Annotated in this window: 54 protein-coding genes and 1 pseudogene (2 of these 55 only partly in view); 22 read left to right on the top strand and 33 right to left on the bottom strand. The window is 69.3% G+C overall.

The features are described 5' to 3' along the window. The 4 genes from OHS58_RS32550 to OHS58_RS32535 form a co-directional block, all read left to right on the top strand. Window positions 1-615, top strand: partial view of a DUF742 domain-containing protein gene (locus OHS58_RS32550; RefSeq protein ID WP_326944717.1) — the 3' portion only. It extends 183 nt beyond the left edge of the window; 615 of the gene's 798 nt are visible here — the last part of the coding sequence; its start codon lies off the left edge, out of view; its stop codon occupies window positions 613-615. Next, window positions 596-1,204 (top strand): GTP-binding protein, encoded by a 609-nt coding sequence (locus OHS58_RS32545; RefSeq protein WP_247017872.1) that lies wholly within the window; start codon window positions 596-598, stop codon window positions 1,202-1,204. The genes OHS58_RS32550 and OHS58_RS32545 overlap by 20 nt, the downstream gene beginning before the upstream one ends. A 394-nt stretch (window positions 1,205-1,598) precedes the next feature. Next, a complete protein-coding gene (locus tag OHS58_RS32540) occupies window positions 1,599-2,015 on the top strand; it encodes a roadblock/LC7 domain-containing protein (RefSeq protein WP_247063729.1) in 417 nt (138 codons plus the stop codon). 6 nt (window positions 2,016-2,021) lie between these two features. Next, complete coding sequence (locus OHS58_RS32535; RefSeq protein ID WP_328645039.1) at window positions 2,022-3,008, top strand: DUF742 domain-containing protein; 987 nt, start codon at window positions 2,022-2,024, stop codon at window positions 3,006-3,008. 79 nt (window positions 3,009-3,087) lie between these two features. Here OHS58_RS32535 and OHS58_RS32530 read toward each other — a convergent pair whose 3' ends face one another. Then, window positions 3,088-3,657, bottom strand: a complete 570-nt coding sequence (locus OHS58_RS32530) for a hypothetical protein (RefSeq protein ID WP_328645038.1) — start codon at window positions 3,655-3,657, stop codon at window positions 3,088-3,090. A gap of 81 nt (window positions 3,658-3,738) precedes the next feature. Beyond that, a complete protein-coding gene (locus OHS58_RS32525) occupies window positions 3,739-5,976 on the bottom strand; it encodes a helicase-associated domain-containing protein (RefSeq protein WP_328645037.1) in 2,238 nt (745 codons plus the stop codon). Between the two features lie 91 nt (window positions 5,977-6,067). Here OHS58_RS32525 and OHS58_RS32520 point away from each other — a divergent pair, with 91 nt between their 5' ends. The 4 genes from OHS58_RS32520 to OHS58_RS32505 all read left to right on the top strand — a co-directional run bounded on the left by OHS58_RS32520 (window position 6,068) and on the right by OHS58_RS32505 (window position 9,317). Then, window positions 6,068-6,247 (top strand): hypothetical protein, encoded by a 180-nt coding sequence (locus OHS58_RS32520; RefSeq protein WP_247058525.1) that lies wholly within the window; start codon window positions 6,068-6,070, stop codon window positions 6,245-6,247. A gap of 103 nt (window positions 6,248-6,350) precedes the next feature. Next, window positions 6,351-7,739 carry an NAD-dependent malic enzyme gene (locus tag OHS58_RS32515; RefSeq protein WP_247058523.1) on the top strand — a complete coding sequence of 463 codons (1,389 nt, stop codon included), beginning with the start codon at window positions 6,351-6,353 and terminating at the stop codon, window positions 7,737-7,739. A 190-nt stretch (window positions 7,740-7,929) separates the two neighbouring features. Beyond that, window positions 7,930-8,400, top strand: a complete 471-nt coding sequence (gene moaC, locus OHS58_RS32510; RefSeq protein WP_247058521.1) for a cyclic pyranopterin monophosphate synthase MoaC — start codon at window positions 7,930-7,932, stop codon at window positions 8,398-8,400. Next, window positions 8,397-9,317, top strand: a complete 921-nt coding sequence (locus tag OHS58_RS32505) for a molybdenum cofactor biosynthesis protein MoaE (RefSeq protein ID WP_326944713.1) — start codon at window positions 8,397-8,399, stop codon at window positions 9,315-9,317. The genes moaC and OHS58_RS32505 overlap by 4 nt, the downstream gene beginning before the upstream one ends. A gap of 6 nt (window positions 9,318-9,323) precedes the next feature. On the opposite strand, the gene OHS58_RS32500 is transcribed toward OHS58_RS32505, so the two are convergent. Then, window positions 9,324-9,767: a nitroreductase/quinone reductase family protein gene (locus OHS58_RS32500; protein ID WP_328645036.1), complete on the bottom strand. Its 444-nt coding sequence runs from the start codon at window positions 9,765-9,767 to the stop codon at window positions 9,324-9,326. Window positions 9,768-9,822: 55 nt separating this feature from the next. On the opposite strand from OHS58_RS32500, the gene OHS58_RS32495 reads away from it, so the two are divergent. Beyond that, a complete protein-coding gene (locus OHS58_RS32495) occupies window positions 9,823-10,293 on the top strand; it encodes a MarR family winged helix-turn-helix transcriptional regulator (RefSeq protein WP_328645035.1) in 471 nt (156 codons plus the stop codon). A gap of 88 nt (window positions 10,294-10,381) precedes the next feature. On the opposite strand, the gene OHS58_RS32490 is transcribed toward OHS58_RS32495, so the two are convergent. The 3 genes from OHS58_RS32490 to moaA all read right to left on the bottom strand — a co-directional run bounded on the left by OHS58_RS32490 (window position 10,382) and on the right by moaA (window position 13,190). After that, window positions 10,382-11,032 (bottom strand): LysM peptidoglycan-binding domain-containing protein, encoded by a 651-nt coding sequence (locus OHS58_RS32490; RefSeq protein WP_305879360.1) that lies wholly within the window; start codon window positions 11,030-11,032, stop codon window positions 10,382-10,384. 888 nt (window positions 11,033-11,920) lie between these two features. Continuing rightward, complete coding sequence (locus tag OHS58_RS32485; RefSeq protein ID WP_328645034.1) at window positions 11,921-12,181, bottom strand: MoaD/ThiS family protein; 261 nt, start codon at window positions 12,179-12,181, stop codon at window positions 11,921-11,923. 1 nt (window position 12,182) lies between these two features. Then, entirely contained in the window at window positions 12,183-13,190 is a 1,008-nt protein-coding gene (moaA, locus tag OHS58_RS32480; RefSeq protein ID WP_328645033.1) for a GTP 3',8-cyclase MoaA, read from the bottom strand. Window positions 13,191-13,362: 172 nt separating this feature from the next. On the opposite strand from moaA, the gene OHS58_RS32475 reads away from it, so the two are divergent. Genes OHS58_RS32475 through OHS58_RS32455 form a run of 5 tightly spaced genes read left to right on the top strand, consistent with a single transcriptional unit; the run spans window position 13,363 to window position 16,982 of the window. Next, window positions 13,363-13,851, top strand: a complete 489-nt coding sequence (locus tag OHS58_RS32475; RefSeq protein ID WP_247058507.1) for a MarR family winged helix-turn-helix transcriptional regulator — start codon at window positions 13,363-13,365, stop codon at window positions 13,849-13,851. Between the two features lie 33 nt (window positions 13,852-13,884). Further along, window positions 13,885-14,289, top strand: a complete 405-nt coding sequence (locus tag OHS58_RS32470; RefSeq protein ID WP_326957268.1) for a TOBE domain-containing protein — start codon at window positions 13,885-13,887, stop codon at window positions 14,287-14,289. Further along, complete coding sequence (gene modA / locus OHS58_RS32465) at window positions 14,286-15,092, top strand: molybdate ABC transporter substrate-binding protein (protein WP_328645032.1); 807 nt, start codon at window positions 14,286-14,288, stop codon at window positions 15,090-15,092. The genes OHS58_RS32470 and modA overlap by 4 nt, the downstream gene beginning before the upstream one ends. A 58-nt stretch (window positions 15,093-15,150) precedes the next feature. Then, complete coding sequence (locus tag OHS58_RS32460; RefSeq protein ID WP_326957272.1) at window positions 15,151-15,918, top strand: ABC transporter permease; 768 nt, start codon at window positions 15,151-15,153, stop codon at window positions 15,916-15,918. After that, on the top strand, window positions 15,915-16,982 hold the full coding sequence (locus OHS58_RS32455) for a sulfate/molybdate ABC transporter ATP-binding protein (protein WP_328645031.1): 1,068 nt from the start codon (window positions 15,915-15,917) through the stop codon (window positions 16,980-16,982). The genes OHS58_RS32460 and OHS58_RS32455 overlap by 4 nt, the downstream gene beginning before the upstream one ends. A gap of 76 nt (window positions 16,983-17,058) precedes the next feature. On the opposite strand, the gene OHS58_RS32450 is transcribed toward OHS58_RS32455, so the two are convergent. Continuing rightward, complete coding sequence (locus OHS58_RS32450; RefSeq protein ID WP_328645030.1) at window positions 17,059-18,840, bottom strand: multicopper oxidase family protein; 1,782 nt, start codon at window positions 18,838-18,840, stop codon at window positions 17,059-17,061. A gap of 193 nt (window positions 18,841-19,033) precedes the next feature. On the opposite strand from OHS58_RS32450, the gene OHS58_RS32445 reads away from it, so the two are divergent. Together OHS58_RS32445 and OHS58_RS32440 are read left to right on the top strand one after the other, a co-directional pair. Then, window positions 19,034-19,828: an HAD-IIA family hydrolase gene (locus tag OHS58_RS32445; RefSeq protein ID WP_247058495.1), complete on the top strand. Its 795-nt coding sequence runs from the start codon at window positions 19,034-19,036 to the stop codon at window positions 19,826-19,828. 37 nt (window positions 19,829-19,865) lie between these two features. Beyond that, window positions 19,866-20,666: a metallophosphoesterase gene (locus OHS58_RS32440; RefSeq protein WP_247058493.1), complete on the top strand. Its 801-nt coding sequence runs from the start codon at window positions 19,866-19,868 to the stop codon at window positions 20,664-20,666. Here OHS58_RS32440 and OHS58_RS32435 read toward each other — a convergent pair whose 3' ends face one another. From OHS58_RS32435 to OHS58_RS32380, 12 genes are all read right to left on the bottom strand, one after another. Then, window positions 20,667-21,041, bottom strand: coding sequence for a YccF domain-containing protein (locus OHS58_RS32435; protein WP_247058491.1), 375 nt, complete (start codon window positions 21,039-21,041; stop codon window positions 20,667-20,669). Further along, window positions 21,041-21,805 (bottom strand): PhzF family phenazine biosynthesis protein, encoded by a 765-nt coding sequence (locus OHS58_RS32430; protein WP_328645029.1) that lies wholly within the window; start codon window positions 21,803-21,805, stop codon window positions 21,041-21,043. Before OHS58_RS32430 ends, OHS58_RS32435 begins: the two co-directional genes overlap by 1 nt. A gap of 180 nt (window positions 21,806-21,985) precedes the next feature. Beyond that, window positions 21,986-23,464: a hypothetical protein gene (locus OHS58_RS32425; protein ID WP_328645028.1), complete on the bottom strand. Its 1,479-nt coding sequence runs from the start codon at window positions 23,462-23,464 to the stop codon at window positions 21,986-21,988. A 2-nt stretch (window positions 23,465-23,466) separates the two neighbouring features. Beyond that, window positions 23,467-23,949 (bottom strand): hypothetical protein, encoded by a 483-nt coding sequence (locus tag OHS58_RS32420; RefSeq protein ID WP_328645027.1) that lies wholly within the window; start codon window positions 23,947-23,949, stop codon window positions 23,467-23,469. Between the two features lie 126 nt (window positions 23,950-24,075). Continuing rightward, the gene (locus tag OHS58_RS32415) at window positions 24,076-24,642 is read right to left on the bottom strand and encodes a DUF3558 family protein (protein WP_328645026.1); all 567 of its coding nucleotides are present in this window, start codon (window positions 24,640-24,642) and stop codon (window positions 24,076-24,078) included. 46 nt (window positions 24,643-24,688) lie between these two features. Next, window positions 24,689-25,411, bottom strand: coding sequence for an ESX secretion-associated protein EspG (locus OHS58_RS32410; RefSeq protein ID WP_328645025.1), 723 nt, complete (start codon window positions 25,409-25,411; stop codon window positions 24,689-24,691). A 33-nt stretch (window positions 25,412-25,444) separates the two neighbouring features. Then, complete coding sequence (locus OHS58_RS32405) at window positions 25,445-26,704, bottom strand: ComEA family DNA-binding protein (RefSeq protein WP_328645024.1); 1,260 nt, start codon at window positions 26,702-26,704, stop codon at window positions 25,445-25,447. Beyond that, complete coding sequence (locus OHS58_RS32400; protein WP_328645023.1) at window positions 26,701-27,144, bottom strand: hypothetical protein; 444 nt, start codon at window positions 27,142-27,144, stop codon at window positions 26,701-26,703. Before OHS58_RS32400 ends, OHS58_RS32405 begins: the two co-directional genes overlap by 4 nt. Further along, window positions 27,141-27,716: a 4Fe-4S single cluster domain-containing protein gene (locus OHS58_RS32395; RefSeq protein ID WP_328645022.1), complete on the bottom strand. Its 576-nt coding sequence runs from the start codon at window positions 27,714-27,716 to the stop codon at window positions 27,141-27,143. Before OHS58_RS32395 ends, OHS58_RS32400 begins: the two co-directional genes overlap by 4 nt. Next, the gene (locus tag OHS58_RS32390; RefSeq protein ID WP_328645021.1) at window positions 27,704-27,907 is read right to left on the bottom strand and encodes a DUF2997 domain-containing protein; all 204 of its coding nucleotides are present in this window, start codon (window positions 27,905-27,907) and stop codon (window positions 27,704-27,706) included. Before OHS58_RS32390 ends, OHS58_RS32395 begins: the two co-directional genes overlap by 13 nt. Before the next feature lie 8 nt (window positions 27,908-27,915). After that, the gene (locus OHS58_RS32385) at window positions 27,916-29,544 is read right to left on the bottom strand and encodes an AAA family ATPase (RefSeq protein ID WP_328645020.1); all 1,629 of its coding nucleotides are present in this window, start codon (window positions 29,542-29,544) and stop codon (window positions 27,916-27,918) included. A gap of 84 nt (window positions 29,545-29,628) precedes the next feature. Then, window positions 29,629-30,090 (bottom strand): VOC family protein, encoded by a 462-nt coding sequence (locus tag OHS58_RS32380; RefSeq protein ID WP_326957293.1) that lies wholly within the window; start codon window positions 30,088-30,090, stop codon window positions 29,629-29,631. A gap of 90 nt (window positions 30,091-30,180) precedes the next feature. On the opposite strand from OHS58_RS32380, the pseudogene OHS58_RS32375 reads away from it, so the two are divergent. Then, window positions 30,181-30,891: pseudogene (locus tag OHS58_RS32375) on the top strand (AMP-binding protein); the annotation flags it as partial. A 608-nt stretch (window positions 30,892-31,499) separates the two neighbouring features. Here the strand turns inward: OHS58_RS32375 and OHS58_RS32370 are convergent. The 8 genes from OHS58_RS32370 to OHS58_RS32335 form a co-directional block, all read right to left on the bottom strand. Continuing rightward, window positions 31,500-32,141 carry a hypothetical protein gene (locus OHS58_RS32370; RefSeq protein ID WP_328645019.1) on the bottom strand — a complete coding sequence of 214 codons (642 nt, stop codon included), beginning with the start codon at window positions 32,139-32,141 and terminating at the stop codon, window positions 31,500-31,502. Further along, window positions 32,138-32,362 carry a hypothetical protein gene (locus OHS58_RS32365; protein WP_328645018.1) on the bottom strand — a complete coding sequence of 75 codons (225 nt, stop codon included), beginning with the start codon at window positions 32,360-32,362 and terminating at the stop codon, window positions 32,138-32,140. Before OHS58_RS32365 ends, OHS58_RS32370 begins: the two co-directional genes overlap by 4 nt. 494 nt (window positions 32,363-32,856) lie before the next feature. Next, a complete protein-coding gene (locus tag OHS58_RS32360; RefSeq protein ID WP_328645017.1) occupies window positions 32,857-33,852 on the bottom strand; it encodes a hypothetical protein in 996 nt (331 codons plus the stop codon). A 197-nt stretch (window positions 33,853-34,049) separates the two neighbouring features. Next, entirely contained in the window at window positions 34,050-34,280 is a 231-nt protein-coding gene (locus OHS58_RS32355) for a hypothetical protein (protein WP_328645016.1), read from the bottom strand. A 232-nt stretch (window positions 34,281-34,512) separates the two neighbouring features. Further along, window positions 34,513-37,590, bottom strand: coding sequence for a type III restriction-modification system endonuclease (locus tag OHS58_RS32350; protein WP_328645015.1), 3,078 nt, complete (start codon window positions 37,588-37,590; stop codon window positions 34,513-34,515). Between the two features lie 4 nt (window positions 37,591-37,594). Beyond that, window positions 37,595-39,553, bottom strand: a complete 1,959-nt coding sequence (locus OHS58_RS32345) for a site-specific DNA-methyltransferase (RefSeq protein WP_328645014.1) — start codon at window positions 39,551-39,553, stop codon at window positions 37,595-37,597. A 2-nt stretch (window positions 39,554-39,555) separates the two neighbouring features. Then, the gene (locus OHS58_RS32340; RefSeq protein WP_328645013.1) at window positions 39,556-40,269 is read right to left on the bottom strand and encodes a DUF4391 domain-containing protein; all 714 of its coding nucleotides are present in this window, start codon (window positions 40,267-40,269) and stop codon (window positions 39,556-39,558) included. After that, a complete protein-coding gene (locus OHS58_RS32335; protein WP_328645012.1) occupies window positions 40,262-43,531 on the bottom strand; it encodes a helicase-related protein in 3,270 nt (1,089 codons plus the stop codon). Before OHS58_RS32335 ends, OHS58_RS32340 begins: the two co-directional genes overlap by 8 nt. 1,103 nt (window positions 43,532-44,634) lie before the next feature. Here OHS58_RS32335 and OHS58_RS32330 point away from each other — a divergent pair. After that, window positions 44,635-46,293 (top strand): AMP-binding protein, encoded by a 1,659-nt coding sequence (locus OHS58_RS32330; RefSeq protein ID WP_328645011.1) that lies wholly within the window; start codon window positions 44,635-44,637, stop codon window positions 46,291-46,293. A 154-nt stretch (window positions 46,294-46,447) separates the two neighbouring features. On the opposite strand, the gene OHS58_RS32325 is transcribed toward OHS58_RS32330, so the two are convergent. Continuing rightward, entirely contained in the window at window positions 46,448-47,416 is a 969-nt protein-coding gene (locus OHS58_RS32325; protein ID WP_247058467.1) for a R2-like ligand-binding oxidase, read from the bottom strand. 4 nt (window positions 47,417-47,420) lie between these two features. Continuing rightward, window positions 47,421-48,023 carry a TetR/AcrR family transcriptional regulator gene (locus OHS58_RS32320; protein ID WP_328645010.1) on the bottom strand — a complete coding sequence of 201 codons (603 nt, stop codon included), beginning with the start codon at window positions 48,021-48,023 and terminating at the stop codon, window positions 47,421-47,423. Between the two features lie 94 nt (window positions 48,024-48,117). Between OHS58_RS32320 and OHS58_RS32315 the strand changes: the two genes are divergently transcribed. Continuing rightward, window positions 48,118-48,741: an HAD family hydrolase gene (locus OHS58_RS32315; protein ID WP_326944696.1), complete on the top strand. Its 624-nt coding sequence runs from the start codon at window positions 48,118-48,120 to the stop codon at window positions 48,739-48,741. 56 nt (window positions 48,742-48,797) lie between these two features. On the opposite strand, the gene OHS58_RS32310 is transcribed toward OHS58_RS32315, so the two are convergent. Beyond that, window positions 48,798-49,034, bottom strand: a complete 237-nt coding sequence (locus tag OHS58_RS32310; protein WP_247058461.1) for a hypothetical protein — start codon at window positions 49,032-49,034, stop codon at window positions 48,798-48,800. Between the two features lie 133 nt (window positions 49,035-49,167). Between OHS58_RS32310 and OHS58_RS32305 the strand changes: the two genes are divergently transcribed. Next, window positions 49,168-49,557: a cold-shock protein gene (locus OHS58_RS32305; RefSeq protein WP_326951683.1), complete on the top strand. Its 390-nt coding sequence runs from the start codon at window positions 49,168-49,170 to the stop codon at window positions 49,555-49,557. A 7-nt stretch (window positions 49,558-49,564) separates the two neighbouring features. Here OHS58_RS32305 and OHS58_RS32300 read toward each other — a convergent pair whose 3' ends face one another. From OHS58_RS32300 to OHS58_RS32290, 3 genes are read right to left on the bottom strand one after another with little or no spacing between them, the layout of a single operon-like run. Then, on the bottom strand, window positions 49,565-50,050 hold the full coding sequence (locus tag OHS58_RS32300; protein WP_326957302.1) for a DUF2771 family protein: 486 nt from the start codon (window positions 50,048-50,050) through the stop codon (window positions 49,565-49,567). Between the two features lie 10 nt (window positions 50,051-50,060). Beyond that, window positions 50,061-52,121 carry an MFS transporter gene (locus OHS58_RS32295; protein ID WP_328645009.1) on the bottom strand — a complete coding sequence of 687 codons (2,061 nt, stop codon included), beginning with the start codon at window positions 52,119-52,121 and terminating at the stop codon, window positions 50,061-50,063. 38 nt (window positions 52,122-52,159) lie between these two features. Further along, window positions 52,160-52,930 carry a glutaminyl-peptide cyclotransferase gene (locus tag OHS58_RS32290; RefSeq protein WP_328645008.1) on the bottom strand — a complete coding sequence of 257 codons (771 nt, stop codon included), beginning with the start codon at window positions 52,928-52,930 and terminating at the stop codon, window positions 52,160-52,162. Between the two features lie 51 nt (window positions 52,931-52,981). Here OHS58_RS32290 and OHS58_RS32285 point away from each other — a divergent pair, with 51 nt between their 5' ends. Both OHS58_RS32285 and OHS58_RS32275 read left to right on the top strand, forming a co-directional pair. After that, window positions 52,982-55,498 carry a DUF3027 domain-containing protein gene (locus OHS58_RS32285; protein ID WP_328645007.1) on the top strand — a complete coding sequence of 839 codons (2,517 nt, stop codon included), beginning with the start codon at window positions 52,982-52,984 and terminating at the stop codon, window positions 55,496-55,498. Next, window positions 55,495-56,561 carry the 5' end (the start) of a sacsin N-terminal ATP-binding-like domain-containing protein gene (locus OHS58_RS32275; RefSeq protein ID WP_442875481.1) on the top strand. 1,753 nt of this gene lie beyond the right edge of the window, so the window shows 1,067 of its 2,820 coding nt (coding positions 1-1,067); it begins with the start codon at window positions 55,495-55,497; the stop codon falls past the right edge of the window. Before OHS58_RS32285 ends, OHS58_RS32275 begins: the two co-directional genes overlap by 4 nt.

Below are 56,561 nucleotides of genomic sequence, written 5' to 3'. Positions count from 1 at the left end.
AACTGGCTGACGGACTCGAACGCGGGGCAGGAGCCGATCCGGCCCATCGAGCCCGGCAGCAACGGGTACCGCGACCGCCTGCTCGGCGGTCCGGGTTCGGAGCTGTTCGGCGGCGCGAGCGGGCCGTTGTACGACGCGGCGGACTTCGCCGCGTACAGCAACGACCGCGAGCGCGACTACACGTCGGGACCGGACTCCGGGGAGCTGGCCGCGGCACTGCCGCGACAGGCCCACCAGGAGTACGTCGACGAGCCACCGCCGCCGACGGAGATGGAGACGTCGGGCCTGGTCCGGCCGTACTTCCGGACCCGCGGGCGGACGAAGGCGACACTCGATCTGGCGATCGAGACGTTGATCTCGACCAGCGAACAGGGCCGGTTGCTCGACCGGGTCCGGGTGCCCGAACACCGGTCGATCTGCGACCTGTGCTTCGACACCCGGTCGGTGGCCGAGGTGGCGGCGCTGCTGCGGCTGCCGCTCGGTGTGGTGCGGGTGTTGATTGGTGACGTGGCGGGGCTCGGGCTGGTGCTGGTGCACTCCAGCAGCCAGACCGTGGGTGACCGGCCGAGTATCGAGTTCATGGAAAGGGTGCTCAGTGGGCTTCGGAGAATTTGACTCCGACGCGAACGCGCCGCAGGTGACGGGTCCGACCTCGTCGGCCAAGATCGTGGTCGCCGGCGGGTTCGGTTCGGGGAAGACAACGATGGTCGGGGCGATCTCGGAGATCGACCCGCTGACCACCGAGGCCATGATGACCGAGGCGAGCGTCGGACACGACGACACCTCGGCGACGCCCAACAAGACCACCACTACCGTGGCGATGGACTTCGGGCGCATCTCGCTGGACTCGGACCTGGTGCTGTACGTGTTCGGTACGCCGGGTCAGCACCGGTTCTGGTTCATGTGGGACGACCTGGCGGTCGGGGCCATCGGCGCGGTCGTGCTCGTGGACACGCGGCGGCTGGCCGACGCGTTCCCGTCGATCGACTTCTTCGAGAACCGGAAGCTGCCCTACGTCGTGGCCATCAACTGCTTCGACCGGTTGCTGCACCACCAGATCGAGGACGTCCGGCACGCGCTGACCATCGCGCCGTCGGTCCCGATCATGGCGTGTGACGCGCGCGAGCGCGACTCCGCCAAGCAGGTGCTGATCTCGGTCGTCCAGCACGCGATCGCGCACGATTCGGCGTTGCGCGCGGGATAGCCCGATGACGCCCCGAACCGGATGCGGCCGTTGGAGTGAACTCCACGTGCTTCACCCACCTCGGGGGAAGCGGCCGCCGTCCGGAGCGGGGCTCGGGGCGGCGCGTTCGGCACCGTCGACGGCCGGGTCGTCCCGCTGGACTGCCCGGACCTCGGCTGACCTGCGCGGACACCGCGTCGCCACGCATCGTCGCCGGCGGCGCGGAGTGTCGCTCGAACGCGTGGACCCGTCCGGGTCAATGCGGTGCGCGAGCATGCGCACACGTAGAGTGCGCGGCGGCCATCCGGTCGCGGACTCGACACCGCCGTCGGTGCGAATACGCTTGAGGGAGGCGCCGTCGACCGGCCACTCCGGTGTGCGGCGCGCGGCGCGGCACGAGCAAGGAGGGGTAGTGGTGACGGCATCCGGCCAGGGCACGTTCGGCTGGCTCATGACGGAGTTCGTGCGCCGGGTACCCGGCGCCGCCCACGCCGTGCTGGTGTCCGCCGACGGTCTGCTGCTGGCGCCGTCGGAGGGACTGCCCCAGGAGCGCGCCGAGCAGCTGTCCGCGGTGGCCTCCGGACTGCTCAGCCTGACGCACGGAGCCGCACGCTGTTTCGAGGCGGGCGGTGTCAACCAGACGGTAGTGGAGATGGAGCGCGGCTACTTGTTCCTGATGTCCGTTTCGGACGGCTCGTCGCTAGCGGTGCTGGCCGCGCCGACGTGTGACATCGGCACGGTCGCGTACGAGATGACCCTGCTCGTCGAGCAGGTCGGCCAGCAGATCACCCCCGAGCTGCGCGCGCAGCTGCAGGGCGGCGTGCGTGGGTAGGACACGATGAGGATTTCGGGATTCGACGATCCGGACTCCACCGGCTGGGACGCACTGCACCGCGGCACCGAGCGCGAGGGTTTCGATTCGCCGAGCAAGTTCGACATGTCGACGTTGTCGACGATCATGCCGCGCCGGAAGCGGCAGACGCCGCCGCCTCCGCAGCCGCGGCCGGACCCGCAGGGCTACACCGACGAGGACACCCGCGAATGGGGCCCCTCGGCGGTCGCGACCCCCGACGACGGCTACGAAGACGACGATTACCAAGACGACGGTTACGACACCGGCTACCACTCCGGTTACGACGACGGCGGGCACGCCGCCGGCCGGCCGGAATGGCGTGACGAGCCGCGCTATGAGCCGGAGCCGCCGCCGGTGGAGACCTGGACGCCGCCGCGTGGCGCGGGCCGCGCTCCGGCCCCGCGTCCGCCCGCACCCCGGCCGCCGGCCCCGCGGCCACCCGCGTCCCGGCCCCGGGCCCAGGCGCCCGCGCCGTCGTGGGCCCCGCCGGTCGACCCGCGCGCCGGCTGGACGCCGCCGCCGGACCCGGAGACCCGCTGGATCCCGCAGCCGCCCGAGCCCTACGGCTACGACGAACCGGCCCCCTGGAACGAGCCCGCCGCACGCGTGGCGAGCCCGGTCCCGGTGGCTTCGGCCGGCTCGCGGGTGCGCCCGTACACCCGCACCGGTGGCCGCACCCGGTCCGACCACAACCTGGCGCTCGAGGCCCTGGTCTCGACGTCCGACGACGGCCGCCGCTACCGCGGTGTCCGGTCGGTCGAGCACCGCCGGATCTGCGACCTGTGCCTCGACACGCGGTCGATCGCGGAGATCGCCGCGCACCTGCGGCTGCCGCTGGGCGTGGTGAAGGTGCTGGTCGGGGACATGGCCGACATCGGGCTGGTGCTGGTCCACCACACCGAGCTGATCCTGGGCGACCGCTCGTCCCGCGACTTCATGGAACGCGTCCTGGCGGGCCTGCGGGCCCTGTAACCCGGCCTGCGCCACACCCGTCGTGAGTGGTTAGGGCGGTTAGAACCGCCCTGACCACTCACGACAAGCTGCGGCAGGCTCAGGGCGTGAGGGTCAGGGCCAGTGTGTTGCCGGGCCCCGGGACCGCCGCGTTGACCGGGGCCGTCCCCGGACCGCAGTTCGCGAAGGTGCCGATCGTGTAGGTCGACTTCAGGTGCCCGCCGGTCGAGAGCGTGAAGTCGGCCGACGTGATCTCCGTCGTCACCGGCTGGGCGGTGCCGCACGCGGGGCCGACGTCGTACGGGGCGCCGCCGACCGTGACGTCCGAGACGCGCACGGGCCAGGTCGCGGTGCCCGTGAACCCGCCGAACGAAGAGCCCTCGATCCGGGCCGGGCCGAGCGTCACCGTGGCGCTGACCGCGCCGCTCGTGACCCGCGCCGGCGGCAGCGTGAACGTCCCGTAGTAGGTGTACGGGCCGATGTCGGTGTACATCTCGACCGTCCCCGGCCCGAGCTTGACGTTCGCGTCCGGCTTCGCGACGTGCGTGGTGCCCACGACCGCGTACTTCGTGTAGACCGGCGGTCCGACGGCGCTCGCCGGCCCGGCGAACCCCAGCCCGCTCACCACCACCGCCGCGGCCACCGCGGTCACGCGTGTTCCTCGCTTCATGGTCCCTCCCCTGACTTCCGAAGGACCCAGGCTTACCACGTCGGCGCGCAGTCCGGTGCCGATTCACCGGATCGCGGGTGATCAGTCCTCGACCAGCGCCGCCGAGGTGATGCGGTGCAGGGAGTAGCGCTCGTTGTTGTCGCCTTCGAGGATCCCGCCGCCGACGCGGATCGGGCGGACGACGCGCTGGCTGGCGGTGCCGCGCGAGTCGACGAAGCCGATCCAGACCTCACGGCGTTCGAGCGTGGCCCGGGACAGCAGCTCCAGCGTCGCCGACGTGTCCGCGCCGCCACCGCCCGGCGCCTTGACCGTCGAACCCCGGCGCCGCGCCGAGGCCGCGTCGCCCGCGCGCAGGTTGGAGACGATCCGCTCCGCCTGGTCCTCGGTCAGCACCGCCTGCTCGCCCGGGTTGCGCCGGGGCGCGCGGGCCTTCGCCGGCAGCCGCCTGCCGCCGGGGCGGATGTCGACGACCCGGCCGTCCGGGCCCTCCGCGGCCGGGGCGAACCCGGCGCCGCGCAGGCCGGTCAGGACCTCGTGCAGGGGATCCGGGCTGATCACGACGGTCGGCGCGATCAGCCGCAGGTCGTGCTCCGCGGCGATCGGGTGGGCGAGCACCTCGGCCAGCAGCGCCTCGTCGTCGCACCGCAGGAACGACGCCGCGACCCCGCCGCGCAGCCGCCCGTGCCGCCGCGCGACGTCGTCGACCAGGTAGCTCAGGCCCTGCGGCACCGGCGTCGCGGACTTCGCCTTGAACAGCGCGTGCAGCTCGTCGGCCGTCCGGCCGGTGTCGAGCGCGCGCCGGACCGAGCCCTCGGTGATCCGGTAGACCGTCGCGTGGCCGGCCGACTCGATGTCGGCGACCGCGTCCATCTCGGTGGCCAGCTCCGGCTCCAGCGGCCCCGGCGCGACCACCGTCAGGTCGGCCTGGAGCAGCACGTGGTTCACCGGCGCGGGCAGCGCGTCCAGGATCGCCTCGACGGCGGCCGGGCGGTCGTCGGCCAGCAGCGCCCGCGTCGCCGTCGTGACGCCGCCGAGCCCGATCAGGCCGAGCGCGCTCGCCTCGGCCATGGTCCAGCGCACCGTCTCGTCACGCAGCCGCCCGCCACGGCGGGGGGCCCGCCAGGCGAGCACCGCGACCAGCTCGTCGACGCTCTTCACCCCGGCGCCCTCGGGCAGACCGGCCAGCGTGGCCAGCACGCGGCGGCGCGCGACCGGCGCCAGCGGCCGCCGGAGCTCTTCGGACAGCGGCGCGACCGGCTTGTCCTTGGCGTCGCGGCCGCCGGCGAGCCCGGGCAGCCGCGGCAGCTCGAGCCACGCCTGCGCGAGCGTCATCCAGCGCTGCGCGGTCGGTGACGCGAGCCAGGAGTCGGTCAGCGTCGTCGGCACCCATTCGGGCACGCTCGCCTCGCTGTCCGCCACGAGCCCGGCCCCGACGGCCAGCTCGGCCAGCAGCGTCGCCTGCGTCTCGTCGATCTCGAGGTCCTTGGCCAGCTTCTTCAGCTCGCGCACGCCGAGGCCGCCCGACTTGAGCACCGGGGGCGGCGCCGCCGACCACCCGCGCAGCAGGGATTCGGTGTGGCGCAGGAACTCCATCGCCTCACCGGCCGCGGCTTCGTCCAGAGTGGACGCCCGGTGCGGGTGCACCGGCAGCTCGGGCTCGGTGAGCGTGCCCGGTCCGAACACCCCGCCGCGCACCGCGACCCCGAGCTCCATCGGCAGCTCGACGGTCTGGTCGTCGCGCCGCAGGAGCAGCCCGCGGGCGAGCAGCTTCTGCACCGGCGTTTCGGCCTTCTTCAGCGTGAGGTCGATCCCCGCGTCGCGGGTGCGGCCGATCGGCGGGCCCGCGGCCAGCGCGTTCAGCACGCCGCGTTCATCGTCGGACAGCTCGGCCAGCCGCGCCTCGAGGTCTTCGCCGGCCAGTGCCGGCGACGGCGTGCCCAGCCCGGCCGGGAACGGCCCGAGCGCCTCCCGGACCGCGGGCGGCACGCGCAGCGCGTCGTCCGAGCCCCAGACCAGCGCCCGCGCGCGGAGCCGGGTCAACGGCGCCGCGATGTCGGCGCCGACCAGCTTCGCGACGTCTTCGACCGGCACGGGGTCGCGGTCCGCGCCGGTCAGCAGGCACGCTTCGAGCACGGCCAGTGTGACGGTGTCGAGGTCTTCGCAGGCACGCGCGACCGAGCCCGGGGTGCCGGCGCGGGTGGCCAGCACCGTGCTGTCGGAGGGCGGCGGCGTCGACAAGTCGCGACGCGTGCGGAGCAGCTCTGCGAGTGCGGCGTCGGGCTCCGCACGCAGCCAGTCCGCCAAGGAGGTCGCGGGCATAGAAGGACCAGGGTACCGGGCGGTTGGCCGAGCTCGCCTCGTCTCGGGCAGACTGTCCCCGAGAACAAGGACGGCTGTGTGGGAGGACGTTGTGGCCAAGGGCGAGAAGAAGCACAAGGGTGTCGACCCGACCTGGCCGGGCGAGGCCGGTGAGCACCCCGTGACCGAACTGGCGTCGGACCGCCAGGGCGCGCTGTCGCCGTTCGGGGACCTCACGTTCCCGCTCGACACGGTGCCCTACGTGCACCCCGAGACCGAGATCAACCGCTGATCGCATAGTTACTGGTCAGTACCGGTATCGGGGCCTCGTGAGGGCGGTCACGGGAGTAGGTTCGCTCCCGTCCCAAGCCCTCTTTCCCACGTGGGAGTAAGCCATGCCGGTTCCCGGTCCCGGATATTCGATCACCGTCCGGGTCGAGGCCCCGGCCTCGTCCAGCGCGGCCGGTGACCTCACCACCGCCGTCGGGCGCGTCGGTGGCGTGCTGACCGCGTTCGACGTCGTGGAGTCCCACTCCGACTCGATCGTGGTCGACATCAGCGCCAACGCGCTGTCGGAGAACCACGCGAACGACATCACCCAGACGCTCGACTCGCTGCCCGGCGTCAAGGTCCGCAAGGTCTCCGACCGGACGTTCCTGATCCACCTCGGCGGCAAGATCGAGGTCACCCCCAAGGTCGCGCTCCGCAACCGTGACGACCTCTCCCGCGCCTACACCCCGGGCGTCGCGCGCGTCTGCCAGGCGATCGCGGCGAACCCCGAGGACGCGCGGCGGCTGACCATCAAGCGCAACACCGTCGCGGTGGTCACCGACGGTTCCGCCGTGCTCGGCCTGGGCAACATCGGCCCCGCCGCGGCGCTGCCGGTGATGGAGGGCAAGGCGGCGCTGTTCAAGAAGTTCGCCGACGTCGACGCCTGGCCGGTCTGCCTGGACACCCAGGACACCGAAGAGATCATCATGATCGTCAAGGCGCTCGCGCCGGTCTACGCGGGCATCAACCTCGAGGACATCGCCGCGCCGCGCTGCTTCGAGATCGAGAAGCGGCTGCGCGAGCAGCTCGACATCCCGGTGTTCCACGACGACCAGCACGGCACCGCGATCGTGGTCGTCGCCGCGCTGCGCAACGCCCTGCGCGTGGTCAAGAAGAACATCGAGGACTGCAAGATCGTGGTCAGCGGCGTCGGCGCGGCCGGCTCGGCGATCATCCGGCTGCTGCTGCGCAAGAACCCGGGCGACATCGTCGCCGCGGACATCGACGGCATCGTCCACTCCGCGCGCGGCAACCTCGACGACAACCTGACCTGGATCGCGTCGCACACCAACGCCGAGCAGGTCAGCGGCACCCTGCACGAGGCCCTGGTCGGCGCGGACGTCTTCATCGGCGTCTCGGCGCCCAACCTGTTCGGCGCCGAGCAGGTCGCGACCATGAAGGACGACGCGGTCGTCTTCGCGCTGGCCAACCCGGACCCGGAGATCGACCCGCTCGAGGCGCAGCAGCACGCCGCCGTCGTCGCGACCGGCCGCAGCGACTTCCCGAACCAGATCAACAACGTGCTGGCCTTCCCGGGCGTCTTCCGCGGCCTGCTCGACGCGCACGCCAACAACATCGACGACGACATGCTGCTGGCCGCGTCCGACGCGATCGCCGACGTCGTCGACAACGGCAAGCTCAACGCGTCGTTCATCGTGCCGAGCGTGTTCGACAGCGCGGTGGCGCCCGCGGTCGCCGAGGCGGTGCGCAAGGCCGTCCGCGCCGAGCGCTGAGTCACCATTTCGGCTGATCTTCGAATCCGTCCCCGGACGGACGACGGCGGTGTTCCGCGCGCCTTAGGCTCTTGGCCGGCCCAAGAGACCAACCGGCGAGCACCGGCGCCCGGGACCCCCAGCTCGCGGCGCCGGTGCGAAACCGGTCACCTGCTCTTCGCCGGGCACCGGCGGAAAGTAGCCTCGGCTGGTGAGTGAACTCAGCCACGTCGACGAGACCGGCGCCGCCCGGATGGTCGACGTCTCCGGCAAGACCGCTTCCGCGCGCACCGCGCTCGCGGCCGGCACCGTGCGGACCACCGCCGAGGTGCTCCGGCTGCTCGCCACCGACGGCCTCCCGAAGGGTGACGCCCTGGCCACCGCGCGGATCGCCGGGATCATGGGCGCCAAGCGGGTGCCCGAGCTGATCCCGCTGTGCCACCAGATCGCGTTGTCCGGGGTCAAGGTCGAGTTCGAGCTGGGCGAGGCCGAGGTCCGGATCCGCGCGACCGCCAAGACCACCGACGTCACCGGCGTCGAGATGGAGGCGCTGACCGCGGTGGCCGTGGCCGGGCTGACCGTGCACGACATGATCAAGGCCGTCGATCCGGCGGCGACGCTGGACGAGGTCCGCCTGCTCCGCAAGGACGGCGGCAAGACCGGGACCTGGGAGCGGCCGTGAAGCGCACTGCGCGGGTGATCGTGGCGTCCAACCGCGCCGCGAAGGGGATCTACGAGGACAAGACCGGCCCGGTGATCGCCGCCTGGCTGGCCGATCGCGGGTACGACGTCCCGGCGCCGGTCGTGGTCGAGGACGGCGACCCGGTCGGGGTGGCGCTGCGGGCCGCGCTGGCCGACGGCGTGGCCGTCGTGCTCACCACCGGCGGCACCGGGATCTCCCCGACCGATCGCACCCCGGACGTCACGAAGGCGGTCCTGGACCACGAGCTGCCGGGCGTCGCGGACGCGATCCGCGCGGCGGGCCTGCCCAAGGTGCCCTCAGCGGTCCTCTCACGCGGTGTGGCCGGGGTTGCGGGGAGGACCCTCGTCGTGAACCTCCCGGGCTCCAGCGGCGGCGTCAAGGACGGTTTGGGTGTCCTCGACGGCATCCTGGACCACGCCGTCGACCAGCTGGCCGGCGGCGACCACCCGCGCGCGGTCCCCACGGGCCCGGCGGTCCGCGTCGCGCGGGCGCTGGTGGCCTCGGAGCCGCTCTCGGTCGAGGAGCACGCCCGCCTGGTCGAGGACGACGCCGCGGGCGCGGTGGTGACGTTCGCCGGCGTGGTCCGCGACCACGACGGCGGCAAGGGCGTGCGCGACCTGACCTACGAGGGTCACCCGAGCGCGAGCCAGGTCATCGCGGACGTCGTGGCCGACCTGTCGGCCCGCTGGACCGGCGTCCGGGCGGTCGCGGTCAGCCACCGCATCGGCGCGCTGACGATCGGCGACGTCGCGCTGGCGATCGCGGTGGCGGCCGAGCACCGCGGCCAGGCGTTCACGGCGTGCGCGGAGCTGGTGGACGAGGTCAAGGCCCGGCTCCCGGTCTGGAAGCACCAGCACTTCACCGACGGCACGGACGAGTGGGTCAACTCGCCCTGACGTGGGTCAGCCCGCCACGGGAGCGATCCGGAAGACCGCGACCCGGTCGGCCGCCGCGGCGAACTCGTCCGGGTCCGCCTTCGTGACGATGCCCAGCTTGACGAACATCGGCACCCCGTGCGGGACCTCGCGCGGGAAAGCGCGCACGACCTCGCGGCGCAGGCCGGGGTCGGTGACCTCGGTGAGCGTCACCGGCTGCCGGCGGCGGCCGCGCGCGAGCTCACCGCGGCCCGCGGCGCGGACGTTGCGCGCCCAGTCGGACTCCGGCAGGCCGGCGATGACGTAGCGGTGGCCGCCGACGGTGAGCGGGGAGACCGGCGTGGCCCGCGGCGCACCCGAGCGGCGGCCCGGGACCGTCAGGACGTGGATGGTGCCGAGGGGCAGCCCGGCCCGCGTCAGCAGGCGGATGAGCCGGTTGGCGGGCCGCAGCCAGCCGGGGAGGGTCGTCACGAGAGCAAACCTTTCGACGATCGAAGGAGTTCTCCGTCAAGGTAGACTCTTTCGAGTGTCGAAACAACTGCCGTCCCGGGCCGAGCTGATCGCCGAGGCCACCCACGCCGCGGCCGACTTCGGCGCGGCCGACGACCTGGTCGACGAGGCCGCGGCGGCGGCGTTCGGCGTCAACCGGACGGATCTGCGGATCATCGGCCTGGTCATGACGGCGGGCACGCTGACGGCCGGCGGGCTGGCCACGGCGGCCGGCCTGAGCCCGGCCGCGACGACGACGGCGATCCAGCGGCTGATCCACGCCGGGCACCTGACGCGAAAAACCGACGCCGAAGATCGGCGCCGGGCGGTGGTGGAGCTGACTCCGCACGCGGTGGACCTGCTGGAGGAGGTCTACGCACCGGTCGAACGGGCCGGGCGTGAGCTGCTCGAGCGGTACTCCGCGGAAGAACTGGTGTTCATCATCGACCTGCTGCGCCGCGGCGAGCGGCTGCAGCTCGCGCAAGCGCGCCGGGTCCGAGGCGAATGACAAGAACCCTCCACCGCCCGGGGGATTGGCGGTGGAGGGTTCCCGATGTCACGGCTCGAGGCCGGACCTGCGCATCACTGCGCGATCGTCACTTGGTGGCGATCTTCTGCCCGACGAGGATCATGTCCGCGTTCGGGATGTACTTCGCGTTCAGGTCCTGCAGCTTCTGGTAGCCGCCGGTGACGCTGAACTGCTTGGCGATCTTGGACAGCGTGTCGCCCGCCACGACGGTGTAGTCACCGGCCGGGTTCGAGCTGCTCACGCCGGTCGCCGACGGGGCTGCGGCCTGCTTGGGGGCCGCGGCCTGCTTCGGGGCCACCGGGGTGCTCTTCTTGGGAGTCACCTTCTTGGGCGTGGTGGTCTTCGCGGTCCGCGGGGCCGTCGACGAACCGCCGCCGCCCTTCTTGCCGCAGACCGGCCAGGCGCCGATGCCCTGGCCCTGTAGAACGCGCTCGGCCACGGCGATCTGCTGGTCACGCGACGCGCCCTGGGCGCTGCCGGTGCCGCCGTAGGCCTTCCAGGTGCTCTGCGTGAACTGCAGGCCGCCGTAGTAGCCGTTGCCGGTGTTGATGCTCCAGTTGCCGCCGCTCTCACACTGCGCGATCGCGTCCCAGTTCGTCGCCGACGCGGGGGTCGCGGCGATCGCGAGGGGGGCGCCGACCGCGATGCCCGCGATGGCGACGCGAGCGACGGTGCGGGTGGCAGCGGACATCTTGCGGTGCTTGCCTCGGTAAGACATCTGAATGCTTCTCAGGCTTCCCTGCGCCTACGAGACTTGTGCTGAGGGTCAGGATCGGGGTCCTGGCGCCGGCCCTCTCAGGCCGGCAGACGGCTCCGACGCACGACGCGTCGTCCTCGTCCCCTCGTCCCTGTCCGGAAATGCTTTCGCTCGGGGTATGGGTCCGGGGATCCGTCGGACAGGGCTAGGCGCTACGGATTCCCGGTGTTGCGTGACTGGTCGGGGCCAGCCGATTAGCGACGGTACGTAACGATGACCGTGATCGGAAATTATTCGGGGCGTGACCTACGTCACAGTAACGGCACGCAACCCCCGTCGATGTGCGTGTCTACGCAGGTCAGCGGGCCGTTATCTGTCCGTTTCCTTGCCGAGACAAAGCACGGATCGTGAGGCTTGCATCACGTGTTTTGCGCAGTGAATGGCCCTTTCGGGCCGCCCGGTTCACGAATGGGGGGCGCATCTTATGGAGTCCCCCGGTGGTTCGCCAGACTTGACAGTGGCCTCTGGTGCCCCATGAGTAACTCCGGCCCCACCTGTTCGAGGGGTTTGCGAGCACGGTCGGAGGCGTCCGTCCGGGCGGCGGGTGCCGGCGGGGGCGACGGACCGTGTCCGACCAGGCGAGACGGGTCACCGGACGGAGTGGGATCGACCGCGGATTCAGCGTCCCGCGAACGCCCGGCCGCGGTGGGGTGCCACGCCGGGGCGCCGGACCCGCGTCGGCGAGCGGTCGGCTGCCGTACCCGAGCGGTCGGCGGTTATCGGGGGAGGGGAAGTGGCCCGCCCGGCCGGGCGGTTCGCGTACGCGGAGGGCCGGCGCACCTATCTATAGGAGCGACGCGGGATCAGCGGGGCAGCACGCGGGACGGCGCCCTCATGTAGAGGAGAAGGTCAGCCGCCGGCGAAGGGCGGGAGGACGTCCAGCTCGGCGCCGTCCTTGAGGCGGCGGGTGAGGTCGCGGACCGCGATGCCGTCGAGCAGGTAGCTGACGGCCTCCAGGACCCGCGGCAGCCGCTCCGGGTGGAGGCGGCGCAGCTCGGCCACGGCGTCGGCGACCGAAGCGGTCGAAGGCAGCTGCACCTTCTCCTCTTCTTCACCGGCCGCGGCGCGCGCCGCGGCGAAGTACCGGACCACGATGGTCAGGGTCGTCATCTCAGCCGCCGATCGCGCTCATCGGCCGGATCGGCTGTGCGAACCCGGCGTCGTTGATCTCGTGCCCCGCGAGCTTCCCCCACATTGTCGCCCGCCAGGCGTCCGCCACTTCTTCGTCGCGCACACCCGCGCGCACGAGGGCGCGCAGGTCGGTCTCGTCGTTGCTGAACAGGCAGGAGCGCACCGCGCCGTCCGCGGTCAGCCGGGTCCGCTCGCAGGCGGCGCAGAACGGCCGGGTCACCGACGCGATCACGCCGACGTCGCCCGGGCCGCCGTCGACCAGCCAGCGTTCGGCCGGCGCCCCGCCGCGGGACACCGGGAACGGGCTCAGCGAGAACTCCGTGCCCAGCATCCCGAGGATCTCCGACGCGGTGATCATTTCGCCGCGGTTCCAGCCGTGCTGGGCGTCCAGCGGCATCTGCTCGATGAACCGCAGGTGGTAGCCCTCGGCGAGGCAGAACTTCAGCAGCGCCACGGCTTCGGTGTCGTTGACGCCCCGCATCAGCACGGCGTTGACCTTGACCGGTGTCATCCCGGCGTCACGCGCGGCGGCCATGCCGGCCAGCACGTGCGAGAGCCGGTCGCGCCGGGTGATCGCGAGGAAGGTCGCGGGGTCGACGGTGTCGAGCGAGACGTTGATCCGGGCCAGCCCGGCGGCCGCGAGGTCCTTCGCGCGCTTGGCCAGGCCGATCCCGTTGGTGGTCATGGACAGCCGGGGCCGCGGCTCGAGCGCCGTGATCCGCGCGACGAGGTCCTCGAGGCCCGGCCGCAGCAGCGGTTCACCGCCGGTGAGCCGGATGTCGGTGACGCCCAGCATCTCGACGGCGATCCGCATCAGCCGGACCAGCTCGTCGTCGGTCAGAACTTCCTCGCCCGGCATCCAGTCGAGGCCCTCGGCGGGCATGCAGTAGGTGCAGCGCAGATTGCACCGATCCGTCAGGGAAACCCGCAGATCGGTGGCCACCCGGCCGAAGGTGTCGATGAGTCGTGGGTTCTCGGGTCGGGGCACACGAGACGAACCTCGTGTACCGGGGACGCGAGGAAACCCGAGATCCACTGCCGTCATTACGCACAGCCTAACTCTGGAACGCGCGAAGCGAGGTGATCGCTAGGATACTTTGCGGAGTGAGTGGTTCAGCGGCCGAACTACCCCGGTCGGCACGCCGGGAGAAGGACTCGTGATGTCGAGCACGACGGAAAAGCCGTACCCGGTGCCCGAAGCGGAACTCTTCCGCTTCGCGGAATTGGGTCGCGAAAGCAGCACGCTGACCGTACTCCGGCACGCCAGGATCGCCGAGCGGATGGGCCTGTCCGGTACCGACCACAAGACGTTCGACCTGGTCGGACAGGCGGCCGGGCCGCTCACCGCGGGCCGGATCGCCGAGCTCACCGGGCTGTCGACCGGCGCGGTCACGGGCGTCATCGACCGGCTGGAGAAGGTCGGGCTGGTCCGCCGCGTCCGCGACCCGGAGGACCGGCGCAAGGTCCTCGTCGAGGTCGTGCCCGGGGCCGCCGAGCGCTACGCGCCGCTCTTCCAGTCAGCCTTCGACGGGCTTCGCGAGAGCCTCGCGCAGTTCTCACCGGCCGAACGAAAAGTCATCGAGCGTTATCAGAATGTCATGCTGGAACAGCTGCGCGCCGAGATCATGCACAATTCGCGCCCCGCGTAGCTTTTCCTCAACTGCGGCGATAATGTCTGCGCTATGCCGCAATTTCGGTTGTCCGAGGCCGCGCGCCTGCTCGGGGTCAGTGACGACACGGTCCGCCGCTGGGTGCGCGCGGGCCAGCTGACCGCCACCGACGACGCCGCCGGCCGCAAGGTCGTGGACGGTGCCCAGCTGGCCGGGTTCGCCCGTGCCCAGGCGAGTGGCCCCGACGACCCGTCTTCGGTCGGCCGCTCCGCCCGCAACAAGTTCGTCGGGCTGGTCACCGAGGTCGTCGCCGACAAGGTGATGGCCCAGGTGGAACTGCAGTGCGGGGCACACCGTGTGGTGTCCCTGATGAGTACGGAAGCCGTACGCGAGCTGGGCCTGCGCCCGGGGGTGCTCGCGGTCGCGGTGGTCAAGGCGACCACTGTCGTGGTGGAGACACCGGAAGGAAGTCGATGAAGAAGCTTGCTCTCGCCGTTGCGGCCGTCGCTCTGTTCGCGGGCGCGTGCAGCAGCTCGGACGAGCCCAGCACGCAGCCCGGCGGATCGTCGGCCAGCGCGCCGGCGCCCAAGGGCGCCGGCGAGGCCGGCGGCACGCTGACCGTGTTCGCCGCCGCGTCCCTCACCGAGTCGTTCACCGCGCTCGGCAAGGAGTTCGAAGCCGCGCACTCCGGCGTCACCGTGAAGTTCAGCTTCGCCGGTTCGTCCGGTCTGGTCCAGCAGCTGACCAACGGCGCGAAGGCCGACGTCTTCGCCTCCGCCGACCAGGCCAACATGGACAAGGCCGTGCAGGGCGGGGTGATCGACGGCCAGCCGACCGTGTTCGCCACGAACAAGCTCGCCATCGCCGTCGCCCCGGGCAACCCCAAGGGCATCAAGACGTTCGCCGACCTGAACAAGGCCGGGCTGACCGTGGTGACCTGCGCCGCGCAGGTGCCGTGCGGCTCGGCGACGAAGAAGGTCGAGACGAGCACCGGCGTCACGCTCAAGCCGAAGAGCGAGGAGCAGGACGTCAAGCAGGTGCTCGCCAAGGTCCAGTCCGGGGACGCCGACGCGGGCCTGGTCTACGTGACCGACGCCACGTCCGCCGCGGGCAAGGTCGACAAGGTCGACTTCCCCGAGGCGAGCGGCGCGATCAACAACTACCCGATCGCCGTGGTCAAGGGCGGTCAGAGCGCACTGGCCAAGGAGTTCGACGAGTTCGTGCTCGGCGCGGAGGGCAAGGCGGAGCTGACGAAGGTCGGGTTCGGCCCTGCGGCGTAAGCACCTCGTGAACGGCCGGCCGGGGAAGTCCCCGGCCGGCCGTTCGCGGGTTCCGTGGGTGCTCGCCGTGCCCGCCACGCTCGCGCTGGCGCTGGTCGTGCTCCCCGTCGTCGGGCTGCTGGTGCGCTCCGACCTCACGCGGTTCCCCGCGCTGATCGTCACGCCGTCGTCGCTGCACGCGCTGCGGCTGTCGCTGATCACGGCCACGTTGTCCACTGTGGCCTGCGTGCTGCTCGGCGTGCCGCTGGCCGTCGTGCTCGCCCGCGCCCGGTTCGCCGGCGTCCGCCTGCTGCGCTCGATCGTGCTGCTGCCGCTGGTGCTGCCCCCGGTCGTCGGCGGGCTCGCGCTGCTCTACCTGCTCGGCCGCAAGGGCTTCCTCGGCATGCTGATCACCACGCTGACCGGGGAGTCGGTGCCGTTCACCACGACCGCGGTGGTCATCGCGCAGACGTTCGTCGCGATGCCGTTCCTCGTGGTCAGCCTCGAAGGGGCGCTGCGCGGCTCCGGCGACCGCTACGAGCAGGTCGCCGCGACGCTCGGCGCGCGGCCCTGGACCGTTTTCCGCCGGGTCACCCTGCCGCTGCTGCTGCCCTCGCTCGGCTCCGGCGTCGTCCTCAGCTTCGCCCGCGCGCTCGGCGAGTTCGGCGCGACGATCACCTTCGCCGGCAGCCTCGAAGACGTCACCCGCACGCTGCCGCTGGAGGTCTACCAGCAGGCCGAAGTGGACGTCGACAGCGCGGTGGCGCTCGCGCTGCTGCTGATCGTCGTGGCGGTCGTCGTGATCGCCGTCGCGCGCCCGCGCTCGTGGGAAGGCGGGCTGCGATGAGCCTGACCGCCCGGATCGAGGTCGTCCGCGGTTCGTTCGAGCTCGACGTGGACATCGACGTGCCCACCGGGACGGTGCTGGCGCTGCTGGGCCCGAACGGCTCCGGCAAGTCGACGGTGCTCGGCTGCCTCGCCGGGCTGGTCGCGCCGCGGTCCGCGGAGATCACCGTGGCCGGGCGGTCGCTGGCCGACTTGGCGCCGCACCGGCGTGGCATCGGGCTGCTCTCGCAGGACGCGCTGCTCTTCCCGCACCTGTCCGCCGTGGACAACGTCGCGTTCTCGCCGCGCTCGACCGGCACCGGCCGCCGCGCCGCCCGCGACCTCGCCCACCACTGGCTGGCCGAAGTGGACGCCGTCGAGCTCGCCGGCCGGCGTCCCGGCCAGCTGTCCGGCGGGCAGGCCCAGCGCGTCGCGATCGCCAGGGCGCTCGCCGCCAAGCCGGACCTGCTGCTGCTCGACGAGCCGTTCGCCGCCCTCGACGTCGACGCCGCGCCCGCGATCCGCGGCCTGCTGCGGCGGGTGCTGAAGACCGGGCCGACGACCGTCCTGGTCACGCACGACCCGCTCGACGCGCTCGCGCTCGCCGACCACGTCGCGGTGATGAACGACGGCCGCGTCGTCGAACGCGGCCCGACCCGTGACGTGCTGTCCGCCCCGCGAACGGCGTTCACCGCGCGGATCGCCGGCCTCAACCTGATCGCCGGCACGGCGGTCGAAGACGGCCTGCGGACGGCGTCGGGTGCCGTCGTCTCCGGCATCCCGGCAGCCGATGTGGTCCGGGGCGAGCCGGCGGTCGCGGTGTTCCCGCCGAACGCCGTCGCCGTCTACTCCCGCGACGGCGCGCACCGGGGGAGCCCGCGCAACACCGCCGGCGCCGTCGTCGCCGCGCTGGAGCCGCACGGGCCGGTGATCCGCGTCCGGGCCGAGGGCGACGGCTGGGTGCACGGCCTCACCGCCGACCTCACCCCGGCCGCGGTGGCCGAGCTGGCCCTCGAACCCGGCACAGCGGTGACGCTGTCGGTCAAGGCCGCCACGGTCAGCGTGCACCCGGCCGCCACTTCCTGACTCTGCCGCGGCTTGTCGTGAGTGTTTAGGGCGGTTAGAACCGCCCTAAACACTCACGAGAGCCGCGGCAGACCGCTCAGCCGTCGTGGTGGTGGCCGCCGCCCGGGTGGACGTGGAACTTCGCCACCTCCGGCGGGTGCACGACGAACGGCCGCATCATGCCTTCGTCCTCGTGGTCGAGGATGTGGCAGTGGTACATGAACTCGCCGGTGCCACCGCCGAACCGCCCGGCCACGCTCACCCACTGGCCGGGGTTCACGATGATCGTGTCCTTCCAGCCCTCTTCGTACTTCTCCAGCGGGACGTCGGTGAACCCGGCGAGCGGCGCGGTCGTCCGGGCCGCCGCCTGGTCGAACGTCGTGGTGAAGGCCCGCCGGAAGAGCGCCTGGAACTCCGTCAGGTGGATGTGGATCGGGTGCGCGGGCCCGCCGTTCGCGACGTGCAGGATGTTCCACACCGCCCACCGGTCGTGGTCGATGAAGATGCCGGTGGTGTCGTCGAAGATCTTCCCGATCATCCGGAACGTCCGCAGCGGGCCGGCCGGGTCGGCGAGCTGGATGATCCCCTCGCCGCCGGGATCCGGCGTGTCCAGCTCCTCGAGGTCCCACATCTCGGGGTGGCCCTCGGCGTTGAGCAGCAGCGCGACCCAGACGTGGTCGTGGTCTTCCGGCAGCGTCGAGCCGTGCACCAGCCGCGTGTAGGACGTCGAGATCGTCGCCGGCAGCCGGAACGGGTCGTGCTTCGCGCGGCCGTCGACCCGGAACTCCATCAGGTCCGGCTCGACCGTGCCGAGGCGCGGGTCGGCGTTGCGCAGCTTGAGCTTGCGGCCCTTGAAGCGGCTGAAGTCGATCAGCACGTCGAAGCGCTCGGCCGGGGCGACGGTCAGGCCGGCCGCGGGCAGTTCCGCGGGCACCGGCAGCAGGCCGCCGTCGGTGCCGATCAGGCGGACGGCGTCGTTCACCGGCCGGTTGTCCTCGTCGACCAGGTTCAGCGTGTAGAACCGCGAGTTGGCCGCGTTGAGCAGCCGGAAGCGGTACCACCGCGCGTTGACGTCCAAGTGCGGCCAGATGACGCCGTTGACCAGGGTGAACGGGCCGGTGAACGGGATCATCGGGCCGTTCGGGACGACCGGGACCTTGAACAGCAGCTGCCCGGTGAGCGCGCCGGTCGCCGGGTCGGTGTCGAGGTTGCGGTCGGTGATGACCAGCGGGATCTCGTGGTCGCCGTGCGGCAGGTCGAGCGCGTCCTCCTCGTCGTCGCGGATGAGGTACATCCCGGCGAGGCCGGTGTGCACGTTGAAGCGCGTGATCGCCATCGCGTGGTCGTGGTACCAGAGCGGCATCGCGGGCTGGGCGTTCTGGTACTCCGTCAGCTGCGAAGTGCCCTTCAGGCCGGCGTTGTGCGCCCAGCCGTCGTTGCCCGCGTTGGTCCGGGCGCCGTGCAGGTGCACCACGGTCCACGCCGGCAGGTCGGCGACGCCGTCGATGACGGAGTAGCCGGGCCGGTCCAGCTCGCGGCCGGGCCGGCTCGCCGGCGCGTCCGCCACCGGGCCCTGAACGGCGACGAGCGGAAACTCACCGTCGATTTCGTTCGACCACGAAATCCGCAGTTGTTCGCCGGTGCGCACGTCGATAGTCGGACCCGGGAAATGTCCCGCGTACGTCCACAATGTACTCGGCGGCAATTGTGAGTGGAGCCGCTGGTGCTTCGTCACCATCGGAATGGTGATCGCGTCGTGGCGCCAGGAATGCGGCCGGAGCGCCGGTGGAACGCGCAGTGGGTCGAGGAACTTGGTGAGTCCCCAGTTCGGCGCGGTGATCGGCCCGGTCGTCGCCGGGCGCTCGATGATTCCGGTCATGCGTTTCTCCCCCTCGCGGTGCGGGGGCAGGACGAATTGCGCCACGACGTTTCCGTCGACGACGTGTGCGATGAATTCCCCCGAACCCCCTCGGTGGCCGGGTACGCGACTCCCCTCGCGATACCGGCAATTCCCACTGTAACCCTTTTCGTCGGCGAACGCAGGTGTCTCGCGCGCGTGATAGGTTTCGCCCATGGATGAGCGCCGGTGGACGTATCTCTCCGACATGGACGGCGTCCTGGTGAAGGAGGAGCACCTCGTTCCCGGGGCCGACGAGTTCCTCGCCGAGCTGAAGGCGAACGGCATCGGCTTCCTGGTGTTGACGAACAACTCGATCTACACCCCGCGTGACCTGCGGGCGCGCCTGGAGCGCACCGGGCTCGACATCCCCGAGGAAGCGATCTGGACGTCGGCGCTGGCGACGGCGAAGTTCCTCTCGTCGCAGCGGCCCAACGGCACGGCGTACGTCATCGGCGAAGCGGGCCTGACGACGGCGCTGCACGAGGTCGGCTACGTCCTGACCGAGCGCGACCCCGACTACGTCGTGCTGGGCGAGACCCGCACGTACAGCTTCAGCGCCATCACGCGGGCGATCCGGCTGATCGAGGGCGGCGCGAAGTTCATCGCGACCAACCCGGACGCGACCGGCCCGAGCGTCGAGGGCTCGATGCCCGCCACCGGTTCCGTCGCGGCGCTGATCGAGAAGGCCACCGGGCGTTCGCCGTACTACGTCGGCAAGCCGAACCCGTTGATGATGCGCTCGGCGTTGCGCCGATTGGGTGCCCATTCGGAGTCGACGCTGATGATCGGCGACCGGATGGACACGGACGTGCACTCGGGCATCGAAGCCGGGCTGCAGACGATTCTGGTGCTCACTGGCATCTCCACCAGGGAGTCGGCCGAACGCTATCCGTATCGGCCCACTCTGGTGCTCGACTCCATCGCCGACCTGATCGGGAAGACGACCGACCCATTCGGGGAAGGCTGATCGAGACCCCGTCGCGAGCAGGGCTTATCGTCACCGGATGAGCAACTCCACATTTGTGGTGGGCGACGTGCATGGCCACCGGGACGAACTGGCCGAAGCACTGCGCGCCGAGGGGTTGGTGGACGACGAAGACAACTGGTCAGGGGGCGAGGACCAGCTGTGGTTCCTCGGTGACTTCGTCGACCGCGGGCCGGACGGCGTGGGCGCCATCGACCTGGTCATCCAGCTCGAAGCGCAGGCGGCGGAAGCCGGCGGCCAGGTCCAGACGCTGCTGGGCAACCACGAGATCCTCGCGCTGGGCATGTACCACTTCGGCGACCAGCCGGTGCCGTCCGACTTCGGGCCGCGCAGCTTCGCCCGCAGCTGGGAGATCAACGGCGGCCTGCTGTCGGACCAGGACCGGCTGACCCCGGAGCACATCGAGTGGCTGACCGCCCGGCCCCTGGCCGCGCTCGCCGCCGACCACCTGCTCCTGCACTCGGACACCCTGGAGTACCTCGACTGGGGCGATTCGGTCGAGGCGATCAACGCCTCCGCCCGCGAGATCCTGCTCGGCTCGGACATCGAGTCGTGGTGGGACGTCTGGCGCCGGATGACGACGCGCTACGCGTTCCGCGGCCCGGAGGGCGAGGACAACGCCCAGAAGCTGATGGACGCACTGGGCGGCTCGCGCATCATCCACGGGCACAGCGTCATCGCGGACCAGCTGGGCATCCACCCCACGCAGATCGAGGGCCCGTTCCTCTACGCGGGCGGCAAGGCCCTCGGCGTCGACGGCGGGCTGTTCGTCGGCGGGCCGTGCCTGGTGGTGAAGCTGCCGTACGAGCCGGAGTCGTGATCAGGGGAGCTCGACGATCTCCTTGCCGAGCGGCATCAGGGACACCGGGATCATCTTGAAGTTCGCCACGCCCAGCGGGATGCCGATGATCGTGACGCACAGCGCGATGCCCGTGAACACGTGCCCGATCGCCAGCCACAGCCCGGCGAAGAGGAACCAGATCACGTTGCCGACGAAGGACGGCGAGCCCGCGTCGCGGCGGTCGACGACCGTACGGCCGAACGGCCAGAGCGCGTAGCGGGCGATCCGGAACGACGCGAGCCCGAACGGGATCGTGACGATCAGGATGCAGCAGACCACGCCCGCGGCCAGGTAGCCCAGCGCCATCCAGAAGCCGCACAGCACGAGCCAGATGATGTTCAGCAGCGTGCGCATCAGACGTGCAGCTCCCCGCTCACGACGGTCACGGCCTGGCCGGACAGGTAGACCCGGTCGCCGTCCTGGCGGGTCCGGACGATGCCGCCGCGCGCCGACACCTGCGCGCCGGTGAGGTCGGTCTTGTTCAGCCGCCCGGACCAGTACGGCGACAGGACGCAGTGCGCCGAGCCGGTGACGGGATCTTCGTCGACGCCGACGCCGGGCCCGAAGAACCGGCTGACGTAGTCGATGCCGTCGACGTCACCCGCGGCCGTGACGAGCAGCCGGCCCTTCCAGGTGGCCTTCAGCGCTTTCAGATCGGGCTCGAGGGTGCGGACGGCCTCGGCGTCCGGGAGGACGGCGAAGAGGTTCTCGACGCCGCGTCCGGAGTGCTCGATCTCGACGCCGGGCAGGATCGCGCTGAGGTCGTCGTCGGACGGCGCGGGCGGGTCGGAGGGGAAGTCCAGCTCGACCCAGCCGTCGGCGGCCTTCGCGCGCAGCTCGCCGCTGAGGGTGGCGTAGACCTGCTCGCCGCCGAGCACGTGCGTCGTGGCGACGGTGGCGTGCCCGCACAGGGCGACTTCGGCCGCCGGCGTGAACCACCGCAACGACTTCGGCCCCTCGTCTCCGCCGACGACGACGAAGGCGGTCTCGGAGTGCCGCATCTCCGCGGCGACGGCCTGCATCCAGGCGGGCTCGGCGGGCGCGTCGAGGAGCACGACCCCGGCGGAGTTCCCGGCGAAGGCCTTGCCGGTGAAGGCGTCGACGATGAAGAAGCGCATGCTTCCACTGTATCCAGGGCATTTGGGCCCGTGTGGTGACGCTTTTCTCGCGTTACCAGGGCAACCCCTTAGGGGTCCTGGGGTCAGGCCGCGCAGATGGGCGATCTTCTCGCGGCTCGGTTTGAGCTAGGGCCGTCTCTGCTGGTCGGCCGCGCGATCGTCTCGCGGCCCGGCCTGGGGTCAGGCTTCGCCGATGGTCGGCCGGACGATCTTCTCGCCGTCCGGTCCGCGTTCCGGCTTGAGGTCGAAGATGTCTTCCTCGAGCTGGATCTTGTTCTTGTGTTCCTTGTCGTCTTCCTTCTTCTTGCCAGCGCCGGCCCCGGCCGCACCGGCGCCCCCGGCCTTCCCCTTGGCCGCGGCGGCCGCGGTCGCGCCGCGCTCGAGCCGTTCACCGGTGCCCTTGGCGCCCGTCTTGCCGCCTTCGCCCGCGGTTTCCTTCGGCCCGCCGGTGGCGCCGCCGCCGGACACCCGCGACCCGGCGAACCCGCTCCCGGCGCGTCCGGCCCCGGACTTGCCCCGCGTGATGTCCCCACCGGCCCCGCCTGTCCCGGTCGTCCCGCCGGGCATCGCGAGCCCGTCGGGCCCCATCCGCGGGAACGCACTCGCGGCGGGCGCGCCGCGGAAGCCGGAGTTGCCGCCGCCGAAGCCACCGGCGTTCCCGGTGCCGCTGGTGGCCCCGGGCGGAACGAAGGTGCTGGGCGGCGTCGCCCCGGGAGGCGTGGGGCCGCCGGGGGGCGCGAAGCTGCCGCTGGTCCCGCCGGTGCCCCCGGCTCCGCCGCCGACTCCGCTGAAGCCGCCTGTCCCACCGGTTCCGCCTGAGCCGCCGATGGTCGGGGTGCCGCTGAAGCTGGTGCTGCTGGTCCCGTGGAACCCGCTGGCGGTGGTGCTGTCACTCGACCCCAGCTGCGGCGGCGGCGAGTAGGTCGGCTGGGTGCTGGCGGTCTCGTGGTAGGTGCCGTCGAGTCCCTGGAGAACCTGCACAGCCTGCTGGTGCGCGGCGTCGGCCTGCTGCTGCTTCGCGGCGACGCCGTTCATCGTGTTGGCCCCGCCGATCAGATCGCCGGCCTGGTACTGCTTGGTCGCTTTGTCGACCTCGGCCTGCTGGTTGAAGCCGGTGGGCTCAGGCATGTTCTTCTGCGCATAATCAGCGGCGGCCGCCTGCTGCGAGTAGCGGTTGGAGCTGAGCTGAGCGGCGTTGGCCGTATCGGCGGTGTAGGTGGCGGTGTTCTGGAAGAACCCATGAGCCTGCGCGGCCCCCGAGCCCTGCCACTGCACCTCACTGGAGTTGACGGCGTCGTTCGCGGCGTTGGAGACGTCGGCCAGCCAGTTACCGAGCTTGTTGGCCACCCGGCCGCGGTCGTCCAGATCCCCGGGATTCATGTTCTCGTGGACCATGTTGTAGAGGTCTTCATGACTGCTGGCGGGGTAGTTCTGCCCCGGCGCGGGCGCATCCCCACGGGTGGCCCGATCGTGCAGCAGCTGCTTGCCCTGCTCGACGGAGTACTGCGCGGCCTGGTTCTGCGTCTGCGGCGTGACACCGTCGCGGGCGTCACCCTGGTCTTCGGCGCCGAAGTGGTGCACGTTCTGCTGCAGCTTCTGCTGCGTCTGGGCGTAGAAGTCGCTTTCGTACTGCCGATGCCCGGCGTGCTCCTGAGCCATGGTCACTCGCCCCCACGAAGCTTGGCGAAGGTCTGACTGTGGGTGTCCTCGGTCTCGCTGTAGTTCTTTCGCGCGATGGTGAGGGCCTCTTTGACCTGCTTGAAGCCATCGATGAGCAGCTCGAGGTTGGGCACGAGCGACTCAGGATCGCTCACGGCCACCTTGACGTTGAAGGTCGCGACTTCCTTGGCGTAGGCGCTGTTGCCCATCTTCGCCGCTTGGCCGAGCGCGAGCAGGTCGGCTTTGATGTCGCTGTAGCCGTCGATGAAGGTGTCGCACACTGTCCGGTAGCGCTGCAAGCCTTCTTCGTTGATGGCGAACCCGCCGTTCTGGGCGAGTGCCTTGAACTGCTGCGCGCCGTCGTTGACCCGCTTCGCGCCCTCCGCGTCCACCGGGACGTCGAGGAGGCCGGACAGGAAGTTGTTGCCGGCATCGCCGGCCGGAGGCGTGGGAGGTGGCCCTCCGAACTGGGCTCCCGTGGCCATCGGTCCCTCCCTAAGACGCGGCTGCGCAAGATTACCCTCTGTGTCGCACCGCTACTGTAGTAGTGACCGGGCCGCGTGTCACTGGCTGCTGTGCCGCTGTGACGAGATCTGCAGCTCTGAGCAGGGCTACTTCGGCAGCATAGGCTCGAATTTGGTGGCGAAGTCGTTCACGTCGGTGCAGGCCTGGTCCGTTGTGCCGACCCCGAGCGTCACCGCGACGATGGCGCGAGACTTCGGCTTGACCTCCATCTTGACGTCGCACTGGCCCTTCGCGCCGATGGGCTCGCGTTCCTGGACGGCAGCGCGGTCGTTGACTGTGCCGCTCGAAGCCTTGCTCGGATCGGCGATGTTCTCGTTGATCGTCTGACCGGCGTGGAGGGACAGGCTGACCCTGATCGAATCGTCGCCGACCTTCTTGACGGTCGTGCAGGTGCGCGCCGAGTCGGCCGCGGTCGGAATGGCCGCCGGATAACCCTGGCCGCGGAGCAGCTCGTCGAGCGTGGCGCACGGCTTCATGTCCCCGAACGGGTTGTCAGCGGTCGTGCCGCTGGGGCCGGTCGTGGGTGCGTTGCTCGTCGGCGTGTCCGCGGCTTGAGGGGTGCCCCCCACCTTGCTGTCGCAGGCGCTCACCACGAGGGTGAGCAGGACCAGGCTGGTGAGGGCGGCTCGACGTCCGAAGCTCGATCGGGTCACGACCTGAACACTACGGGTAGGCCGCTCGGCCGCGCGAGGACGCGGGTCACCGGCCCGTGGTCTCCGCTATCCGCTCGTGCAGCCACGCCCTCAGGTGACCGCCGTCCGAGGGGACGAACCGCAGGCGGGTTTCGTCGCCCGGCAAGGGCTCGGTGAACGTCAAGTACCGGCCGCCGTCCGAATCGAGGAACGTGACCGTTCCCGCGGGGCGCAGGACGGACTGGCCGTGGCGGGTGGACAACTCGAACGTGCCGTGGCGGTGTGGGGGCCACGTTGCGAACGGTGCCAGTGCGTCCCTGTCCCGCGTGCTCGGTGCCTGGCCCGTGCGCTGGGTGATCGTCACCGGCGGCAAGGGGACCGGGCCGTATCTGGGGAGGATGCCGATCAGGGCGTCGACCAGGTGGTCCGGGCGGATCTGGACGAAGTTGACGCCGCCGGTGACCAGTTCCGAGTAGACGCCCAGGCCGTGGCCGATCGTTGCTCGGTACAGGACCTGCCTGCCGTCCGCTATCTCCGCCGCTCGGACGATGATCAGGATCTCCGGCTGGGTCCACGAGCGCAGCGTCTGCTCGACCTCGATGTCCAGCTTGTCCGGGCCCGCCAGCCCACGAGCGCGGAGGGCGTCCCACGAAGCCGCCGCCAGACGGGCGTTTTCCTCGAGGGTGTGGCCGGCGCTGCGGATCTCGAACGGGTGCCAGTTCGCCGGGAGACCGGTTCGCCGGACCGCGACGTCGACCTCGTTCAGCCCCAGGGCGAATTCCTCCGGCACGATGCCGAGCGTAGCGGAACCGCCACCGGGCGCTCAGATGTCCAGCTGCCGCACGCCCGTCTCGCGCTGCGCGACGCCGACTGCCTGACCCGCCGTCGCGCGCCCCCGCAGCCGGACTATCTCGTGCGGCTGCAGCCCCACCGCCACGCCGAACGCCTCGACGTCCGCGAAACCGCCCTGACGCCGGCGCAGCTCCAGCGCCTCGTTCACCCGTTCCGGCGTCATCCCCGGCAAGCGAGCCAGGTCTGACGGAGTCGCCGCATTGACGTCCACGAGAGCCGAAGCAACCGGAAGCGGAGCAGAAACCGGAGCAGACACAGGAGCAGGCGGTGGCGCCAGAGCCGGCGCATCGACCGGCACGTACGTCTCGACGATGTCGTTCTGCCGCACCTCGCACGTCGCCAGCCCCAGGGTGAACACGCCCGTCCCGGCCGCCGTGCGCATCGCGACGCCGCCCCTCGCCACCGACAGGATCCGCAGGTCGGTCGCGACGACCGTGCTGCGCTCGTTGAACGTCGTGCCCACCGGGCGCAGCAGCCGCGCCCGCGTGCCGACCGTCAGCAGGTTGTTCGTCCGCGCCTCCGGCACCTCGACCGCGGCCACGACCGAGCCGGTGTCCAGATCGCTGACGCCGTGGACGTGCGCGGTGCCTTCGCGACGTTCCAGGTAGTCGTGAGACGGCTCTTCGTACGCCGTCAGCGCGTCGCCGGCCATCGGCGGTACGTCGCACTGGAAGCCCAGCAGCACCGTGCCCACCTGGCCGGCCGGCAGCTCCGGCAGTGGCCCGGCCGGGCCGAACAGGCCCAGCACCCGCATCGGCTGGCCGACGGGACGCCCACCGCGGAACAGCCCGGTCAGCGCGCCGAACCGCAGTACGCCACGGTCCGGGCGAACCTGCACGTGGAAGCCGGTCAGCTGGTCGTACGCCGGCGCGAGCACCGCGGCGACGCTCGCGTGCCGGCTCGTGTCCGGCCCGATCGTGTCGTCGGTGTACAGCTCCAGGGCGTCGCCGGGCCCCAGGTCGGTGCGTCCGACGGCGACGAAGACGTCCTTCAGGAACCCCGCGTCGGTCACCGGTTCGACGTCGCTGGAGAAGAACTTCTTCCGCACCATGATCCCGAGGCGCAGGTTGTCCGCGAGGATCCGGTCGGCCCGCTTCAGCCGCGCGCGGGCGCCGCGGACCGCCCGGCCCGCGCTCACCTGGCCGCCGGGCAGCTCGCCGAGGCCGGGCAGGGCGACGCTGGCGTTGAGCGCCTTGCCGAACTCGATCAGCCCGACCCTGACCTCGGTCACGACGTGGCGGCCAGCGTGACGCTGATCGACTGGTCGGCGTTGGTCCGCTCCGACTCGACGCGCATGCCCGACCGCGCCGCGCGCTCCTTCAGCCGCGTGAGCACCGCGCGCTGCACCTCGGCGCCGTACGCCTCGTCGACGGACAGCACGAGCCGCTCGGCCTCGGCGGGCGTCAAACCAGGACCGTCGACGTGCGCCACCTGGACGCCGTCCGGGCCGTAGCCGAACGCGATCCGCCGCCCCTCCCACGCGCCGGCGACGGTGGTGCCGTCGTCGGTGACCTGGGCGCGCAGCCCGGACAGCGCGCGGGCGAGCAGGTCGCGGTGCCGCATCCGGGTCTGCACGACGACGACGCCGGGCTGCGCCTGCGCGTGCGCGGCGACGGTGGCGGCGTTGAGCTGGGCCAGCGCTTCGCTGCGCAGCTTGAGCGTGACGCTCATCGGTGATCCCCTTCGAGCAGCGCTTCGAGTACTTCGGTGGTGGCGAAGCCGTTCAGTTCCACGGATCCGTCGGTGGCGATCCGCAGTTCGAGCCGGTTCGGCGTGGTGAAGATCGACTCGTCGTACCGATCGGTCAGGAAGTGGAACCGCTGGTTCACCGAGCCGACCCATGGCCGTGACGTCTCCGGCCGGTCGGCCAGATAAGGCCCGTCCACCAGCAGATCCGTCGCCTCGAGCAGCTTCGACGGTGGCAGGTCTTCCAGCACACGCCCGGTGAATGTCATCACCGAAAGCCCTGCCGAGCGCACTGCTGAAGCGAACGCGCCCAAGGGTTCCGGCTGGTCGAACGGCTCGCCGCCGAGCAGCGTGACGCCTTCGATGCCGTCGATCGCCAGCACACGCGAAACCAGCTCCTGCCAAGGCAACAGCGTGCCGCCGCGGGTCGTCCACGTCTGCGGGTTGAAGCAGCCGGGGCAGCGCACCGAGCAGCCCTGCGTCCACACCGCGCACCGCAGGCCGGGCCCTTCGGCGGCGGTGACGTCGACGATCCGGTGCAGGTTCAGGAGTTCCATTGTGTCTGCTGCTGCGATGCGGTGTTCTCCGTCTGGGCGGACGTGCGCCGGTAGTCCTCGGTGAACTCCGACGTCTCCGTCTCCGCGCCGAGCAGGTCCTCCAGCAGCGGGATGTAGTCGAGGCACTTCGAGCCGGTCACGCCGTGCGTTTCGGCGCTGATCGAGCCGTCCTTGGCGATGGTCACGGTCACCCGGTGCGTCATACGTCGATCGCCCTTCCCCTTGATGGTTCCGGTCGTGGCGCCACCGGTTCCGGCACCGCGGCGGTGTGATCGGCGTCGTTGTCCGTGGCGGCCACCGCGCGGGTCTCCGCCCACTGCCGGATGGCCAGGATCTCGTCGGCCTGCGTGACCGACAGCGGCACGGTGGACTTCACCGCCCGCACCAGGTCGTCCCGGCGCAGCGGGCGCTTCTCGGCGAACGCGTCGACGAGCCCGGACAGCACGGCCTGCTCGATCTCCGCGCCGCTGTAGCCCGCGCTGACGTCGGCGAGCTCGGCGTACAACGCGTCGTCCACCTTCAGCTCACTGCGCACGAAGTCGTCGGTGACGCGCTTGTTCAGGTGGATCCGCCAGATCGCGGTGCGCTCCGGCGTCGAGGGCAGGTCGACGAAGAAGATCTCGTCGAACCGGCCCTTGCGGAGGAACTCCGGGGGCAGCGAGTCGACCTGGTTCGCCGTCGCCATCACGAACACCGGCGCCGTCTTCTCCTGCATCCAGGACAGGAACGTGCCGAACACGCGCCGCGCGGTACCGCCGTCGCCACCGCCGCCCGCGCCGGCGAGGCCCTTCTCGATCTCGTCGACCCACAGCACGCAGGGCGCGATGCCCTCGGCGGTGCGGATGACCGTGCGCATGTTCTTTTCGCTGGAGCCGACCAGGCCGGCGAAGACCCGGCCCAGGTCCAGGCGCAGCAGCGGCAGCCGCCACATGTTCGCGACGCACACCGCGGACAGGCTCTTGCCGCAGCCGGGCACGCCGGACAGCAGCAGCCCCTTCGGCGCGGCCAGGTTGTACGCGGCCGCGGCGGGCGTCCAGGTGCCGGTGCGCTTGGTCAGCCAGCGCTTGAGCTGGTCGAGGCCGCCGACGGCGTCGAAGCCCGTGTCGGCCGGGACGATGTCGAGCATCCCGGACCGGCGCACGGCCTGGCGTTTCTCGGCGAGGATCAGCTCGAGGTCGCTGGGGTCCAGGCCGCCGCCCTCGACCAGCGCCCTGGCGAACGCGTTCTCGGCTTCCGGCAGCGTCAGCCCGCGCGCGGCGGCGACGATCATGTCGCGGTCGTCCCGGTCGATGCTGATCCGGACGTGCTGGCGGTGCGCGGCGACCATGCCGTCGAGCAGCTCGCCGATCTGCTGCCGGTCGGGCAGCGGGAACTCGACGACCGTGGCGTCGTGCTCCAGCTCCGGCGGCACGGGCAGCGACGGCGACACGAGGATCAGGCTCAGCGGCACCGGCCGGGTCTTGAACGCGGCCGCCAGCTCGCGCAACCGCCGTACGACCTCGGGGTCGGGCCGGTGCCCGCCCTCGGAAACCAGCGACGGGTGCAGGTCGGCGAAGACGAACACGGCGGGCTCACCCCAGCCGTAGACGCGCTCCAGCGCGGCGGACGCGGTGCGCGTGTCGGCGATCGGCGGGCCGCCCGCCGGGGCCAGCCCGGTGGTCGACGACCAGACGTACACCCGCCGCGGCGTGCGCAGCCGGGCGCTGTCCTCCGCGACCGCGCGGATCTCCCGGACCACCCGCTGCTCTTCGTGCGTTTCGACGACCAGCAGCGGGTAGCGCGCCTGCAGCAGCTGGGTCAGCTCGTCGCGAAACCCCTGGCCGGTCATCGATCGCCCCCTCGATTCGGGTCCGGATGCTACCAGCGGCCCGGGCCCGGAGCGGATCATCCGCCGAATCCGTCTACTGTGGACTCACTTGCCGAGCCACGTGCTGCCGAGGTCGGTGTGCGCCGGGTCCATGTCGATCGACGCGGGGTCGTCCGGCAGCCGCGTGTACAGCCGGATCGCCAGGCCGTCCGGGGTGCGCAGGTCGACGAGGTGACCGGCGAAGCCGGCCAGGACGGGCGAGTGCGCCACGCCGGCGGCGTCGAAGTGCCGGACCCAGTCCTCGAGCGCGGCGCGGTCGGCCACGGCGAACGTGACCGGGTCGTACCCCGCGGTCGCCGCGGCCGCCTCCGGCCACTGCCGGAGTTCGACGGGGACGTCGAGACCCGGCAGCCGCACGATCACCCCGAACAGGACGCCGTCGTGGTCGCGGTGGTCGAAGCCCGGCAGGCGTTCCGCGCCCAGCGCGGTGCGGAACCAGGCGAGCGTCGCGGCCAGGTCGGCCGCCGGAAACTTCAGGTGGTGGACGCCGGTGAGGGTCGGGCTCATGTCTTCGAGCGTAGGAGGCGACGGCGTTGGCGCACTGAGCTGGGGTTTCCTAGACTGCGGTCGCAGTCACCGCAGACTTCAGGAGGCACCATGCCTGACGCGCCCGCCCGGCCGAGCTACGCCTCGGGGATCTCCGAGGTCCCGCTGCTCGGGGACACCATCGGCGACAACTTCGATCGGACGGTGGCGGCGCACGGCGACCGGGACGCCCTGGTCGACCGGTTCGCCGGCCGCCGGTGGACCTACCGCGAGCTGGCCGCCGAGGTGAACGCGCTGGCGCTGGGCCTGGTGGCGCAGGGCATCGGCAAGGGCGACCGGGTCGGCATCTGGTCGCCGAACCGGGCCGAGTGGACGTTCCTGCAGTACGCGACGGCCAAGATCGGCGCGATCCTGGTCAACATCAACCCGGCCTACCGGTCGCACGAGCTGGAGTACGTGCTCAACCAGGCCGGGATCCGCCTGCTGGTGGCGTCCGACAAGTTCAAGACGTCCGACTACCCCGCGATGGTCGAGGAAGTGCGCGAGAAGTGCGCGCGGCTGGAGCACGTCGTGCTGCTCGGCGGCGAGAGCTGGCAGGCGCTGATGGACGCCGGCCGGCGGGGCGACCCGGCCGCGCTGGCCGAGAAGCAGGCCGCGCTCTCGGCCGACGACCCGATCAACATCCAGTACACGTCGGGCACGACCGGCTTCCCGAAGGGCGCCACCCTCAGCCACCACAACATCCTCAACAACGGCTACTTCGTCGGCGAGCTCTGCAACTACACCGAACAGGACAAAGTCTGCATCCCGGTGCCCTTCTACCAGTGAAGTCGCAGGTTCAAGTGGAGTGTTAGCTCCGTTTATCCTCGCAGATGCGATATCAAGGTCCCAGGCGTTGGCCTATTGCGAACTTGTAGGCGCTGCCTGAGCGGTGAATAAGCGCGAACGCGGAGATGTGTCGATCTCGATGACTGAGGCGGTACCGCTAGGACGGATGACGACGTCGAGCCCGCGAAGGGCGGGTTCGCCTCCTCTGAGTTCACAGCCCAGCAGGCGGGGTGGAGACCGGGCGAAGGACGCGGACGCCGGTCCGGGCGGGGAGACAGGGTGCGTGCAACTGGGCAACGGCACTCGCGTCACCCTGGATATCGACGCCAGGCTGAAGGCGCCGGGTACCTCGGCACACCGGGAACTCCGGGACAGTCGTCCAGCGGTAGGCATGGTCCGCGGGCCTGGACCGGTGCGGACTTTGGCTGGTTGCCGGCCCAGCCCTGCTGTTCCTCGGTGGCGGCGGACTGGGGCTGTGGCTCTCGCGGCGGCGTCGCCCGGGCAGCAGTGAGTAGCCGGCTGACCGAATGAAACCCGCCTCCGGGCCGGTGTGGACGCCCCGTCCGACACCTGGCCCGGAGGCCTACTTCTTTCCGGGCTTTCTAGGCGACCGACGCACGCTCACCCGGCTGAAGGGTTTCGTCGCCGGCGATCCCGGCCAGGATCACCCGCTCCGTCGCCGCGAGTTCCCCCAGGAGCGCATCGAGCATCGGGCTCGCGGCGCCGCTGTGGAGCCGGGTGACTTCGTTCCTGCGGGCGGCGACGTGGGCGAGAAGCCGCTTCGCGAGCCGGTCTTCGGAGTCGTCGGACACCCGGCGCTCGATCAGCAGGCGGAACCGGTTCACGAAATCCTCGACCCGGTCGTAGTCGACATCGGCCTCCCCGCAGGTCTTTTCCTCCAAGATCGTCACGATCACCGACAGGAGGCGCTCGTTCAGCTGTGGCGGGAGCCGGCCGGCCTTGAACCAGTTGTCGAACGTCTTGCGGACGCTGTCCGGCGCATCGCAGATCTCGAGCACCGCTTCGTAGACACCCCGGTATAACAGGGTCTTGTTGTTCGGGTTCCAGGCCGCGCGCAGCATGTTCGTCGACCACTCGCTGGTGCTCGCGATGAACTCGACGCGCCAAAGGAACTTCTCAGGCTCGAGCTTCGCCAGCTGCCGGTGCAGCCGGACGGCCAGGTGCTCCGCCTCGGCTTTCTTCGACTCCCGGAGCTCCTCGCTCGTCGGCGCTGCAGTACTCATGCCGCACGCTCCGGAAGCGTCGACCCGTCCTCGGGGCCACCGCGGCCGAAGGCCAGCGCGAGCAGGCCGCCGACGATCGGACCGGCGAGCGCGGCGGGCGTTCCCTGTACGACGAGCACGACGAGGGCGATGACAGCGACTGTGAACACGGCCGCCTGAAGCGCGGCCGCCGCGCCGCAAGCGCGACGCGGGGGCCGGGGCGGCGTCAGCCACCACAACATGGTTCTTCTCCTTCACTTGCGGGAATTGCTCCCCGGCGTTGTCGGGCTACGGTGACCGCCGTGGCCGTACGCTCGGGGAGCTGCTGGGAACAGCCAAGCAGAAGGCTTACGAGCCGTGCGCGCGAAAGGGTGCCCGGTTCTGCCCGGCGGTCGGTTTCCGCAGGTTGAGCGGCTTTGACTGACCGCGATCGTGAGGCGTACGTCACGTTCACCAGGTTCGCGGTCACCTGCCCGCTGACCTGCGGAGTTGTCTCGCCGCCCCGGGCGCGGCTGCGAAACCGGCGGTGTCGGCGTACCCAGCACTACCCGAGTGGGTAGCCGGTGTGGTTGCCAACTGTCCGTCGGTCAGTAGCCTGCTTTTGACTCTTAAGAGTTATTCGCTGAGAGTCACTCTCGTCGCTTGTTCACTTGCGGACGACACGAGAACCGGTGTGGCGCGTCGGCACCTCCTGTGACCGCGGGACGGCGCCCCGCACCGGTCCCCGCCGGGGTATTCAGACGTCGCGGTAGCGCTCCGTCACCACGAACGACGTGCCGGCCAGTTTGGTCCCGACGGGTGTCGCGGCCCAGGCCCGAAGCTGTTTCGTGTCCCCGCCGCTGACGTCGAGGAGCTCGACGATCTCCGAGACGGCGGGGGGAGTCGGCCTCGTGCACTGGAGAATCTGGTCACCGCGCGCGGAATGGGGATCGGCGGGATCGAGCTCCCACCAGCCGAGGTCGACAGTCCAGCAGTCGCGGTAGTGCTCGCCGTCGGGAAGCGGCGCCTGCACGTCAAGGAAGTAGCGGCCGGGTCCGAACGGATCCGGATCGTCGGTGATGTTCAGCTCCTCCATGACCAGCCACGCCTCCGGATTCGCGCACCGGGTGTGCGCGTCGATCAGCAACCGCATGCCGGCCACGCTCTCCGCGAGCGCCGTCTCGGACATTCCCTTCTCGAGGCGGTCGAGGCTGCTGCGGGCATCGTCGCCGAGGTCGGCCAACCCGCCTTCGAACAGCACGAAGGGAAGGCTGGAGTCCCAGGTGCGTAGGTCTTCCTCGGCAGGTCGCTCGACCGCGTCCGTGTATTCGGCCAGCGCGTGGTGCAGGTCCCGCGCTTCCTTTTCGAGCTCGGCCGTGATGGCGGTGCGGACGGGAGCCGGCAGGCTCGCCACGGCGCGGTCCAAATCGGTCAGCGCTCGGTGGAGCAGCAGCTTGACGTGCTCATACCACAGGCTGTGGTTGCCTTCGAGCAGCGCGGGCCGAGCGTCGCGGTCGGTCAGGACAGTCAGGTGCTCGCGCGGGTAGCGTTCGATGCGGCGCTCCCGACGGTCCCAGACGCTCAAGGGGACGGTGGCACAGGCGGAGATCCGGTTGAGCGCGTCGACGAGGCGGGTAGCGGTTGTCGTGTCCTCGACGCTAGTGACGGTCGACGACACCACCCCGGCCGAAGCGCGGTAAGCGGCGAGTACCTGGACCTTTCCGCGGTTCGGGTGCTGCGAGTAGATGGTCATGGGTATCCCTTCGGCCGACGTCCCGACCAGGACGCCGAAGAGCGCAGTGACGCTGTGGTGAAGGTGGTGGCGCAGGCGCAGTCCCGCGCTCCATACCCGGAGGAAGTTCGGCGGTGGCCCAGGTTCGGTCCCGGGCTCCTTGCCGCCGGTAACCGTACCCGAGTCACCGCCGCCGTGCCAGCGCCCGTCGTCGCGGCTCAAACCGCCTGGAAGTCCCTCGCCGTGCCCTCGCTGAACCGCGTCACCGTCGTCGCGATCAGGTCCAGGCGCGGTCGATATTCGGCCGGAGTGGCGTGGGCGTGCAGCACGGCCAGAACCGGTACCGGCCCATACTGATCGACGGGTCCGGCGGTCAGGGCCGCGTCGCCGGTGACCTTGCCGAGCGGGCCGCACACCAGGTCTTGGGCGGAGTCGACGGGGATGCGCACTCCGGCCCAGCGCTGGAGTGCCAGCGGTCCCAGTTGCTGACCTGAGCCGTTGATGTCGTATGGGCCGCCGTAGGTCGCGCCGGCGGTAGTGCCGGCCGTCGCCGGTAGCCGTCGCGACGACGTCGGACGGGGCGGCCGTTGCCCAGTCGGCGAGGCTGATCGTCAAAGCTCCGCGCTTGCCCTGTCCAGCCGGGCCGAAACCGGTAGTCAATCCCGAGGAACTTGCCCCCAGCTACGCCCCCACGAGCTGGAGCAGGTTCTCGAACGTGTCGACCACGTCGTAGGTGACGTTCTCGGTGCCTGCCTTCTCGTTGAGCGACCTGAAGAACTTCCGAGCGCACTCTATCTTTGCTTCCTCGATTCCCTTGAGCTGGAGCGTGGACATCGTGCCCTTGGTCTCGGCGACGAAGTAGACGTGCTTGACCTTGTCATTGCGGAAGGCGATCGCCCAGTCCGGGTTGTAGTCGCCGACCGGGGTCGGGATGAAGAATCCGCGCGGCAGTTTGGAGTAGACGACGACCTCGTCGCTGACGTCGAGCTTCTCGACGAACAACCGCTCGACCTTCGAGTCGGTGACCACGTACTCGTAGACGCTCTTCTTGAGCTTGTCGCCGGCCTTCGACAGGTCTTGCGCGGTCTGATTCTCGGTGAAGATCGAGGAGTCGTAGCGGCCATCGAGCGGGTCGTAGCTGAGGTGCTCGACGATCACCGTGGCCTTCTGCTCGTTGATGAGCCGGGCGGCCTCGGTGATGAACTGCTCGGGGTTCTGCTTGAACTTCGCGAATGTGCCGGGGTTGATGCCCGTAAGGATTGCCGCGCAGGTCCGGCGGGTGATCTGGGTCTTCTCCGCCATTTCGCCGAGCAGGTCGTACTTCACTGTGGAGCCCGCCGAGACGGCTGAGTGCTCGACCTTCGTCTCCGACACCTTGAACCCGGTTCCTGCTTCGAGCTGCTCGACTTCAAGTCCTACTACCTGCTTGCCGGTCTCGACGAGGTACTGCATGACTGTCACGTTGAGCGACTTGTCGAGCGTGTGGATGCAGTTCTTGATCAGCTCGGAGGAGTCGAACTCAACCTGGTAGACGGCCTTGTGGTTGATGCGGCCCCACAGCTCTTGGAACTCGCGTTTCTTGAAGTTCGCCTCGTTAAGCGGGATCTTCTTCGGTTTGCGACCGTCGGTCGGCTTGGGCACGTCGAGGTACAGCGCATCGACGAGCGGCCACATGAAGTCGATGACCGGCTTGAGTACTTCGGCCGTGGGTGCGACGAGCGTTCCGTCGGCGCGGGCGTCCCTGTACGCCTGCGTCACCAGGTAGTCGTCGTCGATGTAGTTGTTACGGATCAGGTGGTTGTAGAGCGCCTGCGCGAGCGACTTCTCCAGCACGCCAGTGGAGCCGTCGGCGAGCTTGATTTGCTTGCCGATGAAGTAGTCAACGGTCGCCCTGCGGGGGCGGGCCGACAGCGACTCGATGATCTCTTTCTGCAGGGCGGCGACGAAGTCGGTGTACGACTCGTCGGTGACGACGGTTAGCTCGTTGATGTCGTGGACGGTGACGTGGTTGTCCATCCGCTCGCCGTGCTGGTCGACCGACAGGCGCAGGCCTCGGCCGATTTCCTGTCGCCGCGTGGTGGTGTTGTCGCTCTTCTTGAGCATGCCCATGACGAACACATTCGGGTTGTCCCAGCCCTCGCGCAGCGCCGAGTGCGACCAGATGAACCGGACCGGCTCCTCGAACGACAGAAGCCGCTCCTTGTCCTTGAGGATCAGGTCGTAGGCATCGACGTCGTCCGACTGGCCAGCGAAGTCGCCACGCGCGGCGATCTTGCCGTCGATGGAGTGGCCGGTCTTCTTATCGATCGAGAAGTAACCCTCGTGCGTCGACCGCACCGGGATCGCCTCGACATGCGCGCGGTACCGCTCGGCGGCCTCGTCAAAGTCGAGCTGACCTAGGTAGTCAGCGAGCACCGCCTCGTATTCCTCCTCGAACACGCAGGCGTACTCGCCCAGCGTGTCCGCGCGGTCGTAGTCGCGGTATTTGGCGACCTCGTCGATGAAGAACAGCGACAGCACCTTGATGCCTTGCGCGAACAGCTCGCGCTCTTTATCGAGGTGGGCGCGGATGACTTCCCGGATCTGGATGCGGCGTTTCGCGTCGTCGGTCACATCCTGGGTGATCTCGCCAGCCCTGATGATGTCGCCGTTGCTCAGCTCGATGATGTCGCGGTTCGCATCGACATCCCGGATGAACAGGCCCCTGTACGCCTCGATACGGCCGGAGATGTCGTGCAGATTCATGCCCTGGCTCAGCCGCTTCACCTGCCGCCTGATGCCCTGGGCGGTCTGCACTTCCAGTTCGACCCGAGCCTTCGGGAAGTCCGTACCTTTGCCGACCTCCAGCCCGTCGACATACAGGTAGGCGGTGCTGCCGGCAAGGTGCTTGACCGTGATGCCGCGCACTGCGATCTTCTTCACCAGCTTCTGGCTGTACGCATCCACGGCGTCCAGGCGGTGAACCTTGGTGCGCTCGATCTTGTGGGTCGCCGAGTAGCGCAAAGCGAACAGCGCCTTGAATAACCCGAGCGCCTCCAGCGATTTCGACGGCTTCTTTCCATCGCCCTCGATCTTCTGCGGCTCATCGATGATCAGAATCGGACGGTTCGCCGCGATCACGTCGATCGGCCTTCGTGACTGGAAGTCGTCGAGCACCTCGTAGATGCGGCGGGCGTCCTTGCCGGTGGCGTTGAACGCCTGGATGTTGATGATCATCACCTGCACGCCCGAGTCGGAGGAGAATCGCTCCAGCTCGTGCAGCCGCGAGGAGTTGTAGACGAACGTGCGAGGCTTGGTGCCGTAGATCTGCTGGAAGTGCTCGGCAGTGATGTCGAAGGACTTCTTCACGCCCTCGCGGATCGCAACCGACGGCACGACCACGATGTACTTCGACCACCCGTACCGCTTGTGCAGCTCCATGATCGTCTTGATGTACACGTAGGTCTTGCCCGTACCGGTTTCCATCTCGACGTCGAGATTGATTGGGGTCGCTGACTTCTTGACGGGGTCCTTGAGGTCCTTCGACTGCTCCAGCCCGCGCGCCTGTTGCACCCGGTGCACGTTCGCCAGTAGCTGCGGGGGCGTCAGAGCGATCTCCGCGTTGCGCAGACCGGCGTCCTCCAGCAAGGTTTGCGCAGCGTCCTTGCCGGGGTCGATGCGGTACTTCACGCCGTCGGCGTACGGCTGCCCGGTGAATACGTCAACAACGGCATCGACGGCCTCGGTCTGGTACTGCTGGACCTTGAACTGGAGCTTCATCGGGTCAGATCGCCCTTACCTCTGTCTCGGGTGACACCTCGCGGAAGATCTGCTCGGCGTTGATGCGTGCGGCGTCGGTCGCGAACCCCGCGTCCAAGAACACCGCTCGGAGCGGATGCCGCGCCGCGATTGCCCTCACGACCGCGTCGGTCACCTCGTCGGCAAAGCACGCAATCAAAGCGTCACCGGCAACGGACAGCACTCGCCGGGCCCCGACCTCCTCGACCTCGATCGGCTCGGCGAGGTCGAGCCCCCAGTCAAGCAGCACCTGGAAGAGCAAGTCTTCGTCGGTGCGGTTTGGTTTCACGCTCTCGACAGCCTCGGATAGCGCGAGCTGCACCAGGTCGTCCGCGGTCGCGAGCGTGTCAGCCATGTTGGTCGTCGCCACGTGTAGCGATCGGAAGCCGAAGTCGAGATTGGCACCCGGCAGCCCAGTCTCCTGCTTCACTTGTGCGCCGGCGCGGCGTAGGCGCTCACGGGCGATGTCGGCGATGGAATCGTAGTCAGGGTGGTCAACCGCCTCGTCGAGCTGGACGAGGATGTATCGGCGGTGCCCGCCATCTGCCGCATTGAGCTCCATGACGGCGTGGCCAGTCGAGCCAGAGCCGGCGAAGAAATCGAGGATGACTGCGTGCGGGTTGTCTCGGGTGATCGCGCCGATCCACCGTGCCAGGACTGCGGTGTCCTTCGGGTAGTCGAAGACATCGGCGTCCAGCAGGGCATCGAGCTTCTTGGTACCCGGCATGCGTGACTGCGTGAAAGTTGGGTACGGAACGCGATCGCCTTGCTCCGCCAGAAACTTCTTGATGCGTGGCGAGGTTGTCTCATCAGGCCCGAAGAGAACTCGTCCCTGCGCGATCAGTTCGTCCATCGACTCGCGCGAGTAGCGCCAGCCATTTGTCGGCGTCCGGACGGCCTTTCCGGTTTCCGGATGCGCCACCTCGTACATGAGGTTGGGGCGCGGGTTTGGGCTCGTGATGTTGTCCGCTTGGAAGACGCGACCTTCGTCGTCGATCTGGTCGTACCGGAACACGGCCGGTTCCAAGTCGGCCTTGATCGCCTTGACTCCACTGCGAAAGATTGCGGTTGCCTTCGCGGGGTCACCCCCCGACTGCTGCCAGGCACGGCTAGCAACCGCCTCAACTTCGTCTATGCCGGGCTTGGGCTCCTTCCAGCGAGTGTCGAGTGAACGAAGCAGACGCTCATTCTTGGCGTAGATGAGCATGTAGTCCACGCCGCCCGCGGTGTAGCGCGCATCGTTCTTTCCACTGCCTTGCCACGTCACATTCGCGATGAAGTTCTCCGACCCGAGGACCTGGTCGAGGAGCAGGCGGAGGTTCCCGTGCTCGTGGTCGCCGATGGCGACGATCATGACACCGTCGTCGGACAGCAGACTGCGCGCCAGCTTCAGCCGGGAGTACATCATGCCGAGCCAGTCGGAGTGGAAGCGACCGTTCGCCTCGGTGTTTGCGATGAGGCGGTCGCCGGTCTCAGACTTCTGGCTCGAGCGGGTGAGGTAGTCAGTACTCGACTCGGCGAAGTCGTCGTCGTAAACGAAGTCGTTGCCCGTGTTGTACGGAGGGTCGATGTAGATCAGCTTGACCTTGCCGAGGTATGACTCCTGGAGCAGCTTGAGCGCCTCAAGGTTGTCACCCTCGATGAAAAGGTTCCGGGTCGTGTCGAAGTCGACCGACTCGTCGCGGACAGGGCGCAAGGTCTTGGCGATCGGCGCGTTAGCGGCGAAGGCAGCCGCGCGCTTGCCGGGCCAGTCGAGCTGGTAGCGCTCCTGCGGCCCTGCAATGACGTGGTCGGAGAGTTCCTGGCGCAGCAGATCGAAGTCGACGGCGCGCACCGGCTCGCCATTGGAGTCGAGAGTCTCGGTGACGACCGTCGGGAACAGCTCGGCGATGGCGTCGATGTTGCGCTGGGTGAGGTCTCGCGAGTGCATCTTGAGCTTGTCCACTGTCATTCCTTGTTGCTCGGGGTCAGGTCGATCAGCTCGGTGAGCACTGCGGTGCGTTCCTTGATCTGCTTGCGGAGTTCGATCTTGCGGTTGAGTTGTGGTTCGGTGCGCAGCTTCTTGTTCAGTGCGGCGATCTCACGCTCGAGCTTGCGGGCGCGGCTCAGTCTTGCGGTTGACTGTGCCACCGTCTCGCCGACGCGCGTCGCGACCGGTAGTAGCGATGTGAGTATCGCCTCGTATAGGCCCGGCAGATCGAGCGCCGTGGGTAGAGGTCGGCGGGGTGCATCAGAGGGTTGCCAGTCGGTCGTAAAGTACGGTCCGATCTTTGGCACTTTGCCGTCGAGCGCCTTCTGGGCTGCGACCGTGCGCAGACGGTCGTTACTGGCGACTTCGAAGATGATCGGGAAGTGCACAGATCTGTCGATGGCGGCCAGGACGTCGTCGGAGACATCCTCGCCCTTGGTCTCGACGGTGAAGATCTGGATCTCGGGCACCGCAGTCGTGCCGCGCAGCCGGATGGTGTCGTCGGCGAGCTTGTAGGCCCAGGTGATGCGCTGAATGTCATCGATAAATTTTGCGCGCAGCGCGGTGCGGACGTTGCCATGCTCGTAGAACTTTGTCTTCGGGACGGTGCGGCCGAACGCGGCGTTTGCGGGCCAGCGGTACAGGACCGGGGTGGTTTCGGCAGTTTCGACCGCTGGTGAGGCGTCAGTCATTTGTGGGCTCCTCGACGATGGCGAGGAAGGCGGTCAGCTCGAAGTCATCGAGCCCAGCGATGGTCTGTGCGAGCGCAGTCGTGTGGCCGGGGCTGAACAGGCTGTCGACGTCGCGCTCGTCGGTGAGGTCGATCATCGAGCGGATCGCATCGGTGAGCAGGACACTATACGTGCCCATTTCGGTCCCGTCGCGAGTGGCAGCGTTGAAAACGTGGCACACCTCCCATGCGGGCTCGTCACGGTTCCGGCATCCGGCGCGGATCAGGTCGAGCAGGTGCTTGACCTCGGTTTGATCGGCGATCACCTGTCCGTCGTCGTCGAGGTAGACGAGGTAGTGCGGGTGCAGCCTGTTGCCACGATTGAGGTGCTGGTCGGCGTTGATGTTGCGCAGCACGAAGATCGCGCCGGGCTTGAGCCCCTTTTCGGGCTGGGCGGGGACGACCGCGTGCAGTCCCTTCGGGGTGCCGGCCAGGTCGCCGTACTCCTTGAGGTAGCCGAGCAGGTCCATGCGGAAGTCGTTCAGGCCGAGGTCGGTGATCGACACGCCGGTGCGAACGTCTTCGAGTTCGATTACTTCGTCCTGAAGCTTGCGGAGCTGCTCCTTGCGGAATGCGGCATCGCTGGCCTCCGGGGCGAGAATGTTGTCGTCGCCTGTTCCGCCGAGGTTGGCGGCGACCATGCGGTTCTCGACGCGCTCCTTGAGGTTGATGTATTCGTCCAGCGAGATGTCTGGCCAGAAGTTCACAAGCTGGATGCGCTCGTTGGTCGAGCCGATACGGTCGATGCGGCCAAATCGCTGGATGATCCGCACGGGGTTCCAGTGGATGTCGTAGTTGACCAGGAAGTCGCAGTCCTGGAGGTTCTGGCCCTCGCTGATGCAGTCGGTGCCGATTAGTAGGTCGATCTCCGAGTTCTCCTGCGGCATCACCAGGTGGCGCTGCTTCGACTGCGGGGAAAACAGGGTGAGGATCTGCTGGAAGCTATATCCCTTGCCGGCCGTCGTGGACGGGTTTCCCTGTCCGGTGACGAGGGCGCTGTGGTAGCCGTGCTGCTTCAGCGCTGGGGCGAGGCTCTTGTAGAGGTACTCGGCCGTGTCGGCGAACGCGGAAAAGATCAGAATCTTGCGGTTGCCGGGGTTCAGTGGCTGCCGGAACTTGGCGTCGAGCCTCTCGAGCAGCATGCAAAGCTTGGAATCGTGCTCGGGGGTGATGCCGCTGACCGAGTGCAGCAGGTTCTGGATCACCGCTTCGTCGTGGGCGAGATCGCGACTCCACGACGCGACATCCATGTCGGCGAGGTCGATCTGCACCTTCCGGCCGACCGTGCCGCTGGTGGGGAACTCGAAGTCGTCATCGTCGGTGTCGATGTCGGTGAACGCGGAGACGATGTCGGCAATGTTCGCGGCGTGGTTGTCGACAGCTTCGATCGCGTCGGCGACCGTGTGCTCTAGCCGATTCAGGGTCAGGCGGAACGCCTCGATGCTGCTCTCCAGCCGCTTGAGCAGGTTCACCGTCATGAGCTTGCGGATGCCCTGCTCGCGGTTTGCCGCGCCAAGGTTCGAGTTCTCTCCACCCATGTAGTTCTGGCCTGCACCTGCCCCGTAGATCTGCTCGTACTTGTCTCGGCGGCTTTCGAACACGTACGCCAGCGGCGTGTAGACCGCCAGAGTCAGGAGCTGGAGCTGTTCGAAGATCTCGTTGAATGTCGGGGCGCCGGCCAGGTCAGTCAGCGGCGGGCGCAGGGATTCCGGCTTCATCCGCTCAGGGAACGCGCCAATGTCGGCGGTGTCATAGAATGCCTGGATGTGTTTGCGCGAGCGGGCGATGGTCACAGCATCCAGCAACTCGAAGAAGTCGAAGTCCAGCTGGGCGAGGATCGCGTCAGTCGTGCGCTGCTCCGGCGGTAGGCCGGACCACTCGTTGAAGACGCGCTGGGCTTGCCGGAACACCTCCTCGATCGACTGGATGTTGAGTTTCGTGGCCAGCTGTGTCGAATCCCCCTCGTAGGCGAGGGCCAGCTGATTGCGCAGATCGTTGAAGCGGTTGTTGACCGGGGTCGCGGAGAGCATCAACACCTTTGTCTTCACGCCCGCACGGATGACCTTGCGCATCAGCCGCTGGTAGCGGGTCTCCCGCTGGGCGATGATGTCGGCATTGCGGAAGTTGTGTGATTCGTCGATCACGACCAGGTCGTAGTTGCCCCAGTTGACCAGATCCAGCCGCTTGCCCAGGGACTCGCCACTATCGCGCGACAGGTCGGTGTGGGCGAGGACGTCGTAATTGAAGCGGTCTTTCGTGAAGATGTTCGTTGTGTAATTCGAGTTGTAGTTCGTCCAGTTTTCAGTGAGCTTCTTCGGCGCCAGCACGAGTACGGTCTTGTTGCGCAGCTCGTAGTACTTGATCACCGCCAGCGCTGTGAACGTCTTCCCGAGCCCCACGCTGTCGGCGAGAATGCAGCCGTTGTAGGTCTCCAACTTGTTGATCACGCCGGTCGCGGCGTCCTTCTGGAAGTTGTAGAGCGCCTTCCACACCTCGGTGCCCTGGTACCCGGTGCGGTCGTTCGGCAGCACGTCCTCGTTGATGTCTTCGAGGAACTCGTTGAAGAGGTTGTAGAGGATCAGAAAGTACACCCGCTGCGGGGAGTTCTCCGCATACACGGTCGCGATGTGCTCCCGGACCGCCTCGGTCACGTCGTCGAGTTGGTCCGGGTTGTGCCAGATCTGGTCGAAGAGTTGGATGTACTGTCGCGTGGACAGTGGGTCGTCGATCTTGTGCACCATGTTCGACACCGCAGGACCGCGCTCATACCCGAGGTCAGCGGTCGTGAAGCCCTGGAGGGGCGCGTAGGCGGCGGTGTCTTCGACCACGGCGAACGACTGCATCGGCGCGCCTGTGTGGTTCGAGCGGAACGTAACCTTCTGCCGCACCCACTCAGCGCATTCACGCGCGATGGCCCGCTGGGTTAGCTTGTTGCGCAACCGAATCTCGAACTCTGTGCCGTACAGTGCGGCATCCCGGCTTTTGTCGCTCGGGATAAAGAACTGCCGCCTTTCCTGTGCGGGCTTGTCGGTCGCCTTCGTCGTTGTGAACGACGGCGCGGTGAAGATGAACTCAAGCTCCTTGATCGACTGAAGTTCACGCCTCAGTGCTTCGAATGCGAAGATCGAGAACGTGCTCGCCGCGATACGCAGCTTGGAGCCAGGCTTGATCGAAGCCTTTAGATCGTCGCCGAAGAACTCATTGAGGTTGTCGATGATGCGCACTCAGATGTCACCATCCTTCGGCCTAAAACCAGGTGACGATCCGCCGCTATGTATCCGGTTGCCGACAACCTCGCTGGCGTTGAACTTCAAGACCTTGAAGGGAGGGCAAGTCTGTAGTCGCTTGTTGCAACCGGTCATGTAGCGGATTTTCGAGCCGCTTGCCTCGAACACGAAGGGGAACCAGCCGCCCACCGTCGACGACCTCGGTCGAACTTCAGGCGGCATGTGGCAGCCACACATGGCCGCTCGCCGTTCGACGCGGGGCAACGTCGTACCCACCGGCCCGAGCTGTTCCGTCACCTAGCCGTCGCCCCCCCAGCGTCGTTTGTTGAGCGTCAAGAACATCTTCCATTATGGGTGCGACAGCGCCAATCGCCCAGCTTGCCACTCCGGCACAGGGCAGACGCTCTGGCTGACCAACGCTGGCGACGAGGCGAAACAAGGCATGGGTAAGCGGCCTCCCGGGCGCCCGTCGTGACGGGCACGGCATACCTGTGGGCGATCGGCACGGCCTCCTTCGCGTGCAACTCCAACTCCTGGCCTTACGACGACGCCAGTCAGGCTAGCGGCTGGCTCTGACAGGTATAGCCAATTGGTCGGAGTGCATCGTTACGGCCAGATCATCGTCAGCTTCGGAACGGGTCGGTGGCCGCCACTCCGGCTCCTGCGTTCGTCGTGCATATAACCATGTTATAGCGACGAAGGATTCTGAAGACGACTGGCCGGTTTCTTGCTGTTCTCCCACATGTAAACGGCCTGGCTGGTAATTCGTCGACGAGCTTCGGTTGCGTTGTGTAACGGGTTGTGGGTACCGGCTGGCCTACGGGAACGGGACGTTTTCGCAGGCCAGCCTAGTATGGGCCATGATCTTCGTTCTCAGACGGCCTGGGAGAGTGTTCCGAGCAGCGTTTCCGCTGGTCAGGCCACTTTAGGAACTCCCAGGATCACACGTCGTAGGTGTGGCCGGCACCAAGCGACGACAGGGCCTGCGCGGCCGCGAGAACCTTGCCATCTGGCGGATGGCGTCCGATATTCCCGCGGTGGCTCCCCGGCGTCCGTGTTCTTAGACTTGACCCGAGTCACTGCCGACTTCAGGAGGCACCATGCCTGACGCGCCCGCCCTGCCCAGCTACGCCTCGGGGACCTCCGACACCCCGCTCCTGGGTGACACCATCGGTGACAACTTCGACCGCACCGTGGCCGCGTTCCCGGACCAGGACGCGCTGGTCGACCGGTACGCCGGCCGCCGGTGGACTTACCGGGACCTCGCGGCCGAGGTAAACGCCGTCGCGCTCGGGCTGCTCTCCCTGGGGATCGACAAGGGTGATCGGGTGGGGATCTGGTCGCCGAACCGGTGGGAGTGGACCTGCGTTCAGTACGCGACCGCGAAGATCGGCGCGATCCTGGTCAACATCAACCCGGCCTACCGGTCGCACGAGCTGGAGTTCGTGCTCAACCAGTCCGGGGTGAAGCTGCTGGTGGCCTCGGACGCTTTCAAGACGTCGGACTACCCGGCGATGGTCGAGGAGGTCCGGGAGAAGTGCGCCGCGCTCGAGCATGTCGTGATCCTCGGTGGCGAGAGCTGGCAGGCCCTGATCGACGCCGGCTGGCCGGGCGACCCGGACGTGCTGGCCGAGAAGCAGGCGGCGTTATCCCCGGATGACCCGATCAACATCCAGTACACCTCGGGGACGACGGGCTTCCCGAAGGGCGCCACGCTCAGTCACCACAACATCCTGAACAACGGGTTCTTCGTCGGGGAGCTATGTGATTACGATCATAATGATCGTGTTTGCATATGTGTTCCCTTCTACCACTGCTTCGGCATGGTGATGGGCAACCTGGCCTGCACCAGCCACGGCGCGTGCATGGTCATCCCGGCGCCGGCGTTCGACCCGAAGGCGACGCTCGAAGCCGTCGCCGCCGAGCAGTGCACGTCGCTCTACGGCGTGCCGACGATGTTCATCGCCGAGCTGAACCACCCGGACTTCGCGAGCTTCGACCTCTCGTCGCTGCGCACCGGGATCATGGCGGGCTCGCCGTGCCCGGTCGAGGTGATGAAGCAGGTCATCGACCGGATGGGGATGGCCGAGGTGTCCATTTGTTACGGCATGACCGAGACGTCCCCGGTGTCGACGCAGACGCGCTCGGACGACTCGGTCGAGCGCCGGGTCTCGACGGTCGGGCGGGTCGGGCCGCACCTGGAGAGCAAGGTCGTCGACCCGGAGACCGGGCTGACCGTGCCCCGCGGCGTGCCGGGTGAGCTGTGCACGCGCGGGTATTCGGTGATGCTCGGGTACTGGGAGCAGCCGGACAAGACGGCCGAGGCGATCGACGCGGCCCGCTGGATGCACACCGGCGACCTGGCGGTCATGGACGACGACGGCTACGTCAACATCACCGGCCGCATCAAGGACATGGTCATCCGCGGCGGCGAGAACCTGTACCCGCGCGAGATCGAGGAGTTCCTCTACACGCACCCGGACATCCTCGACGCGCAGGTCATCGGCGTCCCGGACGAGAAGTACGGCGAAGAGCTGATGGCGTGGGTCCAGATGCGCGAAGGCGCTTCGCCGTTGACCTCCGAGAAGGTGCGTGAGTTCTGCGAAGGCAAGCTCGCGCGCTACAAGATCCCGCGGTACGTGCACCTCGTCGAGGAGTTCCCGATGACGGTGACGGGCAAGGTCCGCAAGGTCGAGATGCGCGAGAAGTCGATCACGTTGCTGGGCTTGGAGTCCGCGGCGGCCGCGAAGCACGCCTAAACCGAGCGGGACGCTCGGGCGTTGCCCCTTCGCAAGTGTCGCGAAGGGAGGTCGACATGGTGGAGATCCTGTACTGGGACTGGTGAGCTGAAACGCCGTGAGGGGCACCTTCAGGGACAAATAAGCCCTGAAGGTGCCCCTCACGGCACGCGCGTCAGGAAACCGCGGCCGCCGCCTCGGCGATCGCCTTCTCGTCTTCCTCGCCGAACGTGTCTTCCAGCTGTTCCGGCGAGTAGTCCAGGTCGATCTGCTCCACCGGCATCCCGCGCGCCGACTCGATCGCGCCCAGCCGTCGCTGCGCGCGGTCCGCCGCGTACTGGATGATCTCCTCCGGGTCGTTGTCGAACGGCACTTCCTCGAACTGGTCCTGCACCCACTGGATCATGTCGAGCGCGTGGGGGAGCAGCTCGCCCATCCGCTGCTGCACCGCGTCCCACAGCGAGTCGTCCGCGGCCACGTGGCGGCGACAGGTGAACGTGCCCCACGCCATGTGCCGGCGCTCGTCGTCGCCGATGCGGCGGACCAGTTCCTGCATGCCCGGCAGGATGTTCTGCTGGGTGCAGATCAGCTGCCACGAGTAGTACCCCGTCAGCGCGAGGCTGCCCTCGATGACGTGGTTGTACGTCACGCTCGCCCGGATCTGGTTGAGCGGGCTGGGATCGTCCTCCAGCGCCCGCAACGACTGTGGCAGCTCTTCGTAGAACAGCTTGCGGTAGTGCGGGTTTTCGGCGACGTACGGGTGCAGGTCCTCGGTCAGCCCGACGGCGTCCATCCACCGCCGGAACACTTCCGTGTGCTTGGCTTCCTCGAAGCAGAACTGCGTCAGGTACATCTCGTCACCGAACCTGCCGGTCGCCGACATCGCCCGCATGAACGGCTGGATGTCCTCGGTGACGGCTTCCTCGCCCGCGATGAACTGCGCGACCAGGTACGTCGTCGAGCGTTGTTGTTCGGGGTTGAGCGTGTCCCAGCCTTCACGCTCCCGGCTGAAGTCGAGGTCCGCCGGGTTCCAGAACTTCTTGTTGCCCTTGACGAACAGCCGCAGCGGGAACGAGTCCCAGTTCAGGCCGCCCTTGCGCAGTGAGGAGAAGCCGGTCCGCAACTCCGGGAGCGTGTCGGTCATCGTGTCACTCCATTGTGGACGATCGGGGGGCGAAGTGCCGGATGGCGGGTGCCATGACGGCGGTGACGGCGTCGGCCGCCTCCATCGCCGTGTGTGTGGGGAGCACGAGGTGCGACAGTGAAAGCCGCACGACGGTCTCCGCGAGCAGGGCCGCGGACTCGGCCGACAGCCCCGGCTCCAGTTCGAGGTAGTGCTCGGCCGCCAGTTCGGCGGCCGCGGTCAGGATCGGCTCGCCCTTGGTGGTCAGCAGGGGCAGCAGGTCTTCGCCGGCTTCGGTGCCGAGCGCCGCCGCGACCAGGCGGTTCTCCCGCGCGTGCTCGATCGTGTAGACGACGCCGCGGTGGATGCCGGCCAGCAGGCCGTCCGCCGTCTCGAACCGCTGCCGGATCCCGTCGAGGAACTCCGCCGCGGTGCGCAGCGCCACCGCCTGGGCCAGCGCCGCCTTGTTGCCGAACTCGTTGTAGACGGTCTGCCTGCTCACCCCGGCCCGGGCCGCGACATCGGCCATCCGCAGCGCCGCGTAACCCCGGTCCGGCAACAGGTCCCCGGCCGCGTCGAGCAGCGCTTCGCGGAGGGACGCCTTGGTCCGGTCAGTGAAGCTGGTCACAATCTCACCTTGACACAGATCGCTTCGCTGTCAAGACGCTGTACATGATCGGTTCGTGTGTAAATCTGTCGGTGGTGGCAGCTACGGTGCTGGTGTGGGCATCACGGTGGGCTTCGACCTCGACATGACACTGATCGACGCGCGGCCGGGCATGGAGGCGGCGATGAACAGGCTCGGCGTCGAGGCCGGCCTGCCGCTCGACGGCGCGGCGTTCGCGGCCAACCTCGGCCCGCCGCTCGACGACGCCCTGCGTGGCTTCGAGGCACCTGAGGAACGCATCCCGGGGCTGATCGACCGGTTCCGCGCGCTGTACCCGGACATGGTCGTGCCGAGCACGGTCGCGCTGCCGGGCGCGGCCGAGTCGCTGCGCGCGGTCCGGGCCGCGGGCGGGCGCACGCTCGTCGTCACCGGCAAGTACGCGCCCAACGCGCAGCTGCACGTGGACGCGCTCGGCCTGGACGTCGACGAGGTCGTCGGCGAGCTGTGGTCGACGCGGAAGGCCGAGGCGCTGCTGGCGCACGACGCGCGCGTGTATGTCGGAGATCACGCCGGCGACGTCCGGGGCGCGCTCGCCGCCGGGGCGATCCCGGTCGGCGTCACGACGGGTCCGTGCGACCGCGCCCTGCTGCTGCGAGAGGGCGCCGAAGTGGTGTTCGACTCGCTGACGGAGTTCCCCGAGTGGTTCGAACGGACCTTCGCCGGGAGCGTGGTGCCCTGACGCTATTCCATCCATGCCCCCGCCGCCGCCCTCAACGGAGCAGCGGAGCTGCGCTGTTACTTCTTGGCGCGCGCTTCGCGGACCAGCGCGATCAAGCCCAGCAGCAGGCCCAGCGGCGTGATGATCCCGGCGGCGGCCGACAGCCACACCGGCAGGTTCTCCAGGCCGGCGGCGAACATGATGAACACCGCCAGCACGGCGAGCATGCCGAGGCCGAAGAGGCCGATGCCGATCCGCATGAGGAACGGTTTACCGGGGGCGGCCACGGCGGCCTCCTTTGTCGCGGTCGTCATGGAGCAAAGGGTATCCGCCGTTACCGACTTCTCCCCAGGGCATGTGGCGAGATACCCTTTCAGGAGCGCGCCCTGGGTACGCCCACCGGGCGCGTTCGTCGTGAGCGGGACAGCAGAAGGACTGGTGAGGGAAGTGCCGACCGGCAAGGTCAAGTGGTACGACGTGGAGAAGGGCTTCGGCTTCGTCACGCAGGACGACGGTGGCGCCGACGTCTACATCCGCAAGGCCGCGCTGCCGCAGGGCATCGAGGGGCTCAAGGCCGGACAGCGGCTCGAGTTCGGCGTCGCCGACGGCCGTCGCGGGCCGCAGGCGCTCTCCGTCCGGCTGCTCGACCCGCCGCCGTCCGTCGCCGAGGCCCGTCGCCGCCCGGCCGAAGAGCTGCATGGCCTGATCGAGGACATGATCAAGCTGATCGAGCTGAAGGTGCAGCCGGACCTGCGGCGCAACCGCTACCCGGACAAGAAGAACACCAAGCAGATCGGCGAGATCATGCGCGCCGTCGCCCGGGACCTGGATCCCTGAGCCGGCGTCACGCCTGCGGCTGGTCGAGCCGCAGGCCCCAGACGTCGCTGGGCAGCAGGCCCGACTCGCCGGTGTCCGCGCGCAGCACGGCCGTGTACCGCTGGACGTCGACCGCCGAGATGCGGTCGGCGGGCGTCGGCGGCGTGACCGTGTACGCGTAGCGGTCCAGCGAGGTGAACGGGATCGGGTCGCTCTGCTTGAACTCGCCCTGCGGGGTCACGTATTCGTAGACGATCTGCCACGGCGCGTCCGCGACCTCGCCGGGCACCGAGACCTGCACCGGCTTGCCCGGCCGGATGCGGAGCGTCTGCGTCTGGCCCTTCGCGCTGCACGGCTGCGCGAGCTGCTGCGAGTAGTCGCACGTCAGCACCGGCGTGGTGTTGATGGTGTGGCCGTCGGCGTAGAAGGTGACCTCGGCCGGGCCGGGCGCCGAGCAGCCGGCCACCGCGAACCCACCGGCCGCAAGCAGGGCCACCACCCGGGAACGTCGCATGTGCCGGAGCCTACCGGCGGGCCCGTGGGTCCCCGGGCAGGCCCTGGGCCGGAAAGCTGCCGGTCGGCTCGGGGCGCAGCGGGCGGTCGCCACCGAGGCCCGGCACGAGCGAACCGCCGCGGCGCACCAGGTAGGTCTGGGTCAGGCCGACGGCCAGGACGACCGTGATCACCAGGAAGCCGATCCAGTACGTCGGCGGCAGCAGCAGGCCGGCGCCGCCACCGAGGCACCACGCCAGCTGCAGCACGGTCTCCGACCGGCCGAACGCCGACGCGCGCGACTCCTCGGGCAGGTCCTCCTGGATCACGGCGTCGAGGCTGATCTTCGCCAGCGCGCTGGCCGTCGCGCCGACCAGGCCGACGATCGCCGCCGTCGCCAAGCCGGGCAGCACGGTCGCCACCAGCGCGGCCAGCACGCAGCTCGCCACGCACGCGACGATCACCTGATCCGGCGAACCGAAGCTCAGCCGCGAGCCCAGGGCATTGCCGAGGAACCCGCCGGCCCCGGCCGCGACGCCGATCACGCCCAGCAGCAGCAGCTGCATGAACGGGGTGTGCCCGGTGCCCTCGGTCTGGGCCTTCACCGCGAACGCGGCGAACATCATCAGGAAGCCGGTGAGCACGCGCACCGAGCCGTTGCCCCACAGCGCGACGACGATGTGGCGGCCCAGCGGCTGACGCCGTTTCTTCTCGGTCGGGTGCGCCGAAAGCGACGTCGGGACCTCGCCCTCGGTCGCCTCGACCCAGGCCGGGATCCGCATCGACTGCACGGCCGCGGCGACGCAGATCAGCGCCGTGAACCACAGCGCGCCCGCCGAGCCGGTGATGGCGTTGATGCCGCTGGCCAGGGCGCCGAACGTGCCCGCGGCGATCAGGCCGAACGTGGTCAGCCGGGCGTTCGTCTTGGACAGCGTGATCTCGGACGGCAGCACCCGGGGCGTCACCGCGGCCTTGAGCACGGTGAACGACTTCGAGAGCACCATCATCCCGAGCGCGGCCGGGTAGAGCAGCCAGTCGTCGAAGTGCAGCGCCATCACGACGGCCATCAGGCCCTGGCCGACCGACGACGCGCACATCGCCAGCCGCCGCCCGCGCTGCACCTTGTCGAGCGCGGGCCCGATCACCGGCGCGACCAGCGCGAACGGCGCGATCGTGATGAGCAGGTAGAGCGCCACCTTGCCCTTGCTCTCGCCGCTGGTCGCGGCGAAGAACAGGGTGTTGGCCAGCGCGATCGCCATGGCCGCGTCGCTGGCGTAGTTCAGCATCACGGCGTAGGTCAGCGAGGTGAGGCCGGACTTCTCGGCGCCGTCGGCCTTCGTCGCGCGCTGGAAGGCGCCGACGGCCTGGCCGGTCAGCTGCCGCCCGCGCATCGCCGCCACGCGCGTGACGGTGATCTTCTTCGGCAGCTTCGGTGTGCCGCCGGGAGTGCGCGGCTCTTCCCGGGGCGCCGGTTCGGGCTCGGGCGGGCGCGGCTCACCCGCGTAACCGCCGGTGTCGTAGTGCTCGTACTCACCGCTGCCGGGGTGGTGTTCGCCCTGGTAGAAGCCGCCCGGCGGGGCCGGCTCGCGACGGACCTGCTCGGTTCGGTTCGGGTCGGTGCGGTTCGGGTCGTGGGCCGGGTACGGCCGGGCGCCACGCGGCGGCGGCGGTGGCCGGTGCCCCGTCGGCGCGGCGGCGGTCGGGGCCTCGTTCGCGTCCGGGACGCGGGGTGCCTGGTCGTAGTACCCGCCCGGCGGCTCGCGCCGGGGCGGCGCCTGGCGGGGTGGCTCTTGCCGGGGCGGCTGGGGTCGTTCCGCGTACGGGGGATCGACGCGGGCCGGGTTCGCCGGCGGCGCCGTGGGGCGGTCGACGCGGGTCGGGTTCGCGGGCGGTGCCGCGGCGCGGTCGACCCGGGTGGGGTTGGCGGGCGGGGCGGCCGGGCGGTCGACGCGCGTCGGCGTGGCCTCCCGCCAGGAGCGGGCCTGGGCCGCGCCCGGTTCCGGCGTCCAGCGTCGCTTGCTCTTCCGGCCGCGCTGACCCGACCGGCCGGAGCGTGCGCCGTCGGAGCCGGAACGGGAGCCGAAGAGTGCCACGCCTCAATCCTGCCTTACCCGGGGCCGGTTCCGCCTGCTCATCCGTGCTTCGGCGGGACGAACCTCACCCGGAACGTGACCGGCCACTGCTTGCCGGCCAGCAGGAACTCGTCGGTCCCCGGGACGGCGGCGATCCCGTTGAGCACGGCTTCCGGATCGGTCACCTTCGCCTGCGCACGCAGCTGACCTGCGTCGATCGTCGCGGTGACGTGCCCGGTGGCGGCGTCGATCCGCAGGATGGTGTCGGTGTGCCAAACGTTTGCGTAGACGTCGTCGCCGACGCACTCGAGTTCGTTGAGCTGGTCGCGGCCGACGTCGACACTGCCGGTCACGGCGAAGGTCTTCGGGTCGCGGAAGGTCAGCCACGACGAGCCGTTGCTCATCACCAGCCGGCCGCTGTCCTGGTGGCACAGCCCCCAGCCCTCACCCTGGAACGGCACCCGCCGCAGCTCGGCGAGGGTCTTCGTGTCGCGTTCGATCGCGAAGCCGTCCTGCCAGGTGAGCTGCCAGAGCGTCGGGCCGAGGATCGTGACGCCCTCGCCGAACAGGGGCGACGGCAGCGTGGCGCGTTGGCCGGGCGGGCCGCCGGCGGGTCCGGCGGTCAGCTGCGACTGACCGGCGAGACCGGTGCTTTCGTAGAGCGTGCCGCCCGCGAACTCGAGGCCTTCGGTGAACGCGGCGGGGTCGTGCGGCAGCGTCGAGACCACCTGGACCGTGAGTTGTTCCGGGCCGGACGGCGTGGCGGGAGTGCCCGCGCAGCCGCCGAGCGCGGCGGCCAGCAGCAGCGTGGTGAGGATCGGCGTGCGCACGTAGAACAGCCTGGCACGGGCGCCGCGGGTGCGTGCGGCACAATTGGCCGCATGACTCTGCTGCTGACCCTGGACGACGGCTCCGTGCAGCGCAAACTCGCCGATGCGGTGGAGTTCGCGCGTGTCGCGGTGCTGGCGGAAGCGCCCGAGGAGCAGATCGGTGCCCACGTCGGCGCCGGCCGGGAGGACGCGGTCTCGGCGAGTCACCTGTTCGAGGCGCAGGTGCCCGGCTACCGCGGCTGGCGCTGGTGCGTGACGATCGCCTTGGCGGGCGACGACGAGCCGGTGACGGTCAGCGAGGTCGTCCTGGTCCCCGGCCCCGAGGCGCGCATCGCGCCGGCGTGGGTGCCGTGGGAGCGCCGGGTCCGCGCGGGCGACCTGGGCGTCGGCGACATCTTCCCGACGGACGACAACGACCCCCGCCTAGCACCGGCGTACCTCCAGTCGGACGACCCGGCGGTGGAGGAGGTGGCCCGCGAGACGGGCTTGGGCCGCATCCACGTCCTGTCCCGCTTCGGCCGCGAAGACGCGGCAACCCGCTGGCACGGCGGCGAGTTCGGCCCCCGCTCGGACATGGCCCGATCGGCGCCGGGAGTGTGCGGAACGTGCGGTTTCTTCGTCCCGCTGGCGGGGTCGTTGCGAGGCGGCTTCGGAGCATGCACGAACGACATAGCCCCAGCGGACGGCCACGTAGTCGACGTCGAGTACGGCTGCGGAGCGCACTCTGAGGTAGAGGTCGAGGTGACATCGTCGATCCCGGTAGCGGAACTGGTCTACGACGACTCACTGCTGGAGTACGACACGCCTGAAGCAGCGCCGGTTGCTGAGCCTTCGGAAGCTCCGGCCGCTGAGGTTGTTTCGGTGCCCACGGCCCGAGCCGAGGGAACGGTTGCAGACCCGACGGTGGCTGAGGTCGAAGCGGTAGCGGTGGTCGAGGCCACGGAGGCAGTCGAGTCCCCGGCAGCGGAGACCGAAACCGCGGTGACGGAGGCCGACCTGTCACCGGCGGAGGTGGAGCCGGAGGTAGCGGAGGCCGAGGCAGCAACAGCGACGGCGGCTGCCGAGCCGCTGACGGCCGAGGCGCCGGAGGCGACTCAGGCTGCGGTGACGACGGAAGCCGAGTCGGCCGAGGTCGACCCGGTGGCGGCTGGGACCGAGTCGGTTGAGCCGGTGGCTGCCGGGACCGAGCCGGTTTCGGCTGAGCTGGCGGCGGCAGAAGCCGAGTCGGTTGTGGCTGAGCCGGTGACCACTGGGGCCGAGCCGGCTGCAGCTGAGCCGGTGACCGCCGGGACCGAGTCGGCCGAGGTTGACCAGGTGACTGCCGGGACCGAGTCGGCCGCGGTTGCGCCGGTGGCGGCTGAAGCCGCGCCGGGAGCTGAGGTTTCGGAGCCGATCCGGGCCGAAGCGACTGCCGAGCCGCAGTCGGTTGTGCCTGAGGCCGAGCCGGTTACGGCGGCGGCCGAAGCGGCAGCGGCGGAGCCGCTGACCGCCGAGACGGAGTCCGCTGCGGCCAAGCCGTTGGCGGAAGAAGCCGAGCCAGCTGCTGCGGTGTCGGCGGAGGTCGAGCCCGTTGCGGCGGAGACCAAGCCTGCTGAGGCCGAGGTTGCGGAGCCGGCCCAGGCCGAGGTGACTGCCGAGCCGCAGTCGGTCGTGCCGGAGGCTGAGCCGCTGGCGGCTGAGGCGCCGGAGTCGACCCAGGTCGGTGCCGAGTCGCAGGTGGTCGAAGCCGAAGGTGCTGCGGTCGACCAGCAGTCGGCTGAGCCGGTTGCGGCGGCCGAGCAGGCTGAGGTGTCGGAGCCGGTCCAGGCTGCGGAGCCTCAGAAGGTTGAGCAGGCCGCGGGTGCTGGCTCTGAAGCCGAAGCGGCTTCCGAGCAGGAGCCGGGCCGGGTTGATGTTGCCGAGTTGCCGGACGCTATGCCCGAAGCTCAGGAAACTGCGGTAGGCGAGACCGGTGCGGCTGACGTGCCGGAATCGGCCCAGGGCGATGTGGCTGCTGAGCCACAGGTGGTCGAGGCTGATGATGCCGCGGTCGCTGAGCTGTCCGTGGTGGTCGGCGAGCCGGTTGCGGCCGAGGCCGAGGTGACCGACACCGCTGTCGGGCCGCTGGCGGACGGTTCCGAGGTCGAGTTGCCGGAAGCCGTGCTGACCGACTCGGTTGTCACCGAGACCGTCGAGTCGCAGAAAGTCCAACCTGCTCAGGCCGAAGTGACCTATGCGGTTGTCGCCGAGCCGACTCAGGCCGAAGACGCCGAGGCGGGGAGCGCGGGCACCGAGGCAGCAACTGACGCCACGGAAACCGAAGCCGCGCACCACGACGGCACCGGGACCGGCGCCACGGAGACCGAGGCTGTGCATCGCGATGCCGCCGGGACCGGGGTCGCGGAGCCTGAGGCCGCGCAGCACGACGCCATCGGGATTGCGGGGACTGAGGCCGCGCGTCACGACGCCACCGGGACCGGGGTTGCGGAGACCGAGGCCGCGCACCACGACGCCACCGGGACCGGAGCTGCGGAGACCGAGGCCACGCACCACGACGGCACCGAGACCGATCACCGCAGCGAACGGTGACCGAACCCACGGCTGAGTCGGCCGGTGCTGATCCCTTCGGTACTGCGCGGCTTCGGGATGCGACTCTGCGCGCCTGGCGGGACTCGCCCACTCGGCTTATCGAGGACACCAACGTCGAGCGGGACCTGCGCGTTGGGGCCTATCGGGATCGGCTCTTTGTCGAGCTTGCGCAGAACGCTGCCGATGCCGCCATGGCTGCCGGTGTGCCTGGGCGCGTCAAAGTGTCGCTTGTGGACGGTCAGCTGAGGTTCGCCAACACCGGTGCTCCGCTCGACGCGCGGGGTGTGGCCTCGCTCGCGTCGCTGCGGGCTTCCGGCAAGACCGGGGACACCGTCGGGCGCTTTGGGGTCGGTTTTGCCGCCGTCCGGACCGTTTCCGATGAGCCGCAGGTGCTCAGTACTGCCGGTGGGGTCGTCTTCTCCGCCGAACGTACCCGCGAAGCCGCCGGGATCGAGGGTGACGTTCCCGTTCTGCGGCTTCCGTGGCCGGTCGAGGCCAAACCGTCCGCCGGCTTTGACACCGAAATTCGCCTGCCGCTGCGTGGCGATGTTGATGGGCGGGCTCTTCTCGACGAGCTAGGCCGGGACATCGGTGACCTTCTGCTTGCCCTGCCCTGGCTGGCCGAGGTCGATGTGGACGGTCGCGTTTGGACTCGCGATGCCGACCAAGACATCGTCGAGATTCGTGGGCCTGGAAAGAAAACCCGGTGGCTGACTCATCGCGGTGACGTCGTCTGGGCCGTGCCGGTCGACGATCACGGAACTCCGGTTCCGCTCGTGGAAGACGTTCTGCACGCACCGACGCCGACCGATGACGGGCTTTCGCTGCCCGCTCGGCTGCTCGCGCCCGTGCCGGTCGAGCCGTCGCGACGGCGGGCGCTTCCCGGTGAAGAACTCAAGCGGGCGCTGGAAAAAGCCGCGAAAGAGTACGTCGACCTGGTTCGGCTGCTGCCGCCGGAACACCGGTTCGCGCTCGTGCCCGTGCCCGGGTTTCCGAAGTCCACTGTGGACGCTCAGCTGCGGGACGACGTGCTGGCGCAGCTCGCCACCGAACCGTGGTTGTC

This window comes from Amycolatopsis sp. NBC_00348 (assembly GCF_036114655.1).
Classification (GTDB): domain Bacteria; phylum Actinomycetota; class Actinomycetes; order Mycobacteriales; family Pseudonocardiaceae; genus Amycolatopsis.
Note: the sequence above shows the minus strand (reverse complement) of the source record. Positions and strands in the feature narration are given on the sequence as shown.

Coding starts and splice junctions, on each gene's coding strand:
- OHS58_RS32455 (WP_328645031.1), top strand. CDS start 15,915: ATGAGCCTGACCGCCCGGATCGAGGTCGTCCGCGGTTCGTTCGAGCTC.
- modA (WP_328645032.1), top strand. CDS start 14,286: ATGAAGAAGCTTGCTCTCGCCGTTGCGGCCGTCGCTCTGTTCGCGGGC.
- OHS58_RS32530 (WP_328645038.1), bottom strand. CDS start 3,657: ATGAAGCGAGGAACACGCGTGACCGCGGTGGCCGCGGCGGTGGTGGTG.
- OHS58_RS32370 (WP_328645019.1), bottom strand. CDS start 32,141: ATGAGTACTGCAGCGCCGACGAGCGAGGAGCTCCGGGAGTCGAAGAAA.
- OHS58_RS32515 (WP_247058523.1), top strand. CDS start 6,351: ATGCCGGTTCCCGGTCCCGGATATTCGATCACCGTCCGGGTCGAGGCC.
- OHS58_RS32445 (WP_247058495.1), top strand. CDS start 19,034: ATGGATGAGCGCCGGTGGACGTATCTCTCCGACATGGACGGCGTCCTG.
- OHS58_RS32535 (WP_328645039.1), top strand. CDS start 2,022: ATGAGGATTTCGGGATTCGACGATCCGGACTCCACCGGCTGGGACGCA.
- OHS58_RS32525 (WP_328645037.1), bottom strand. CDS start 5,976: ATGCCCGCGACCTCCTTGGCGGACTGGCTGCGTGCGGAGCCCGACGCC.
- OHS58_RS32430 (WP_328645029.1), bottom strand. CDS start 21,805: ATGCGCTTCTTCATCGTCGACGCCTTCACCGGCAAGGCCTTCGCCGGG.
- OHS58_RS32350 (WP_328645015.1), bottom strand. CDS start 37,590: ATGAAGCTCCAGTTCAAGGTCCAGCAGTACCAGACCGAGGCCGTCGAT.
- OHS58_RS32300 (WP_326957302.1), bottom strand. CDS start 50,050: ATGCGACGTTCCCGGGTGGTGGCCCTGCTTGCGGCCGGTGGGTTCGCG.
- OHS58_RS32360 (WP_328645017.1), bottom strand. CDS start 33,852: ATGACCATCTACTCGCAGCACCCGAACCGCGGAAAGGTCCAGGTACTC.
- OHS58_RS32385 (WP_328645020.1), bottom strand. CDS start 29,544: ATGACCGGCCAGGGGTTTCGCGACGAGCTGACCCAGCTGCTGCAGGCG.
- OHS58_RS32285 (WP_328645007.1), top strand. CDS start 52,982: ATGACTCTGCTGCTGACCCTGGACGACGGCTCCGTGCAGCGCAAACTC.
- OHS58_RS32420 (WP_328645027.1), bottom strand. CDS start 23,949: ATGGCCACGGGAGCCCAGTTCGGAGGGCCACCTCCCACGCCTCCGGCC.
- OHS58_RS32435 (WP_247058491.1), bottom strand. CDS start 21,041: ATGCGCACGCTGCTGAACATCATCTGGCTCGTGCTGTGCGGCTTCTGG.
- OHS58_RS32450 (WP_328645030.1), bottom strand. CDS start 18,840: ATGACCGGAATCATCGAGCGCCCGGCGACGACCGGGCCGATCACCGCG.
- OHS58_RS32490 (WP_305879360.1), bottom strand. CDS start 11,032: ATGTCTTACCGAGGCAAGCACCGCAAGATGTCCGCTGCCACCCGCACC.
- OHS58_RS32325 (WP_247058467.1), bottom strand. CDS start 47,416: ATGACCGACACGCTCCCGGAGTTGCGGACCGGCTTCTCCTCACTGCGC.
- OHS58_RS32310 (WP_247058461.1), bottom strand. CDS start 49,034: ATGACGACCGCGACAAAGGAGGCCGCCGTGGCCGCCCCCGGTAAACCG.
- OHS58_RS32470 (WP_326957268.1), top strand. CDS start 13,885: ATGCCGCAATTTCGGTTGTCCGAGGCCGCGCGCCTGCTCGGGGTCAGT.
- OHS58_RS32440 (WP_247058493.1), top strand. CDS start 19,866: ATGAGCAACTCCACATTTGTGGTGGGCGACGTGCATGGCCACCGGGAC.
- OHS58_RS32425 (WP_328645028.1), bottom strand. CDS start 23,464: ATGGCTCAGGAGCACGCCGGGCATCGGCAGTACGAAAGCGACTTCTAC.
- OHS58_RS32340 (WP_328645013.1), bottom strand. CDS start 40,269: ATGACTGACGCCTCACCAGCGGTCGAAACTGCCGAAACCACCCCGGTC.
- OHS58_RS32380 (WP_326957293.1), bottom strand. CDS start 30,090: ATGAGCCCGACCCTCACCGGCGTCCACCACCTGAAGTTTCCGGCGGCC.
- OHS58_RS32395 (WP_328645022.1), bottom strand. CDS start 27,716: ATGGAACTCCTGAACCTGCACCGGATCGTCGACGTCACCGCCGCCGAA.
- OHS58_RS32475 (WP_247058507.1), top strand. CDS start 13,363: ATGTCGAGCACGACGGAAAAGCCGTACCCGGTGCCCGAAGCGGAACTC.
- OHS58_RS32365 (WP_328645018.1), bottom strand. CDS start 32,362: ATGTTGTGGTGGCTGACGCCGCCCCGGCCCCCGCGTCGCGCTTGCGGC.
- OHS58_RS32330 (WP_328645011.1), top strand. CDS start 44,635: ATGCCTGACGCGCCCGCCCTGCCCAGCTACGCCTCGGGGACCTCCGAC.
- OHS58_RS32400 (WP_328645023.1), bottom strand. CDS start 27,144: ATGAGCGTCACGCTCAAGCTGCGCAGCGAAGCGCTGGCCCAGCTCAAC.
- OHS58_RS32485 (WP_328645034.1), bottom strand. CDS start 12,181: ATGACGACCCTGACCATCGTGGTCCGGTACTTCGCCGCGGCGCGCGCC.